The following is a 57,671-nucleotide window of genomic DNA, read 5'->3' as shown; positions in this document are numbered from 1 at the left end:
GCTGGCAGACAAGCACGGCTACCGTGTGCTCACGATTCGTCTTGTCGCCGATCCCGTTATGATCAGCAAGCGCTACCGTGCTCGCGATCTTAAGCCGACGCGTCATCTTGCGCACATTGTGACGCATTATCACAAGGGCGATGTGCTCGAAGATCGTAGCAAGGGCGACGACCTGGTCGATTTGGATATCCTTGTCGACCGCATCAAAAACCGCGGCTATGATACGTTTGAGCTGGGTCATACCATTGAGCTTGACGTGACCAATGTCGATACCGTTGACTATCCGGGCTTTTTGGCCAAGGTCGATGAGTATCTGGACGATCCTTCGTCGGTTGCCGCCATTGCCGCCAAGGCGGGGGCAGAGTTAACCGATGAGGACCTCTGCTCGCGCATTGACTACACATTGCTTAAGCCGACGGCGACCTGGGATCAGATTGATGCCGTTTGCGCCGAGGCATTCGAGTACGGTTGTGCCAGCGCATGTATCCCGCCTTCGTATATCGCCCGTGCTCACAAGGCCTATCCCGACCTTGCGCTCACCACGGTCATCGCTTTTCCTCTTGGCTATATGACGAGCGCTGTGAAAGCGGCCGAAGCGGCCGATGCTTACGCCAACGGTGCCTCCGAAATCGACATGGTGATTGACCAGGGCATGGTCAAAGCCCGCGATTACCAGGCCATCGAGGACGATATTCGAGCCGTGCGCGAGGCCGTGCCCAATGCGACGCTCAAGGTCATTGTCGAAACGTGCTATTTGGCGCAGGAAACCAAAAAGCCGATCTGTCATGCCGTCGAGGCTGCCGGCGCAGACTTTATTAAGACGTCTACGGGCTTTGGTACGGCTGGTGCCCAGGTTGAGGATGTCTATCTGTTTGCTCAAGAGTTGGGCGGCCGTGTAAAGGTCAAGGCATCGGGCGGCGTTCGCACGAAAGAAGATCTTGTACTTATGTCGGGCGCCGGTGCCGATCGTATCGGCGCGAGTGCCAGCCCGCGCAAGCTTTTCGGCGCGCGCTAGAGGCAGTCTGGGGCATTCTCTGCATAAAGAATGCCCCAAGATGGTGGTGAGTCGGTGGAGTATGCTCGGCTGGAGTGGAATATACGCGGGCAGCGTTATCGATGTGTGTCTTTTGAGATTTTGCATTTAACATTTGTTAAAAGACAGCACCTGATATCAAGGATTTAGAGAATTAGTCCAGATAGGGGAGGGATGATGACCGATACGTCTGAGCTCGATTTTAGCGGCAAGGAACAGCTGTACTCTCAGCTGTACGATATCTTGTTCCAGGGAATTACGAGCGGTGCCTACAAGATCGGCGATTACATTCCCTCCGAAAGCGATCTTATGAAGCGCTATGACGTTTCGCGTGCAACGGCGCGCAAAGCGATGGAGCTGCTTTCTAATAATGGCTTGATTGAGAAGAAGCGCGGCCGCGGATCCGAGGTTATTGCCAACGTGCCACTCAGCTCGCCTAAGCGTGTCTCGAGCTATATCAAAAAGAATGTGGACGAGTTTGCAGTGCCGCAAAAACGCTTGATTGAGTCTGGCGTTGTAGCCATGCCCCAGCACGTTGCCCGCGAGCTGGGCTTGGCTGAGGGCACAAAGGCCTTCTGCCTTCGCCGTGTGCGCGTGTCGGGCGATCGTCCGTTCTATCTGGAGACGATTTATTACGAAGACGGCTATGTCCCGCATATTGCGGAGCGCGACTTTTCCAAGGAATCGCTTCGCGCTTATCTCAATAACTCGTGCGATATTCGCTGGAGCCGTGTGAGCCAAAAGATTGGAGCTTGCGTTGCTACCGACGAACAGGCCGAGCTATTGGGCATCAGCGTTGGTGCTCCGCTGCTCAACATTACGAGGGTTTCTCATGACCAGCAGAATGTGCCCCGTGAGTATGTGGAGTCGTTCTACCGCGCCGACCTCTACCGCCTCGAGATCGAACTCGATTAAGGGGCTCTCCGTTCCACTCTGATGCGGCGGCGCTTTTGACAAACAATTCAGTCCGTACATTTCTATATCATCATGTATGTAAGGAGTACATTATGGCAATCAAGGTATTTGCCGACGGTGCCAATCTCGAGGGCATGCTCGACATGGCCGAGAACGGTAACGTTCAGGGCTTTACGACTAACCCATCGCTTATGAAGGCGGGTGGCGTGACCGATTATCGCGAGTTCGCCAAGACCGTGCTCGAGCACATCACCGATGTCTCGGTTTCGTTTGAGGTCTTTGCGGACGATGAGGCGGGCATGGAGGCCGAGGCTCGCGAGATTGCGACTTGGGCTGACAATGTGTATGTCAAGATTCCCGCACTCAATACCAAGGGTGAGTCGACCGCGGCGCTCGTTAAGCGCCTTTCTGCCGACGGCATCAAGGTAAATGTTACGACGATTTTTACTCCCGAGCAGGTCGATGAGTTTGTGGACGCTGTCTCCGCTGAGACGCCGTCTATCATCTCTATCTTTGCCGGCCGTATTGCCGATACCGGCGTTGATCCGCTGCCGTTGATGGCTGAGTCTGTCAAAAAGGCCGCGGCAAAGCCGCAGTGTGAGGTGCTCTGGGCATCTACCCGTGAGCTGCTGAATATCTATCAGGCCGAGTCCGTGGGGTGCCAGATCATTACCGTTCCCAACAGCATCCTGGCCAAGCGCAAGAACGTCGGTAAGGACCTCATGGAGTATTCGCTCGACACCGTTAAGGGTTTCGCGCGTGATATCGAAACGCTTGGATTCCATATCCTGCCGTAACCGGACAAGCCGAGTCGTCCATATCGGTTGATGGCAGAAGGAGTAAGGGTCGTCGTTGCCTGTACGGCGGCGACTCGTAATGCCCCAAGTTGGCAAAGGCTCCTGGCTTTTGTTGACTTGGGGCTTTTGTGTTTCAGGGTGAAATTTCCGTCTGGCACGCCATCTGAAAAATGAAGATCGCAGGCGGTGCCGTCTGTACCTTGGGTATCGCCTACGCGTATATGGACCAGAAGGCGATTCAGAATGAATGCGCCGCCTTAAACGAGTGAATTGCCCCGGCATCGCATTATCCAGTGCCGGGGTTGTTCTCAAGAGAGGAATTCGTATGACCAACCAGGAGCTGGCGAAGGTCGCCAATGAGGTCAGGAAGGGTGTCGTGACTGCGGTTCATGCAGCCAAGTCGGGGCATCCGGGCGGATCGCTTGGCGCCGCCGACATTATGACCTACCTCTACTTTGAGGAAATGGATGTCGACCCGGCGAATCCGAGCCGCGCCGAGCGCGATCGCTTTGTGCTCTCCAAGGGACACTGCGCTCCGGCACTCTATGCCGTGCTCGCCGAGCGCGGGTTCTTTCCCAAGGAGGAGCTCGAGACGCTCCGTCATATCGGCAGCCGCCTGCAGGGCCATCCCAATATGAATGACACGCCGGGCGTCGACATGTCTACCGGGTCGCTCGGTCAGGGTATCTCCGCCGCGGTTGGAATGGCGCTCGCCGCAAAGCACTGGGGTGACAGCTACCGCGTCTACACGCTGTTGGGTGACGGCGAGTGCGAGGAGGGCCAGGTGTGGGAGGCGGCCATGTTCGCCGGCAACCACGACTTGGATAACCTCGTCGCTATCGTCGATCACAATGGCCTGCAAATTGACGGCAGTATCGACGAAGTTAACTCGGCTATGCCACTTGCCGACAAGTTCCGCGCCTTTAAGTGGCATGTGATCGAGCTCGCCGACGGTAACGACATGGCGCAGATTGCCGCCGCCTTTGCCGAGGCTCGCAAAGTGAGCGCCTCACCTGTAGCCGTTATCGCCGAGACGGTGAAGGGCAAGGGCGTCTCCTTTATGGAAAACCAGGTGGGCTGGCACGGCAAGGCGCCCAACGATGAACAGTTTGAGCAGGCCATGGCCGAGCTCGCAGCAGCAGGGGAGGAGCTCTAATGGCAGACGTCAAGAAAGTCGCCACGCGCGTTAGCTATGGCGAGGCGCTTGTCGAGCTGGGCAATGAGCGCGATGACTTTGTTGTCCTCGACGCCGACTTGGCCGCCGCCACGCAGACCGGTAAGTTTAAGGCCGCGCACCCTGAGCGCTTCTACGATGCCGGCATTGCCGAAAGCAACTTGATGGGACTTGCCGCCGGCATTGCGACCACGGGCCACGTTGCCTTTGCGAGCACCTTTGCCATGTTCGCCGCCGGCCGCGCGTACGAGCAAGTTCGTAATTCCATCGGCTATCCGCACCTCAATGTCAAAATCGGCGCCACGCATGCGGGCATCTCGGTCGGCGAAGACGGCGCCACGCATCAGTGCTGTGAGGACATTGCGCTCATGCGCACGATCCCGGGGATGACGGTGATCGTTCCCGCCGATGACATCGAGGCTCGTGCTTGCGTGCGCGCCGCCTATGAGTTTGAGGGTCCGGTCTACATGCGTTTCGGCCGCCTGGCAACACCGGTCATCAACGACCGCGAGGACTATGAGTTCAAGATTGGCCGCGGCGTGGTCGTGCGCGAGGGGTCCGATGTGACTATCGTCGCATGCGGCCTCATGGTCGCCGAGGCGCTTGAGGCTGCCGAGACGCTCGCTGCCGATGGTATTGACGCCGAGGTCATCAACATGCACACAATCAAGCCGCTTGATGAGCGCCTGGTGGTTGCCAGCGCCAAGAAGACCGGTCGCGTGGTCACCGCTGAGGAGCATTCGATTATCGGCGGTCTTGGCGAGGCCGTGGCCTCGGTGCTCGCAGAGCAGCATCCGGTGCCGATGCGACGCGTCGGCGTGCGCGATGTGTACGGCGAGTCCGGCCCTGCGGTCGATTTGCTTCACAAGTACGGTTTGGACGCCGACGGTATCGAAGCTGCGGTCAGGTCTGTGTTGTAAGGAAGACTTCCACGGGATTGGTATCTGCCAACCAAGTGACGATCGGGCATGCCGCCGTCTCGCGCGAGCATCGATCCCGTTGAGATTGCGGAGCTCATCAATAGCGGACTCGAAGACTAGAACGGTCGTCCCGTTCAACTAATTGATCCTTCTCCAAGGAAAAGGGCCGCGACGCCATAGGGGTGTCGCGGCCCTGCTTGCGTTTCCTCAGATAAAACCTGCCAAAATAAACCTGTCCCTTTTTGGTAGGTTACTGGTTCATGTTGCCGTGAACGTAGGGGGTGACTTCGGGGGAGATATGGCCGCAGCCCAGTTCGCGCAGCGCAGACTCGATGGCGGCGGGCAGCGGGGTCTTGCCCTCGGCATCGACGGCGGCGCCGTCGAGCGCGGCAATCTTGGCGACATCTGCGGGTGCGGCCTCGATATGCATGCAGCCGCCGACCAAGCGCGCGCGTACCTGTGCCAAATCAAGATCGTGCAGGTAATCCTCGCAGGCGCGAATTAGGGAGACCTTCTCGCGCGTAAGCTCCTCGCCCGTGGGGACGCGCGTGGCAAGACAGGCTCCCGCCGGCAGGTTCCAGACGGGATAGCCCCATGCGCGCAGCAGCTCGCGCTCTTCGTCCTTGGTAAAGCCGATCTCCATAAGAGGGGAGCGTACGCCGAGCTCTTCTGCCGCGCGCATGCCAGGGCGGTAGTCACCGCGATCGCTTGCATTGCTGCCATCGATGACGGTGGGAAAGCCGAGCGACTTGGCGTGATTGACGATGGCGGTGAAGCCGGCGTGCTTGCAGTGGTAGCAGCGATTGGCGTCGTTGCAGGCAACCTGGGGGAGCTGCAACTGATCGACCGAAAGATTGAGTACGGGGAGCTTAAAATGCGGCTCCTCACTGGCTTGTACGTCAACGGATCGCTCAAATGAAGCCTGTTCGGGCGTGCCGATGAGCGGCGTGGTGAGGTGAACGAGAAGCGTGCTGGCGGGCATGATACGGGCGCAGACCGCGGCCAAAAAGCTGCTGTCGACGCCACCGGAAAACCCGATGGCCACGCGCCCGTATGCCAAAAGCAGCTGTTCGAGCGCCGATAGCTTGTCTTGAAGCTCCTCTGCGGGTGCCGTGGTGTCTGAAAGCATGAAACGATCCTTACCATTGAGTACTCGATCGAAAACTATAATCCTACCGAGCTGCCTGTCATAAGACTTCCGCTTATGTAACGAAAGTGCAATATGCTATATACGTTATATACAAGTTTGTAAAGTGCGGTAGAGTGGCAGTAATGCAATCCGGTGAGGGGGCCGATATGATCAAGGCTGTTATTTTTGACATGGATGGAACGCTGGTCGATACCGAGCGTCTGGGGATTAAGGCCTGGAAGGCAGGCGCCGCTGAGCTGGGGGTCGCGATTGATGATGCGCTGATCCATCAGTTTATCGGTCGCACACTGCCCGATGTCATGGACATCCTTGATGAACATTACGGTAGTCGCGAAACCGCCGAGGCGATCTATGTCCGCCACAAGGAGATTCGCGACGAGATAGTCAAGACCGAACTGGAGCTTAAGGCCGGCGCCGCCGAGTGCCTAGACGAGCTGCTGGCTGCGGACTATCACGTGGGGCTTGCGACCTCGTCGCGCCACGTTACAGCGGAGCGCAACCTTAAGATGGTCGGACTCTTTGACAAGTTTGAAACGGTGACCTGCGGCGAGGACGTCGTGCACGGCAAGCCCGACCCCGAGATGTATCTGCTTGCCTGCGAGCGCGCGGGCTTTGCTCCTGAGGAATGTGCCGTGGTCGAGGATTCGCGCAACGGCTGCGTCTCGGGCATTACGGCTGGCTGCCATGTCTTTGCCGTCCCCGATATCGTGCCGCTGCCGCGGGACGTGGTGGATGGCTGCGAGGCCGTGCTCGACACGTTGTTCGATCTGACGGCGGCGGTCAAGGCCGTGCGCTAGGAAATTGCGGCGTTGAAACGAGCAATTGGCCCCTTTTGCTTAAGCGGCGACACAGCATACTTACGGGCGTGCTATAGATACGCACCGAGGTTGATGGCCGTGGCGTCGGTCTGGGTGCTTGCCTGGGTGCTGGCGCGCTCCAAGAGGAACGGCCGCACGAGTTCCTGGCGGTTGATGTCCTCGGCTGCTGTGACCTCGGTGACGGTGCGTGCGGCGGAGCCGATGCGGACGCGTTTGGTTTTTGTCGGTGCCTTGTTCTCGATTTGCTCCATGAGCAGTTGGACGCCCTTGCGGCCAATCTCGTAGCCCGGGGGTGCTACGGTGGTGAGCGGTACCGCGCCGCTCCATGCAAGCGGGTTGCCGTCGCAGCCGGCCACGCGGACCTGCTCGGGGACGGGGATGCCTTTGTCGGTCAACGCCGAGATAACGCCCGAGGCCAATACATCGGTAAGGCCGATGACAAAATCGGGACGCTCGTCGGTAGAGCGCTCGGCAATCTGAGCGCCGATGCTGTAACCGTCGGCAGCGGTATTCCATTCTCCGGCGTCAATGACCTCAATTTTGATATCGGGATGTAGGGCGAGGGCCTTGTGGATGCCAAGTACGCGCAGGGTGAGTTGCATAAATGCCGCTCTGCCCACAACGGTGATATGGTGTGCGCCGCGGGCAATGGCGAGCTCGGCGATAATGCGCCCCTGTGCCTCGTTGTCGGCGGCCACGTAGTAACCTGGCTCGGAACAGTGGATGTCCAGATGGACGATCGGCACGGGCATCTTGGTCATATCGGGGTGCCAGTCGGGGGACGCCATGGGCTGAACCATGACGCCGGACATCTGCGTGCCCATAAAATATCGCAGGTAATGGTCCTCGAGAATATCGTCGTTATCGGCGTTGGCGATGAGCAGGTCGTAACCGTGCTTGCGGGCCTCGTTATGGGCGCCGCTGGCAATTTGGAGCGAGAAGCCATGGTCGAGACGGGGAAGAACCAGGCCAAAGGACTTGGTGGTGCCGCCTGCGAGCTGACGGGCGCTTTGGTTGGGCAGGTAGCCAAGGCGATTGATGGTCTCGTTGATGAGTTTGAGAGTCTCGGGGCGCAGCTTTTCGGGATGGTTGAGCGCGTTGGAAACCGTGCCCAGCGAAACCCCTGCCTCGCGCGCGACATCGCTGATTTTTACCTTTGCCATAGCGGCCCCTTTGATGCGCTTCAAGTACGAGTCAGATTGTAGCATCGCCCGTTTCCAGGGTGTCAAAACCTACCAATTAGGGACAGGTTTATTTTGGTAGGTTTTATCTGGGCAAACACCGTTGCCAGCGCGACCACCACGAAGGGGACAGGCTCCTTTGTGGCGGTTTGAGCTGCCCGGGCCTTCAATTGTCTCGATCTGTAACATCTGGACGGCAAAACCGGCTCTACCTGTTACAGATCGAGACATAGTGCAGGGGCTGAACCGTAATGTCTCGATCTGTAACACTAAGCCGGCTTCCGGAGCCCCAGATGTTACAGATCGAGATCTTTCGTCGGGACAGGCCACCGCTCCGGTCCAAGTCACCATAAAGGCGCCTGTCCCAATCGCGGTGGTTTGGGCATGTGTGCATCGAGTGGTATCTAAGTTGAGATACCACTTCTGGTATATCAGCTTGCGTTTGCGTGAGTACAATACTCGGACGATATACGTCTCAGCGCCCGTCGTGCGTGGGCGTTTTGCAGTCACGCGAACGAAGGGATTTATCCTATGTGCGGAATTGTCGGCTACACCGGCTCGGATATTGCAAAGAACATCCTGGTCACGGGTCTTAAGCGTATGGAATATCGCGGCTATGACTCCTCGGGCGTCGCGCTCGAGGTGGGCGAGGGCGCCGCGGCTCACCTCGACGTCATCCGCCGCGTGGGTAAGGTTGCGGGCCTGGAGAGCGAGCTTTCCAATATCGACAGCGACGCTACCTGCGGTATCGGCCATACCCGCTGGGCCACTCACGGCAAGCCTTCCGTTGTCAACGCCCATCCCCACACCAGCTGCGATGGTCGCATCGCCATCGTCCACAACGGCATCATCGAGAACTTCGCCGAGCTGCGCGAAGAGTTGGAGGGCCGCGGCCATCACTTTAAGAGCGAGACCGATACCGAAGTTTTCGCGCACTTGATCGAAGAGGCCTATGCCGAGACGCGCGACCTGATGGCTTCCGTGCGCGAGGCCTGCACCCACGTGGTGGGCGCCTATGGCCTGGCCGCCGTGTGCGCCGACGAACCTGGCGTGATCGCCGTTGCCCGCAAGGACTCCCCGATTGTGGTCGGCGTGGGCGAGACCGGCTCCTACGTTGCCTCCGATGTGATCGCGCTTATCGATGCCACCCGCGATGTCGTGGTGCTCGAAGACGGTCAGTTTGCCAAGCTCACGCCCGCAGGCGTCGAGTATACCGACGAGGCCGGCAATGTGATTGAGCCCAAGATCACCCATATCGACTGGGACCTGGACATGGCCGAAAAGGGCGGTTATCCCGACTTTATGCTCAAGGAGATTCACGAGCAGCCGCGCGTGGTGCGCGACACGCTGGTGGGCCGCATGACCCCTGCCGGTGAGCTCGATATCGACGAGCTGGGCCTTTCGCTCGAGGAACTCAACGATATCGACCGCGTATATGTGATTGCCTGCGGCACCAGCTACCACGCCGGACTCATCGCCAAGAACCTTATTGAGGGCTGGGCTCGTATTCCTACCGAGGTTGAGGCGGCTAGCGAGTTCCGCTACCGCAACCCCATCATCACGCCGACGACGCTCGTCGTGGCCGTGTCCCAATCGGGCGAGACGGCCGACACCCTTGCCGCCATTCGCGATGCGCGCATCAAGGGCGCCAAGGTCTTTGGCATCACCAACGTGGTGGGCAGCCCGGTGGCGCGCGAAAGCGACGGCGTCATCTACACCAAGGCCAACAAGGAGATTGCAGTCGCCTCGACTAAGAGCTTCATCGGTCAGGTCGTGAGCCTCACGCTTTTGGCCTTGCTGCTGGCGCAGGTCAAGTACCGCTTGACCACCAAGCAGACGCGCATGCTGTTCCGCGAGCTTTCCGATACGGCCGAGCAGATTCAGTGGATCCTGGATACGCAGACCGAGGCCGTGCACGAGGCCGCGCTTGTGTGCAAGGACGCGCAGTCCGCGCTGTTCGTGGGTCGCGGCATGGGCGCCGCTATTTCTTATGAGGGCGCGCTTAAGCTCAAGGAGGTCAGCTACCTGCATGCCGAGGCATATGCCGCCGGCGAGATGAAGCACGGCCCCATCGCGCTGATCGATCCGGGTTTCCCTGTCATCGCGGTGGCAACCAAGAGCGCAACGTACGATAAGACGGTGTCGAACCTCATGGAGTGCAAGGCTCGCGGCGCCAAGGTCATCGTCGTTGCTACCGAGGGCGACGAGGAAATCAACAAGATTGCCGACTGCATCATTTGCGTGCCGTCCGTCCGTGACGTGTTCAGCCCCATCACGGCGAGCGTTCCGCTGCAGCTGCTCGCCCGCGAGGTGGCCATCCTGCGCGGTTGCGACGTTGACCAGCCTCGCAACCTCGCGAAAAGCGTTACCGTGGAATAATCGAGTTCCGTCATCCTTACGATTGAGGCCCGGCTCCGCGTCATCAGGCGGAGCCGGGCCTTTTTGTGCGGAGAAACCATCACAAAGGTGCCTGTCCCCTTTGTGGTGGTTTTGGCAGGTTAGCGGAGCTTGCTGGTCTCGAAGTACTTGGGATATTGGTCCAGGACCTCGGTTTGGTTGCGGAACATCATATGCAGGTGCTTACTGACCAAAAAGCTTGCCTCGATAGGATCGCGACCGGCGATGGCGCGGCGGATTTGCTTGTGCTCGTTAACAATCTCCTGATTGTCGAGCGTCTGCGTGGCGGCACGCAGCCAGCGGAAGCGCTCCAGGTCGGCATTGGTCTCCTCGAGCCATGACCACACGGTGCTGCGGCACGCGATGCTAAAGATCATGCGGTGCATGAGGTTGTCGCTTAAAAAGAATCCGATGCGATCCTCTTCGGCCATGGCCTTTTCCTGCAGCGCGATGGCCCGGTCAAGCTGCTCGATGCCTGCCGAGGTGGCACGGGCGCAGCACTCCACAATCACCTGCTTTTCCAGGTGCTCGCGTATGTAGCAGGCACTCTCGGCAAGGGTGAGGTTGATGGGTGAGACATAGGTGCCGCTTTGGGGCACGGTGCGCACCAGGCCCTCTTGCGCCAGACGCACCAGCGCCTCGCGCACAGGGGTGCGCCCCATATCCAGGTCGTCGCAAAGCTGCTTGACGCCCAGCTTTTCGCCCGGCTTGTAGTCCAGGTAGACGATTTTGCGCCGAATGGTGTGGTAGGACTGGTCCTGTAGGCTCGTTTCCTGCTCGCCGACGTGCATCGATTCTTCCATTGCGCCTCGCAACTGTTCTATCAAACTCATATGTCAGTTGTTAATTATGCCGCGAATCAGCTCTCCGCGGTGGGTAATTCGGCTGTTGCCCAAGAACTATTGCGGCATCTTAGTCTGTGTTTGCGCTGGGCTGTGCTCAATGTTGCCGTATCATAAGCCGTCGCAAACGTGAAATAGAAAGAAGGAATCCCATATGCAACTGGCGAATATCGTACGCGAGCGCTGGAAGGGCGTCTTGTTCTGCCTGATCATCGCCATCCCCGCGACGTTGCTCGGCAAACAGATTGAGGTGGTCGGCGGGCCGGTATTTGCCATCCTCTTTGGCATGGTCCTGGCGCTCGTCTTTCCCAAGAATTGCCGCGGACAGCTCGCCGCCGGTGTTACCTATACGTCCAAAAAAGTCTTGCAGTACGCGGTTATCCTGCTTGGCTTTGGCATGAACCTCTCGCAGATTCTGTCCAAAGGCGCCCAGTCGCTGCCGATTATCGTGGCGACGATCTCGACCTCGCTTGTCATTGCCTTTGTGCTCTGCCGCGTTATGAACGTGCCAGGCAAGATCGCGACGCTTGTGGGTGTGGGTTCGTCGATTTGCGGCGGTTCTGCCATTGCCGCGACCGCGCCCGTCATCGATGCCGACGATCGCGAAATTGCCCAGGCTATTTCGGTCATCTTCCTGTTTAACGTTATCGCGGCGCTCGTGTTTCCGACGCTCGGCGGCATGCTCGGGCTGACCAACGAGGGCTTTGGCCTGTTTGCCGGCACCGCCATCAACGACACCTCGTCGGTAACGGCTGCGGCGAGCGCCTGGGACAGCATGCATCCCGGCGCCAATGTGCTCGAGAGCGCCACGGTGGTCAAGCTCACCAGGACACTGGCCATTATTCCCATTACGTTGACTCTCGCATGCTGGCAGATGCATCTGGCGCGCAAGGCCGGCGGCGACGCTAAAAGCACGTTTTCGCTCAAACGCGCGTTTCCCATGTTCGTGCTGTTCTTTGTGCTGGCGAGTGTGATCACCACTGTGTTTCAGCTTCCCGCGTCCATTACGGCACCCATCAAGGAGCTGTCGAAGTTCTTTATCGTGATGGCCATGGCGGCTATTGGTTTTAATACCGATATCGTCGAGCTGGTCAAAAAGGGCGGCAAGCCCATCGCGTTGGGCTTCTGCTGCTGGATTGGCATTGCGTGCATGAGTTTGGGAATGCAGCACGTGCTGGGAATCTGGTAGAGAAGTAGCTTATTTGCATGCTGCGTGCTGGCGAGCGCATGCTTGCGGTGGAGCGATAGGAGCTCTTGCGGGTATGGCTTGTCCGCAGGTTGATAGGTCCCGAAGAGCTCTTATCGCCCCGCCAGGATGGCGATGCGGGGCAATTCATATATTCGCAAGAAGGCATCGCAGGCCCTATAGTGTTTGGTGAACATTATCGTTCAATTTTGAAACACTTGAGATGCCAAGCCACAGATAAGGGTTGTGGCTGGAGACGGGGCGAACCATGGACAGCGATGCCAAGCTGCAGATTCTGATTGAGGCGTTGTCCGCAGCCGGAGTATCGGTGCTGGCAATCGACGAGCGCGGTGGCATCGTGATCTCGACCATGAGTGACGCTGCGCTCGAGCAGGATATCGCCGCTTTTGTTTCCGAGCGTCTCGCTCGCGTGGGCGATGGAGCGCGCCTGGTGATGGGACGCGAGGGCGTGCGGTTGAGCTTGACGGTGCGACCGACGGCCGAGGAGCGCGGAGCGCTTTGGGTGGTCGTGGCGCATGAGGTGCGCGCCGCCGCAGCGCATGCGGGCATCGAGTGGCTCAATGCCGACGAAGTCGAGGCTCGCTACGAGTCGAGCACGTACGGTATCGTCGAAGACGCGGCGGCGGTCGCTGCCCCCGTACGGGAGAGTTACGCACGCGGGGTGCCCCTTATGCTCGAGGGTGAACTGGGCGCGGGGCAGGATCAGATTGCAAAACGCCTGTACCTGGATGGACCCTATGCCGATCAGCCCTTTGTGTCCGTTGCACTCGATGAGCTAACGGATCGCGGCTGGCGCCATCTGCTCAAAAGTTCCGAATCGCCGCTATTCCAAACGGGGCTGACACTTTGCATGGGCGGCTGGCATGCCGTTGGGCCCCAGCGCCTGCGCGAGCTCGTGTCCGCAATGGTCGACACGGCGCTCGCAACTCGTTGCCATGTGGTGTTGACGGCAAACGATATGCCGGGCGGCGGCGAAAGCGACCAGGCTGCCTTTGTGACCGAACGTCTGGCCTGCGCCGTGAGTGTGGCGCCGGCGCTTGCCGAGCAGGGCGGCGTGTCGCATAAAATTACGGGCTATTTGAAGTATCTGGCAGATATGTTTGAAACGGATGCCCCATGGCTGTCCGCCGCTGCGGCAGAGACGCTCGATGCGTACCGTTGGCCCCGCAATTACCTGCAGCTGCGCGAAGTCTCGGAACGACTCTATATATTAGTAGGGGCGGGTGCGGCGGAGCATGCCGTGGCGAAAGAGGTGCTTGCCCAGGAGGACGTTATCAAGACCGCGACCTTTGGCGCCCCGACGCTCGAAAGCGATTTGTATATCTTGCGTCCCCTGGCCGATACCGAGCACGATATTGCGCGGCTGGTCCTGCAACACCTTCACGGCAACAGGACACGTGCGGCAGAGGTGCTCGGTATAAGCCGCACGACTTTATGGCGCCTGCTGAAGGACAACGACCGCTGAGCGAGGCGCCGTGACCACGAGTGGCGCGTGTGATACAGTCCAAAGCAGTATTGTTTCGATTGTGTTAAGGCGTGCGGGGGAGTATGGCGGAAACTTCAAAAACGAACCGAACAAAACGAAGTGCGGCGCCGGTCAGCCGACGTACGACTTCGCGGACGTGGGGCAAAAGCGCCTCGGGGTTCGACGGCTCGTTCAAGCGCACAAAATATGGCTATCCTTCGGCAAGCGCTCGCTTGGCCATGCAGGCCGAGTCCTCGTTGTGGGGACGAAGACGCGTGGTGGGCTCAAAGCTCAAGCACGACGGCACGCTTGGCTACATTAGCCGCGGTGCTGCCCGCCGTAGCGGCCTCAATCCTGCTGGTTGGCATCGTTATGTGCCGATCGTGGTCGTTGCCGCGATAATCGTCATTGCGCTCGCAGCGCTTGGCTATGCAGGTGGCGGCGCGAGTCTTGGCGCGATGTTCAAATCGCCCGAACTTGCGCATGCAGGCATAGAAGTTGTCGAGGGCGCTCAGGCCCAGACGGGCGTCGCGCCCCAGCGCGGCATGGTCGCAGTCGCTGCCACCATTGCCGATGCTCAAAAGGATGAAGGCGGGCAAAAAGCAGAGGGAGCGGCACAGACGAGCGATGACGGGGCGAATTCGGCTTCAAATCAAACGGCGTAGACCTGCCGGAACATAAAATCGTCACAGCGAGGTGCCGTTTGGGGCTATGGGCGAACAAAAACCTGCAACATTGTTTCATGCAGAGCTCTTTGGTCGCAGTTTGCAGAAAAAGGCTATACTACTAGGCACTTGAAAATCTGCAAGCTGCAAGTTGAGGAGTACCTAACATGAAGAAGAGATTCATGGCAGCACTGAGCGTTCTCGCTCTCGTCCTGGCTCTGCCCGTGGCTGCTTTTGCTGCTCCGAGCCCGGCCAACACCACCACCACTGGCGCCAACAATGTGACCGCGAGTGTCAACAACGCCAACGTCAAGGTTGAGTCCACCACCAAGTACGCCGAGGGCACCCCCGCCAACGCCAACGTGGTCGCCTCCTTCGAGATCACCGAGACCGTCGCGGGTACTGTTTCTGAGTCCAACCCGCTGACCGTCACCTTCACCCTTGGCAAGGCCTACGCCGGCGCCAAGGTTACCGTCTATGTCCAGCACAACAACGGCGACAAGGATACCCTGAACCTCACTGCCGACAACAACGGCAATGTTACCTTTAAGGTCACCGGGCTCTCCATCTACACTATCGTGGCTGAGAAGACCGCCACTGGTGCTGCTACCACCGACAACGGCGCTAAGTCTCCGACTACCGGCGTGGACACCACCGGTGTTGCCGCCGTGGCTGTTGTTGCCGCCGCTGGTGCCGCTTGCGCCTTTGTTGCTCTTCGCAAGAACAACTAGCACGTATACGGTTTCAACCGTAAGATTTGAGGACCCGTACTTGTGCGGGTCCTTTTTTAACTGATTTGGGATTAAGGAATATCATGGCAGAGCAGCCGTTGGGCAAGCACGTGGGCAACCCGGGCAAAAAGCGTCGCGCCGCAATTCTCAAAGGTGTTATCGCCGTGCTGTTGTTGGTTGCAGTTGGCTGTGGCGGCTACGTGCTTTACATGCACCATCTAGATCAAAAGGGCGCCGAGGAGATGAGCGCGACGGGCAAGCCCGCGACCAAGGTCGAGTCTAAGAACGACGAGCTGCCGGATAATCCCATCGATTTTGCTCCACTGATCCAGGAGAATGCCGACATTTACGCCTGGCTCTATATCCCGGGCACCGATATCAATACGCCCTTGCTGCAGAGCTCGGTGGATGACCTGTTCTATCTCAATCACGACAAGGATGGCAAGTACGATCCGTACGGCACCGCCTTTAGCCAGATGGCCAACGCCCGCGATTTTAGTGACCCCGTCACGGTGATCTATGGCCATGTGAACAGGCGCATGTTCCATAACTTACATTATTTTGAGGATGCGGACTTTTTTAACGAGAACACCGAGTTCTACATCTACACACCCGGTCATATTCTGAAGTACAAGATCGTTTCGGCCTACCAGTACGACAATCGCCACATCCTCAACTCCTTTAACTTTGCCGATCCCGCCGTGCGCCAGGAGTATTTCAATACCGTTTGCAATCCCGATGCGCTCCTTAAAAACGTGCGCGAAGGCGTATCGCTTGATGCAGATAGTAAGATTGTACAGCTGAGCACCTGCGTACTCGATAAATCGCAGCGCAGCAACTCGCGCTATATCGTTAGCGGTGTTTTAGTTAATGATCAGGAAACCAAGTAGCAATGAACCCACGCGGTAAACACTTTATCGATGCGGCCGACCCTGAAGAGAACAGCCAGGAGAGCACGTCTCGGCAGCAGGTTTCCGATGTGGCAGACCCTACCGGCATGCAGCAGGGCGCCGATGTCGTCTCGGGCGCTGACGCAGAAAATGGGGCGCAGAGCGAAACCATGGGACAGGTCGATGCTTCGGCGCAGGTTGCGGATGATGCGCCGCAGCCTGCTGATGAGACCGAATGGCCTTCGCTCGATGAAGCGGCACCGCAGCGCCGTCGTCGTTCCAAGGAGTCGATTAAGCGCATTAAACGTCGTCGCCGTATCCGTAGGCTCGTGATCGTGCTGCTCGTGATCGGCGCGATTGTCGCTGCCGGCTGGGGCTTCGTGAACCATGGCGTGAGCCAGGGCAAAAAGAAGATCGAGGAAAAGACCCAGAAGGTCATTAAGGCCAAAGGCGACACCATCACCTATAACGGCAAGAAGTATGAGCTCAACAAGCATATGGCCACGGTGGCGTTCATTGGTTTCGATGGACGCGACAACGACGATGGCACCCAGAAGGGACAGTCCGATACCGTGATGGTTGTGGCGCTCAATACCGATACGGGTGAGGCGCGTGGCATCGTTATCCCGCGCGATAGCATGGTTGCCGTGGACACATATTCCAATGGGTCATTTGCCGGCCAGGTGACCGAGCAGCTGTGCCTGCAGTTTGCCTACGGCACCGACGGCGATAATTCCTCGCAGCTGACGGCGGCGGCCGCTTCACGCGTACTCGACAACATCCCGGTCGACTATTACTACACGCTCAATATTGAGGGCGTGGCGCCTATCAATGATTCTATTGGCGGCGTGACGCTGGTACCCACGCAGACTGTGCCGGGTACTTCGGTGGTCGAGGGGCAGGAGACAACACTCTTTGGCAAGATGGCCGAGAAGTACGTGCAGTGGCGCGATACCTCTGTGCTCACGTCCTCGCTCGACCGAACCGCGCGTCAGGTGAGTTACCTCCAGGCGTTTGCGTCTAAGGTTCTCAGTAGCGCTAAGAGCAACCCCGCTGCGCTCATCAGCCTGTACCAAACCATGGACGACTATACGTGGACCAACCTGGGTCTCGATGAGTTTAGCTACCTGGCGACCACGATGCTCGAGCACGGCCTGACCTCGTTTGATGTCGTGACGCTGCAGGGAACCATGCAGCAGGGCGACACCTTTGCCGAGTTCTATCTGGACCAGGACAACGTAAAACAAACCGTTGTGGACACCTTCTATCATCCTGTTAATTAGCTGCCCAGGTGCCGGATGCCAACAGTGGCTCACTCGATGTCAGGCACCAACAGCGAGCGGGCCGCATTTGCGCCAAGGTGACGTGAAATGAGAGGGCGCTGACCTTTTGGTCGCGCCCTCGAAATTGAACGTCAGATTGGCGTGAATGCGGCTCGCGCAGCGTCAACGGGTCCGCCGTTCGTTAGAACGGCGGAACATACACCACGTTGTCGCGGCGGGGCTTGGCCTCGGGAAGCACGTCTTCGGCATAGCCCAGAATGCAGTTGCCGACGCCGCGCAGGCTTCCGTCGGCGGGCAGACCCCAGCTGGCCAGCAGCTCCAGGCCCTCGGGCGAATCGAAGACCTCGTGGGCGCGATGAATCCAGCACGAATCAACGCCCAGCGCATAGGCAGCATTGAGCAGGTTGCCCATGGCAAGCGAACCGTCTTCCAGATGCGTGGGCACGCTGCGGTCGACCAGCACCACCACAACCGTTTTGGCACCGTAGAAGGGGTCGTCGTTGCTGCCCATGACTTGCGCATTGAGCTGCGAGAGACGCTCGATGGTCGCGGGATCGGTAACGGCGACAAACGTCACCGGCTGGCGTCCCATGCCGCTGGGCGCATACTGGCCGGCCTCGATAATGCGTGCGAGCTTTTCGGCTTCGACGGGGCGATCGCTGTAGTTGCGGCAGCTGCGGCGATGGATGAGCGCTTCGATGGTCTCCATGGGTTCTCCTAGCAATGACGTTGCAGATGCTCCGTTCTTACCCGTCGCGCCGTAGCCGTAATCGCGCGAAGGGCTCCAAGCAGCAATGGCCGCCAATCGGAAAAGTCGGCTTGCATAAAACTGCGGCAAGAATGTGAGAAGCTGATGAGATGGTTAAACGTTTTATCCCGTCTGCCCTGCGGTTTTTTACCACTTGCCTAAATGATGCGCGCATAAGCCCTGATAAAGGTTTTACTAAAGGAGTACCAACGTTTATCAACGCGCCATGGTGGCGCCGGGCCAGGAGGTAACATCATGTTCCAGGCTGGAGATGTCGTCGAGACCGACTTCGAAGGATTTCTGAAGCTGCTGCGTTCCAAGACGCGTGCTTTTGTGACGATCGACAACCACGAGTACTACATCACGCACACCGATGGCTATTGGCGTGTTCAGGATTGCGAGGCTCTCAACGATAAGGGCCACTTTACTGACTGCTCCGAGCTGGTCAATACGGTCTGCGAGGTCGTTGAGCTGCCCTGGATCTGCGGCAAGAGCCTGCACGACAGCTTTGCGGGCGCTACGGTCTACGAGGCCGTCGCTGCCTAACGGGCAAATACATCGCTATTCTCGCGTGACCGCCGGCGCCGCCCCCGCGCCGGCGGTCTTTTCTGTCGATATGCAATGTAGAGCTGACCATATATATTGAGCTTATTGACGATAGTCAAAAATCGGACTAATCTAAAAACAAATTGGTCAAAACTCGGACTATCGAATGGCGGGAGAGATGAATAATGCAGTTAGCCTGGTCGATTTCGACCGGATGCTCAACGGGCTTGACCGTATCTATTCGGAGTTCGCGCGCACCTGTGGTCTTTCGGACTGCGCCTATTGGATGCTCGTCGACACCAGCACGGCGGGCGGCAGCATTGCTGTAAGTCGTCTGACAAGCGAATGGTTCTATAGCAAACAGACCATAAACTCGGCCATTAAAGCCTTGACGGCGCGGGGTTTCGCCACGCTTGAGTTTGCCGAAGGCAGTCGCAAGAACAAAGTTGTGAGCCTGACCGAAGAGGGTAGGCGATTTGCAAAACGGTATGCGATGCCGGCGCAAGGGGCCGAGCAGAGAGCCTTCGATGCCCTCGAGCCATGTGAGCAGCGCGAGATTATGCGCTTGATCGGTAAATTTTCTCAGGTGCTCGGTGAGGAGTGCGAGGCATTTAAGCGGCAGGTGGCAGCCGAAGATCAGTCGGAGAATCAACGTGAGGGGGAGTCGTGCGACTGTTAATGAGGTTTTTGAAGCCCTACCGAGGGCTTGTCGCAGTGACGCTACTGGTGCTGCTGGTGGATAACGTCGGTACGCTGTTGGTTCCCACGATGCTGGCGAACATGGTCAACACCGGAATTACCACGGGCGATGTCGACTACATTTTACGTAACGGCCTATACATGTTTATCGCGACCAGCATGGCTAGCGGCGGCACGGTGCTGGGCTGCTATCTTTCGGCGCGCCTGGCCGCCAACGTGGCCTGCGATATCCGCAATGCCGTGTACGACAAATCGCTCGAGCTCGCGGCCAGCGACTTTGAGCGCTTTGGTACCGGATCGATGATCACACGCTCACTCAACGACATCAACGTGATTCAGCAGGCAATCCTTCAGACGATTCAGTTGGTGCTGCCGGTGCCATTCCTGGCCGTCGCGGGCATCATATTTGCTTGGTTCATCGATCCCGCCATGGGAACGCTGCTGGGCGTGGTGGTTGCGATCGTGCTGGTGGCGGCGGTCTTTACGGTGGCTAACGCCGCGCCGATTTTTATGCGCCTTCAGAGCTTTATCGATCGTATGAACGTGGTGCTGCGCGAGAACATCGTGGGCGTTCGCGTCATCCGCGCTTTCAATAAGGAGCACCACGAGGAGCAGCGCCTGGACGAGGTATTTAGCGATTACGCGGACAACGCCATTAAGGTCAACCACCTGTTTGTGGGGCTCGACAGCTCCAGCTTCTTTTTGATGAACATCGCCGAGGTGGCGGTGCTGTGGGTGGGCGGCAACCGCGTGGGCGCCCATGCCATGCAAATCGGCAGCATCTCGGCCGTACTGGAATACGCGATCCTGATCCTGTTCTTTGTGATGATGGCGCAGATGGTGATTCTGACGCTTCCGCGCGCTGCGGCGTGCCTCAACCGCGCGCAACAGGTGTTGGAGATTGAGCCGAGCATTGTGGACGGCAAGCGCACGCTGGATACGTGCGCGGCGGAGCCTGTTGACAGTGCCGACGCGGTCGCCGTGTTCGATCATATGTCGTTCCGTTTCGACGACGCCGACGAGGACACGCTGTGCGATCTGAACTTTACCTGTCGCCGCGGTCAGACGACCGCGATCGTCGGCTCGACGGGTTCGGGCAAGTCGACGGTGGCCAAGCTCCTGCTGCGCTTCCACGACGCCACCAAGGGCGCCATTCGCCTGGACGGCGTCGACCTGCGCGAGCTTTCGCAAGGCGAGATTCGCGGGCGCATTGCCTATGTGCCGCAAAAGGCATGGCTGTTCTCGGGCACCGTGGCAAGCAATCTGCGCTTTGGCAATGAGGGCGCGACCGAGGCCGACATGCTTCACGCGCTTGAGGTTGCCCAGAGCACCTTTGTACTCGATCAGCCGCAGGGGCTCGACACTCCGGTGGCGCAGGGCGGCACGAACTTTTCGGGCGGCCAGCGCCAGCGTCTGGCAATCGCCCGTGCGCTCATGAAGCATGCCGATCTATATATCTTCGACGACAGCTTTTCGGCCCTGGACTTTAAGACCGATGCCGCCCTGCGCCATGCGTTGCAAAACGAGACGCGTGACGCTGCGGTGCTCATTATCGCGCAGCGCATCTCGACGATCTTGCACGCCGACCAGATCGTCGTGCTCAAGGACGGCGAGGTTGTGGGCCTGGGCACGCATGGCGAGCTTATGGAAACCTGCGAGGTGTACCGCGCCATCGCGGAATCGCAAATGAAGGGAGGTGAGTAGCATGACCGAGGAGCTCAGGAAGCAGGCCAGCGTTGATGACGCCGTTGCCACAGGGCTGGTTGAGGAAACAGCTGCCGTAGCACCCGAGCTGGACGAGGCCGCCAAGGCTGCAGCCGAGCGCGAGGCTCGCCGCCAAGCGCTCTACGAGGAAAACGAACGCGCCGAGGACGAGCGCGCCCGCGCTGAGGCAGAGCGCATGCGCGACGTGGACGACGAAGACGAGGACGAGACGCCCCGCGACACCTGGGCGACGGTGCGCCGCCTGTGGAGCGAGGCCGCCGGCGACCATTGGCGCTTCTATATCGTGTTCGCGAGCATTGTGTTCTATGTCATCTTTAACACCGCCGCGCCGGCATATAGCGCCCGCGTGATCGATGAGCTGTGGGGCCACATTCAGGTGGCGTTTGCCAACGACACCACTTTCAGCATCACCTGGGAGAACTGCGGCAAGACCATTTTCGTCTACTTTATGATCTGGACTGCCGCTGCCTCGTTCTATGCGCTCCAGAGCTTTTTGATGTCGAGCGTGGCCGAACGCCTCAATCTGCGCCTGCGCAACCGCATCGCGCAAAAGCTCAACCGTCTGCCGCTCGCCTATTTTGACGCGCATCGTCCCGGCGAGGTCGTCAGCCGCGCGACCAACGACCTGGACAAGATGTCCGAGAGCATGCAGCGCGGATTGCTGCAGCTGCTCGTGTCGATCGGCACGGTTGTTGGTGCTGTGAGCGTGATGTTCGTGTTCAGCGTGCAGCTTACGCTCGTCTTTCTGTTCTTTACGGCACTGTCGCTGCTGGTGACGAAGGTCGTCTCGCGCCGCACACACGATGTGACGGGCGAGCGCCAGGAGTGGGTGTCCAAGATTACGAGTGCGGTCGAGGAAGGCTATTCGGGCCGTCTGGTGATCCGCGCGTTTAACCGCGAACGTCAGAGCTCCGCTGAGGTGCACGAGGCTTCGAAGGAACTGGCTCGTGTGAGCACCAAGGCCGACTTTATGATCAATGCTGTCGGCCCCGCAGTGCGCTTTATCGGCCGTTTGGCGCAGATCGTTATTGCGCTTGTGGGCTGCAGCATGCTGGTTGCCGGTCACATGACCGTCGGCGTGTTCCAGGCGTTCTTCCAGTTTATCTACGAGGCGTCCGAGCCCATGACGCAGTTGTCGTTTACCTTCAACTCGCTGCAGAGCGCGCTGGCGAGTGCAGAGCGCGTGTTCGACCTGCTCGATGAGCCCGAGATGGAGGCCGATCCGCTGCCGGACAAGGCCGCCAAGCTGCCGGGTCGCGTGGAGGGCCGCGTCTCCTTTGAGCATGTGCGCTTTGGTTATTCGCCCGACAAGCCGCTTATGCGCGACGTGTCGTTTACCGCCGAGCCGGGCCAGAAGATTGCCGTGGTGGGAACCACGGGCGCGGGCAAGACGACGCTCATCAACCTGCTCATGCGCTTCTACGAGATTGACGGCGGGCGTATTACGCTCGACGGCGTGGATACGAGCCGCATGGACCGCGGCGAGCTACGGCAGCAGTTTGGCATGGTGCTGCAGGACGCCTGGCTGTTCGATGGCACGATTGCCGAAAACATCGCCTACGGCTGCCCCGAGGCGACGCGCGAGGAGATTGTCGCGGCCGCTCGTGCCGCGCAGGTCGACTTCTTTGTGCGCACCATGCCGCAGGGCTACGACACGCGCGTGGCCAACGATGCCGAAAGCATCAGCCAGGGCCAGCGTCAGCTGCTGACCATCGCACGCGTGCTGCTCAATAACCCGGCGATTCTCATCCTGGACGAGGCGACCTCAAGCGTGGATACGCGTACCGAGCTTGCCATCGGTCGTGCCATGGACGCGCTCATGCGCGGGCGCACGAGCTTTGTGATCGCGCACCGCCTGTCGACGATCGTGGACGCCGACCTGATCTTGGTCATGGATCACGGCAACATTATCGAGCAGGGCACGCATAAGGAGCTGCTGGCTGCCGAGGGTGCCTACGCCGACCTCTATCTGAGCCAGTTCGCATAATGTGACAAAGGGACAGTCCCGCATGTCACATCAAAAAGAAGGGCGCGCCGGGGATGGATTCCCTGGCGCGCCTTCTTGCGTTGATGCCGATGTCGTTTTGTGCCGCTTGCGTTCCTAGCGCTCGTCCATGAGCTTCGTGACGAGGACTTTGAGCTCGGCCACCTCTCGCTCGAGTTCCTTGACGCGGCGGGCATTCTCGGTGATGCCTTGGCGGTTGAGCGCGGACTGCTCGGCGGCGTCATCGGGCATGTACTCGCGATGCTGCTTGGCATCGAAGCTCTCCTCGAACACGCGGCAGCCGTTGCGCTTGATGATGCGGCCTGGCACGCCCACGACGGTGCAGTTGTCGGGCACGTCCTTAACGACAACCGAATTGCCGCCGATCTTGACGTTGTTGCCGATGCGAATGTTGCCGAGCACCTTGGCGCCCGTGCCCACGGTGACGTTGTTGCCCAGGGTGGGGTGGCGCTTGCCGGTTTCGTTGCCGGTGCCGCCGAGCGTAACGCCCTGGTAGAGCACGCAGTTGTCGCCCACGATGGTGGTTTCGCCGATGACGACGCCCATGGCGTGGTCGATAAAGAAATGCTTGCCGATCTGTGCAGCGGGATGAATCTCGACGCCGGTGATGTGGCGGGTGATTTGCGAGAGCACACGGGCGAGCGAGCGATGTCCATGCTCCCACAGCCAGTGCTCGGGCACATGGTTCCACTTGGCGTGCAGGCCGGGGTAGGACAGGAAGATGACCAGACCGTTTTGCGCAGCGGGGTCTTGCGCCTGGACGGTTTTGATGTCCTCGCGAATGGTATTGATAAAGCTCACCGGCCGCCCTCCCTTAGCGCCATGGCAATGCGATTCAATAAAGTATAGCGATTCGCTAGGGATTAGGAAGGACAATCTTGGCGGCATTGCGCGACAGGTGTCAGTTATGCAAACTTGCTGGTAATGAAGTAAGACTTTTGAGGGGTTTGACCCGTGCTCGTGCCGCAACCGTATACTGGTCAACTTGGACGTGTCCGCGCCCACAACTGAGAGGTTTTACTTCATGGGTTTCATCAATTTCATTGCCGAGCTGCTTAAGGATCCGCGCACCGCGATCGCCAGTTGGATTGCCGCCGGCCCGCTTATGGCCTACGGCTGCGTGTTCCTGATCATCTTCATCGAGACGGGCGTGGTATTCTTCCCGTTCCTTCCCGGCGATTCGCTGCTGTTCGCCTCGGGTTTCTTTGCCCATAACGGCGGCTTTAACATCGTGGCTCTGTTGGCCGTCGCATGGTCTGCTGCCATCTTGGGCGATCAGTGCAACTTTATGATTGGCCATTTCTTTGGTAGAAAGATTATCGCTTCGGGCAAGGTGAAGGCCATGACGCCCGAGCGCATCAAAAAGTCCGAGGACTTCTTGGACAAGTGGGGTCACCTGGCCATCTTCCTGGGTCGCTTTTTCCCGTTTATCCGCACCTTTGTGCCCTTTATCGCCGGCATGGGCGGCATGCACTGGCGCAACTTCGTTATCTTTAACGTGCTGGGCGGCATTACCTGGTCGACGGTCTTTACGCTGCTGGGCTACTTCTTTGGCGGCATTCCCTTTGTGCAGGAGCACTTTGAGCTGCTGATTATCGGCATCGTCGCCGTGTCGATCATTCCGACCGTGGTCGGCTTGGTTAAGGCTAAGCTGGGCAAAAAGAGCGCATAGCTCGAGGCAGCGCACAAACTGTGTCGTTGAGGCCCGCCACTGCTTACGGTGGCGGGCCTCTTTAGCTTCGGTTGAATGAAAATACTTTACTTAGTTAAAGAAAAGCGTTTTGTCAGGCGTGTGCGGGGAGTACAATCTCGTGCATGCGAATCGACGTGCCATGGGCTTTGGTGTTGTCCGCGTGTCCCGTCCGGCTCTACGCTCCGGGCGTGCGACGTTGCGACGCGGTCGGCCTCGGTCCTTGCGTGCGAGTTCGCGAGTATGCAACTGTGTATGTAAGGAGCGACACATGACTGTCGAGAAGAAGGATATCGATTGGGGTAGCCTCGGCTTTGGCTACATGAAGACCGATTACAGCTACGAGGCCCATTGGAAGGATGGCGAGTGGGACGAGGGCGGCCTGACCACCGACCACACCCTGCATGTCTCCGAGTGCGGCGGCATCTTCCATTACTGCCAGGAGGTCTTTGAGGGCCTGAAAGCCTACACCGCCGAGGACGGCAGCATCGTCTGCTTCCGTCCCGATATGAACGCCGAGCGTATGTACAACTCTGCCCAGCGCCTCGAGATGCCCCCGTTCCCCAAGGACAAGTTTGTTGAGGCCGTCAAGCAGGTTGTTTCTGCCAACGCCGCCTGGGTTCCGCCCTTCGGCTCCGGTGCGACCCTGTACGTGCGCCCGTTTATGATCGGCTCCGGTGACGTGATTGGCGTGGCTCCCGCTCCTGAGTACACGTTCCGCATTCTCGTGACTCCGGTCGGTCCGTACTTTAAGGGCGGCCTTAAGCCCGTTAAGCTGCGCGTTTCCGAGTACGACCGCGCGGCCCCGCATGGCACCGGCAACATCAAGGCCGGCCTGAACTACGCCATGTCCCTCAAGCCCACGATGGAAGCACACCGCGAGGGTTATGCCGAGAACCTGTATCTTGACTCCGAGTCCCGCACCTATGTCGAGGAGACCGGTGGCGCCAACGTCCTGTTCGTGAAGGAGGATGGCACCCTCGTCGTTCCTCAGTCGCACACCGACTCCATCCTGCCCTCCATCACCCGTCGTTCGCTCGTTCAGGTTGCCGAGGATCTGGGTATGACCGTCGATCAGCGTCCCGTCGAGTGGGCCGAGGTCAAGGCCGGTACCTTTGTGGAGTGCGGCCTGTGCGGCACCGCTGCCGTCATCTCCCCGGTGGGCGAGATCGACAACAAGGTCTATGGTGCCGATGAGACCGTGACCTTCCCGGCTGGCTACACCGAGATCGGCCCCGTGATGAAGAAGCTTCGCGAGACCCTGACTGGTATCCAGTCCGGTGCTGTCGAGGATAAGCACAACTGGGTTTACACCGTCGCGTAACCTGCCTTATATGTCCGGCCCGAGGGCAACCTGCCTTTCCGGCGCGTCCTCGGACATGAAAGAACCTCCGTTGCGCACTTCGTGCGGCGGAGGTTCTTTCGTCCTGCGGAGTGCGCCGGAAAGGCAGGTTGCCCTCGGGCCTGCGTTACCTCGGTGCTGCCGTTACGGGCAATATAGATCTGAAGTAAAGATGGTGCGCGGCCTATTGGCCGCGCGTTGTGCGTGGATAAGAAAAGGGCCCAAGGTTTGTGCCTTGGACCCCAAAGGGTTGATGAGCTGGCTTAAGACTCGGCCGTGATTGTTAGAACTTGACGGTCGGTGCCTGGCGGGCGGCCTCGGCGGCCTCGAAGCCCTGGCGCTCCTTAAACTGGAAGATGCCGGCAAAGATAACGGCCGGGAACGTCTGGATGGCGTTGTTGTAGCTGAGCACGCAATCGTTGTAGCTCTGGCGCGCGTAGCTCACCTTGTTCTCGGTGTCCTCGAGCGTGGACTGGAGCTGCGTAAAGTTGGTATTCGCCTTAAGGTCGGGGTAGGCCTCGGCGACGGCAAAGAGCTGGCGCAGCGCACCGGTCAGCACGTTGTCCGCTTCCATCTTGGCCTCGGGGGTGGTGGCACTCACGGCGGCGTTGCGCGCGTTGACTACGGCGGCGAGCGTGTCCTGCTCGTGCTTGGCGTAGCCCTTGACGGTCTCGACCAGGTTAGGGATCAGGTCGTTGCGGCGCTGCAGCTGCGTGTCGATGTTCTGCCAGGCATTATCGATGCGATTGCGCTTGGTGACCATGTTGTTGTAGATGCCGGCGATGGCGCTGGCGATCACAACGACAACAACGATACCGATGATGACGGGAAGCATGATGTCTCCGTTTCGAATGGCAGCGGCGTTTTGCGCCGGCTGCCGTTGGTGTAACGCTACTAGTATACCCGCAACCTTTGGCGATACCGAACTTTCCGGTAAGCGTTATGTTTCCGCCAAGGAGGGGGGCGCCAACATGGAACGGTTGGTACAGGTGTAAGATATGCGACAAATTAAGGAATGCTGTCTACACCTTGAGGATGGCGATATGGATGGACCTTCGCATCAAGAAAACCTATCGTGCCCTGTTCGATGCTTTTACCGAGCTCTTGGAAGAGCATCGGTTTGAGGATTTGACGGTTGCCATGCTTTGCGACCGGGCCCTGATTCGCCGCACGACGTTCTATAAGCATTTTCGTGATAAAAACGATTACTTTGCCTTCTATATCGATGAGCTTATGACGGGCTTGCCGCAAAACCGGACCGATGCAGCGGATGCGGAGCCGCTTGATGACGTACGGGCGCTTCGCCATGAGGTCTTTGACGATGCCATGAATATGATTCTGGCGCATGAGCAGCTCATGGATAACCTTTTGGCCAGCAGCATGTCGGGCATGCTGACTGGCATGATTTGCGACCGCATTGCGCGTTCCATCCGCGAGCGTGTGATGAGCTCGCTTGCCGAAGATGCCCTGGCGCCCGTTTCGCTCGAGACGACATCGGAGTTTATCGCCGGTGGCATTATTCGACTGTTCACAAATTGGTGGGAGTCGGGTCACGATCTTGAGCGTCGACCCGAGATGGCCGACGTGGTCGATGCGCTGTTTGAGCGCACCATGACGCCGGTGAATCACTAAGGTGGCGGAGAGAGGGGGATTCGAACCCCCGGAACGCTCTCGCGCTCAACGGTTTTCAAGACCGCCGCATTCAACCGCTCTGCCATCTCTCCGTGAGTCGTAATGATAGCATCGTTTTGGATTTGCAACAGGGAAGGCGAACGATGACGAGCACCGGAATCGATGAGAAGTTCATGAGCGAGGCGCTGGCGGAGGCGCGTGCCGCCGCGGCGGTGGGCGAGGTGCCGATCGGTGCCGTAGTGGTGCGCGCGGGTGAGATCGTCGCGAGGGCGCATAATCGCCGCGAGCTCGACCAGGATCCTTCGGCGCATGCCGAGTTTTCGGCCCTGTGCGCCGCCGCGCAGTCGCTCGGTCGTTGGCGCCTTTCCGACTGTACGGTCTACGTGACGCTCGAGCCCTGCTGCATGTGCGCGGGGCTTATGGTTAACGCGCGCGTGGGGCGCTGCGTGTACGGCGCGGCCGATGCCAAGGCGGGTGCACTGGGCTCGCTGTACGACCTCAATGCCGATTCGCGCCTGAACCATCGGTTTAACGTACGCGCCGGCGTGCTGGCGGATGAGTGTCGTGAGGTGTTGAGCAGCTATTTTAGTGGGCTGCGTGGCACCGATTGTGCTGGCTGCGGTTGTGGGGCCGATCTTGGGGCACATACCGCTCATGCCGAGGCGCTCGCGTGTGCCGAAGAGGATGCTGGCGCAGCGGTTGACTTTGGCCCCGTGCAGCGCCGGCCCCGCCGCGTGCTGCTGGCGATTGATTCCTTTAAGGGCAGCGTTTCGAGCGCGCAGGCGGAGAAAGCCGTTGCCGAAGGCGTGCGCCGTGTGTGGCCCGATGCCGAGCTGGGCGCTTTGCCGCTGGCAGATGGTGGCGAGGGAACGCTCGACGCCATCGCCGCGCGCGGTGGCGAGCTCTCGACCTGTGAGGCTGCAGGCCCCTTGGGCGACCGCGTGTCTGCCCGGATGCTGGTGGACGGCGAGCACGAGTCGGCTGTAATTGAGATGGCCGAGGCGGCGGGTATTGGGTATTCGTCCTGCACGGAGTCGGCGGCGTTGGCGGCCACAACTTATGGCGTGGGCGAACTGATGCTTCGTGCGGTTCGCGCGGGTGCAAAGACGATCTATATTGGTTTGGGCGGCAGCGCCACCAACGACGGTGGCGCCGGCATGCTGCAGGCGCTGGGCGCCCGCCTTGTCGATGAGCGTGGCCGCAATATCGCCCCCGGTCTCGCGGGCCTTGAACACGTGACGAGTATCGATTTGGTACCGACGCTTCGGGCACTGAGCGGCGCGCACGTTGTCGTGCTGTCCGATGTCGAGAATCCGCTCGTGGGGCGTCGAGGCGCGCTGGCGGTGTTTGGCGGGCAGAAGGGCCTGCCGACGGATGATGCCGAGGCGCTGCGCAGGTACGACAGCTGGATGGTCGGCTATGGTCGCCTGCTCGATGCGGCGATTACCGGGGCGCGGGCTCAGGGGTTGTTGCGCGTGCCCGAGGGTGCACGGACATTTGGCTCGGTGCTCGGCGTGCCCGGTGCCGGTGCTGCCGGCGGCCTGGGTGCCGCGCTGCTGGCGCTCGGGGCGGAGCTGCGTTCGGGCGTGGAGACGGTGCTCGATCTGATTGGGTTTGACGAGTGCGTGCGCGATGTCGACCTGGTCATAACGGGCGAGGGCAATATGGACGAGCAATCCGCTGCCGGCAAGGCACCGGTGGGCGTGGCTCGTCGTGCGAAGCGATATGGCAAGCCGGTTGTTGCCGTCGTGGGCGGTCGTGCCGACAACCTGGATGCGGTGTATGGGCAGGGTGTCGACTTAGTTTTGCCGGTCTGTCGCAGGCCCATGCCCCTTGACCAAGCGCTCGACCCCCAGGAAGCCACAACCAACCTCATCTGCGCCGGTGAAGCCGCCGCCCGATCCTACGACCTCGCCCGCCTCTAAAATCCAACTCCCTATAAGTTGCGGTGGAATAGTTCCTGTTTGGCGGCTCAGGCGGCAAAAACAGGAACTATTCCACCGCAACTCAAAAGTGGTCTTTTGGCCCCGTCCTAAATTAGCTGCCTTGCCGTGGAGGGCGGGAGCGGGTAAGATATACCGAGCGCCTAGCGCGTTCGATGGGTTCGGATGACGACATGTTCCGAATCTGGTCAGGTCCGGAAGGAAGCAGCCATAAGGAGCCTCTGTCGGGCATCCGAATCCATCGAGCGCACGGGCGCTTTTTGGTGCCGCGATGTGGTCCCGGTGCCGGCGGGCTGTTTGGTGTCTCGCTGGTCCTCGGCTTTGCCTGCGGAATCGCTCGACTACCAAACAGCCCGCCGGCACCGGGACCACATCGTCCAAAATGCGCCCGTAGAGGCGCGTTAATCTGAACAATTAATCCCTTGTCTAGTGCTGCTCGTTGGCTTTGCCAAAACATGTTCGGGTGCTTTGTCTCTGTGCCCAGTTTCCTGATTGTTTCGGGGGCTTGTTCTGTGACGAGTTGATTTCATATCTCCAGGGCTCTCCGTACTATCATGAATCAGATTGAAGAGAGATGATGATAAGGAGCGCCTATACATGATTGAGCTGCTCAGGCGTTTTGGTGGTAAGTTTCGCCGGTATATGGTGATTGGTCCTGCGTGCAAGCTGATCGAAGTGATCTTTGACCTGCTGACGCCGCTGGTGATTGCCCAGATGATCGATAAGGGCATTGGCTCGCACGACGTGAACGCCGTTATCCACTACGGCATGGTACTTGGCGCCATGGCTGTGATCGGCATCTCGTTTACGCTCGTCTGCCAAAAGATGGCGGCGCTGACTTCGCAGGGCATGGGTACCGACATTCGCGGTGCACTCTACCAGCACATCAACGAACTGAGCTATGTCGAACTCGATCGCTTTGGCACGCCGTCGCTCATCACGCGCATTACCAACGATGTCAACCAGGTGCAGCTCGCTGTGGCGCTGGGCGTGCGCATGCTTATCCGCTGGCCCTTCTTGGCGGTGGGTTCTATGTGCGCGGCCCTTGCCATCGACCTTAAGCTCGGCATCATCTTTTTGATTTGCACACCCGCCATCGGCTTGGTGTTTTGGTTTGTCATGGCGCGCTGCATTCCGTACTACAAGCAGCTGCAGGCAAAGCTCGACCGCATCGCGCTTGTCTGCCACGAGGGGCTTTCGGGTGCCCGTGTGGTCCGCGCGTTTGTGCGCGAAGACCACGAGCGCGAGCGTTTTGCTCGTGCGGCCGACGACCAGGCGCATGTCGCCATCGCGGTGGGTAAGCTCTCGTCGGTCCTTAACCCCGTCACGTTTTTGGTGATGAATCTGGGCGTGTGCGCCATCCTGTGGGCGGGCGGCATCCAGGTCAACGTGGGTGAGCTTACGCAGGGCCAGGTCATGGCGTTTGTGAACTACATGACGCAGACCCTCACCTCCATCGTCTACGTGGCCAACCTGGTCGTTGTCTTTACCAAGGCGAGCGCCAGCGCGTCGCGCATCAACGAGGTGCTCAATTGCGAGCCGAGCATCACCGACGAGGGCAACCAGCCGGTCGCGCTGCCTGAGCCGAGCGACCTGGCGGGTGGCGCTGTTCCGGTCCCTGCGCTGAGCTTTGACCATGCGAGCTTCTCGTTTGGCGCCGGCGCGGCCAATGTTGTCAACGATGTGACGCTGGAACTCCCGCTGGGCAAGACGCTCGGCATTATCGGCGGCACGGGTAGCGGCAAGTCCACACTCGTCTCGCTTATTCCGCGCCTGTACGATGCAAGCACCGGCAGCGTGAGCGTGATGGGCGCCGACGTGCGCACCTGGCCGCTCGACCAGCTGCGCCACGTGGTCGCGACCGTCCCGCAGCGCGCGTCGCTGGTGAGCGGCACCATCCGCAGCAACTTGACCTGGCGCGACGATGCGGCAACCGACGATGAGCTTTGGGCGGCGCTCGATATGGCGCAGGCGAGCGAGTTCGTGCGCAAAAAACCTCAGGGTCTGGACGCGCCGGTCGAGGCGGGTGGCAAGAACTTTAGCGGTGGCCAGCGCCAGCGCCTGACCATCGCACGTGCTCTGGTGGGCTCTCCGCAGGTCCTAATCATGGATGACTCTGCCTCGGCGCTCGACTTTAAGACCGATGCGGCACTTCGTCATGCCATTCGCGAGCGCAGCGTGCGCGGTGCCGCCGAGGGCGGTCTGCCGCTGACTACGGTCATTGTGAGCCAGCGCGTCTCGACCGTGCGCGACGCCGACATGATCTGCGTGCTCAATCACGGCTCGGTCGCGGGCCTGGGCACGCATGACGAGCTGTACGCGACCTGCCAGCTCTATCGCGAGATTTGCCAGTCGCAGCTGCGCCGCGAGGAGCTCGAGGGCCAGCAGGGGAGCACGACGCCCGCGTCCGCTCCGACCGCCCCCGCATCCGTCTGCGCAAAGGAGGGATGCTAAATGAATCCGTACACTTCCTCCGGTTCGGTCGCCACGATGACGGCTAACGTGTCCGGCAACGATAACCTCAACGACCTGGGTGACGGTCCGCGCCAGCCCGGCGACCCCGAGCGCTACCCCGTAGGCGCGGTAACTCGCCGCCTGCTGGGCTACGTCCGTCCGCACCGCATTTCGTTTACGGCGTCGTTTGTGAGTGCTGCCGTCTCGGTGATTCTGCAGCTCTACACACCCATCCTCATTGGCGAGGGCATCGATCTTATCGTCGCCGCCGGGCAGGTGGATTTCGATGCGCTGCTGCCGCTTGTCACCAAACTCGCGATTGTCGTCGTAGGTGCTGCGGCCTTTCAGTGGCTGCAGGGCTATTGCGTCAACCGTCTGTCCTACGAGACGGTGCGTGACATGCGCGTGGAGGCAAGCGACAAGCTCAGCCGCATGCCACTCAGCTTTATCGACAGCCATGCCCACGGCGACCTTATGAGCCGTGTGGTCAACGACGTTGACCAGGTGGGCGACGGTCTGCTGCAGGGCTTTACCCAGCTTTTCACCGGCGTTATCACCATCGTTGGCACGCTCGCGTTTATGCTCTCCATCAACCTGACCATGACACTTGTGGTGGTGCTCGTCACGCCGCTTTCCATTTTTGCAGCCGGTGCCATCGCCAAACTCTCCAACAAGAGCTTTACGGCGCAGCAACGCATTCAGGGCCAGCTTGGCGGCCATATCGAGGAATACGTGGGCGAGCAGAAGCTCGTGGACGCGTTTGCCTATGGTTCCAACGCCCAGCAGCGCTTCGATGCTCTCAACGCTGAGCTCTACGCGGCAGGTGAGCGCGCGCAGTTTATGGGTTCGCTTTCTAACCCCGGCACTCGCTTTATCAATAACATCATCTATGCCGTGGTCGCCGTGATTGGCTGCGTGGGCGTGATCACGGGCGTGCCCGCTGCGCTTACGGTGGGCGGCGTGCAGATTTTCCTGTCCTATGCCAACCAGTACACCAAGCCGTTCAACGAGGTTACCAACGTCATTACGCAGATCCAGACCGCGTACGCCTCGGCGCGTCGCATGTTCGCGCTGCTCGATGCACGCGAGCAGGAGCCCGATGCGGCGGATGCCGTGGAACTTGCCACCCCGCAGGGTGAGGTGACCCTTGAGCATGTGGACTTTAGCTACGTGCCCGATCGCAAACTGCTGCAGGACATCTGCATCGAGGCTAAGCCCGGCATGCGCTTTGCCCTGGTTGGTCCCACGGGCTGCGGAAAGACAACGCTCATCAATCTGCTGCTGCGTTTTTACGATATCGATGCCGGCCGCATCATGGTCGATGGCCGGTCTTCGCGTGACTACACGCGTGCAAGCCTGCGCCGCGCCTTTGGCATGGTGCTGCAGGATACGTGGCTGTTCGAGGGCACGGTGGCGGACAACATCGCTTACGGTTGCCCAGGAGCTACGCGCGAGCAGGTCATCGAAGCCGCCAAGCGCGCGCACGCGCACAAGTTTATCGTGCAGCTGCCAGGCGGCTACGACACGGTGGTTGGCGAGGACGGCGGCACGTTTAGTCAGGGCCAAAAGCAGCTGCTGTGCATCGCGCGCGTCATGCTCACCGACCCGGCGATTCTGCTACTGGACGAGGCGACCTCGAGCATCGATACCCGCACCGAGCTGCAGGTTCAGGCGGCATTCGACGAGCTCATGGCCGGCCGCACAAGCTTTGTCGTGGCGCACCGCCTGAGCACCATCCGCAACGCCGATTGCATTCTGGTCATGCGCGACGGCCAGATTATCGAGCGCGGCACGCACGACGAGCTGCTAGCGGCAGGCGGCTTCTACGCCGAACTCTACCGCAGCCAGTTTGCCCAGTGAGCAAGCCCGTGGTGCAAATTAATCAATCGACAGACGGTGGTTTACATCTGTCACGTTAGTACTAAGATATTCATCTAATAAATTGCATTAGTGGCTTTAGTTTTGGGGGAAACGAGCAACGTGACTATGACATGCTCTTTGGTGGTCAACAGCAAGAGCGGTAATACCAGGATGGTTTCGGGTGCGATCAAGCGCACTCTGCAGGCTGCGGGCGTTGAGTTTGTCCATGCCGCGGCGTTGAGCGACGATGCGGATGCAGATCAGGTTGCGCTCGAGGCGCAGGGCGCCTGCGCGGCCGACACAGTGCTCGTCGGTTTTTGGTGCGACAAGGGCGCGTGCACGCCTTCGGTCGCGGCGTTGCTCTCCGCCTTGCACGGCAAGCGCGTCTTTCTGTTTGGCACCTGCGGTTTTGGGGCCGACCAGAGCTATTATCAGCAGATTATCGATCGTGTGACCTCCAATTTGGCTGAGGATGCCGAGCTTGCGGGTTGGGCGATGTGCCAGGGCAAGATGGGCCCTGCCGTAAAGCAGCGCTACGAGGCCATGCTCGAGCAAGATCCCGACAATGTCCGCTTTAAGATGCTGCTCGATAACTGGGTCGCCGCAAAGGATCACCCCACCAAGGAAGATCTGGACAACATGGCTGCAGCCGCCAAAAAGGCCGTGCTGGGGGAGTAGCTCCCATCGCTGACGGCGGTCGGTCCATCTTTCTAAATGAAACGTCCTCCCGGGCGTCGGGGCACGAAGTTCCCTGCTCTACAGTCCTGCGCAAGACGAAGGCCACATTAAGTGGCCTTCTTTGCGTGCGGAACTCGCGATGAACTTCGTGCCCCGCCGTCCGGGAGGACGCCTCTTTATTGATGGGAGGCCTGATAGGTCGATGGTTCCGTGCCCGGATGCGTCCAAAGTGGGACGGGCTTTCCGGATGGGCAGGCTTTCGAAAAATGCGTCCCGGAATTTGCCTTTGGAATGGGACGTAGTTTCCCGTTGAGGTGCTTTGCGGAAAGTGCATCCCACTCTGGGCGGTCGAAGTGGGACACACTTTCCCAAAGGCGCTCCAACGGGAAATTGCGTCCCATTATTCGGTCAAGAAACGGGATGCATTTTCCCAATGAGAGCAAAACCGGAAAATGCATCCCACAATCAGCCCTCAAAGTGGGACGCCGTTTCCCAATGAGGCTCAAGCGGAAAATGCATCCCGGAATTTGCGCTCAAAGTGGGATGCGGTTTCCGGTTGAGGGTCTAAGGGGAAAGTGCGTCCCAGAATCGACGCTTGAAATGGGATGCAGTTTCCCGATGAGGCACTCGACGGAAAATACATCCCAGAAATGGCCTTTGAGCTGGGATAAGATTTCCGCGGTATCTCGGATTCTCAAAAATGAGACACGCCGTTGGCGAAAATGAGACACGTGATATCGGGCATCGGATGTATCATTTGCAAAAATGAGTCCACTCCACTCGAGTAAAGCGATGTCCCTCATGTACGTTCCACACCCCCGTATCCGTAGGCTGTCGAAAATCCCGCTTGTTGGGACGGCGGCGCTTGCTGCGTTGATCGCCACGAGCGTCGCCTGCTTCACGGCCACGCCCCAGGTTGCCCAGGCGGCAGACGCGCCCGCAATCACCGATATGACCGAGCAGGATTATCAAGCCCTGGGTCTGGGCACGAGCGAGGACATTCCGGCCGATACCGTTGGCCCCTATTCCACTGATACCCCCACGACGTTTGCCACGCGCAGCGAGGTCTATATGGCAGCTAACGGTAGCCATGGCAATCGCTACACTCTGCGCGACAAGCTCGAGAACGTCGAGCGCGGTGACATTGGCGGCAGCAGCAAACTCACCGATGGCTATGGAAGTGTGTGGGGCGCCGCAAAGTTCTGGCAAAACGTCAACAACTTCGATACGAACAGCGATCTCTACAAGCATAGCGACTACGGTGGCGGCACCTGGTCGTACCTAAGCAACAATGAGTCCTCAACAGTACTCGCCAACGACAACAACGGTTTCTCGGGCATTCACGCCACGAGTGTTGAGTTCTGCAGCGACGCCAGCACGGGCAAAAAGAGCCGCGTTGCCGAGCTCCGTGCCTACGGCGACAGTTCCTCCACGACGATTGACGGCAAGTCATACGCCGGAAAGGTTGAGCTGGTCCTCTACTCGTTTAGCAACGGGCGCACGCGCACTCTCGACACACACCTGCCGGTGACGGTCAACACTAATATGATGTACGAAGGCCGTTTTAAGTACCTGGATGCCGGTTACCTGCAAGAGCACGACGCCGTCTTTGATGTCGAGGCGGGCGATGTCGATGGCGACGGCGTCGACGAGCTTTTTGTCTACGCGGGCTGCTATGTCGACGAGAACGGCGTGCGCAAGGCTGTAGTCGACATGTATGACTTGGAGGGCGGCAACTGGAAGCAAAGCGTCGTCAAGATCGATGCCGGTAACGCCGCGGACTACACCACGCACAACAAGGGCGGGAACGACTCCTGGACGCAGCTTCAGTCAGCTCCTGTCGTTTCGCTAGCGGCCGGCGACCTCGATCGCGATTTTTGCGATGACCTCGCCATCGTGGTCTCGGCACCCTACGGCAAGAAGAATATTGATAAGTCGACGCATTGCGAGCTGTTTTCGTGGGATGCATCCAAGGGTGCGCTCGTCCATGTCGATGCTCTGGGCGACGCGGGCGCAATCTCCCTCTCCGCGAACGGCAAGACCATGGTCGCTGCGAATGCGACGTTCGGCACGTTTGCCGCCTACGATGAAGAAGGAAAGAAGACGGGTGAAACCGTCACGGGCCTTATTCTTGCGGGCTATGACTGGCAACGCAGCGCTTTTGATTACGGCGCTTCTGACGGCAGCAAGGGGCTGTACGGCGCGCTGTACCGCTACGCGTATTTTGACTCGGAGTCTGGCGAGTTCAAGCTTTCCGATTGTAAGGAATACAGAGACGGGCTCCTCGCCTCCTATGGGCTGATGCATGTGCCCAACAGCGCATGGAAGGATAGCGCTCAGGATAAGCGCTATCCGTGCACCTTGGCGCCTATTGCCCTTGCCACTGCCAACCTTGACGGCCTGTCCGAGCAGCTGGCGGTCGACGAGGTGCTCGTGGGCGGCGATGTGTTCCGCGACTTTGCCTGCAACACGGCACAGAGCGGGGCTCAGGGCTTGGGGTCCATGGTCGGAACCATGAGCATGAGCGGTCAGCAATACAACAGCAGCAACAAGCATGACCACAAGGGTATAGAGCAGGTGTGGATCAGCGACGTCAAGGCGGGTAGCGTCTCGGGTTCGGACCGCTATAACGAGAGCTTTATCGCCGTGGTGGGCAAGCACCGCGACGAGGACCTGCGCAAGAACGATGACTACTATTGGATGACCGCCTCGCATTTTTCGCTCGACGAGAACGGAAAGGTGCGCCGCGGCGAGGAGCAGGTGATTAGCGAGAGCAACCGTCGCGGCACTACCTACGGCACATTTATCTCGCTCGCGCTGCCCGATGTCGACAACGACAGCGTCAAGATCACGTACAAGGACCGCTACAAGGTCTATACCAACCCGCGCGTGCTTGCCGTGCTGCAGGATGCGCCCTATGTTGAGGATCTGGAGCAGGCATACGGCTATCTGGTGTTGGGCGGCACGTCATACGGAGAGGAAAAGGGCACGGGGACATCCCAGGGCTATACCATTGGCGCCGAGTTGGGCGTTGCCGTCGAGGTGCAGACCGGTCCGCCCCTGGTCGCGATGAATGCTTCAGTCGATTTTGCCGCCGAGGGATGCTATGACTACCGGAGCGAGCGCACGGTCAGCGCAAGCGTAAGCTATGAGTCGCATGCCGGCGAGGGTGACAAGGCCGTGCTCTACACGATTCCGATGGTCTATTACGAGTATGAGATCGAAAATGAGGAAACTGGTGGCAAGGGCGTGATGGCGGCGCCCGTGTCGCTCGGCGCGCAGACCTCGGTCGTTAATGTCGAGGCCTATGACCGCATTGCCAAACAGCACAATATGACGCCGCTCAGCTACTTTTTGACCAACCGGTCGGGAGAACCCGGAACCTATCAAACGACGCTCAACGGCGAGACTCCCGTTGGGGATTCCTTTGGCCTGGGCAAGCCTGGCGTAACGCGCGCCTACACGCACGATGGGTTTAACGGCGCCGCCGCGCAGTCGGGGGCGAGCATTGAGCAGACCATCGAAGTCGAGGAGGGCAAGGAGCAGGAGCTCGAGCTCGGCTTGACGCTGAACGGCAGCGTTGTCATGGGCGCGAAGCTCGCAAAGCACGAGTTGTTTGGCGGCCTGTGCTTTGGTGCCAACGCCGGCTTTACTACGGGGAACTCCTCGAGTGAATCGACCGAATACGGCGGCACCGTCGACAACCTGCCCGAGGCCGCGCAGGGCAAGTACGGTTTTGTGTGGCGTCTGGGCGTCAACGCGGTGGATGTCGACAAGTTCGAGGCAGACTCGGGCGACAAGCTCGGCACCAAGGACACCGACCAGTTCTGGATCGTGGGCTATGACGTTAAGGACGTCGAGATGCCCGACGCGCCGGCCGTGACGGGCTTTACGGCAAACGCCGTCGATTCGACCAGCGTTACGTTTAGCTGGGACGATGTGCTCGCAAACAAGAGTGGCTTTAGCTACGACGTGGGCATGCTGCAGAGCAATGCGGCGGATGCGGTCGTCAATAGCTGGAAGATTGCCGACAACACGCAGACCTCGCTCAAGTGGGATGGGCTGCAGCCCAATACGGAGTATCGATTCGCCATCGCCGCCGTTAAGAATGGATCCACGACCGAAACAGGTATTCGCTCGGCAATCATCACGGTCAAGACCATGCCCGATGGCATGACGATGACCGTGAGCGGACCTGCGGCGGATGCTGCGGAGGGGTCGGATCTTGGATACGACTCTTCGGTTGAGCGCACGGCGGGAAGCCACCTGACGCTCTCGGCGATTGGCCATGTGAAGCAACTCGGTGCCGACGATAGCGAAACAGGGCTGGCACCGACCTATATGTGGTACCGCAAGGGCCGCGGCGAGACAGAGTTTAAGCTCGTGGGTGCCGATGGCAACCTCGCGGCTGGAACGGCCTCAAAGCTCGAGATTGACCTGACCGCAGACGATGACGGTGCGCAGTATTACTGCCACGTGGGATACAACGACGTGGGCCTCGACACCGGCACGACGCTCGTGAATATCGAGGCCGAGGAGACGGCGCCCACAACGGTGAACGCCACCCCGATCCGCACGCGCCGCCTGTTCTCACAGGCAAGTGCGGGCGCCAAGAAGTTCCTGGACCATACGCTGGTAAACACCGCCGGCCCAACCGATTCCGAAGGCTCAAAGGACCCCGAGACTCCTGAGACCCCGACGAACCCGGACAAGCCCAAGTCCGACAACGGAGCTAAGACCGACACCAAGGTCAAGACTACGACCACAGCGAAGAACCTCGCAAACACCGGCGACCAAACATTCGCCCTAGTCGCCACCGCAGCAGCAGCGGGAGCAGCGCTCGTAGTGATAGCCCTCATCATGCTGATCAAGCGCCGCAAGACCCACTAGTAGCCAGTCGAACATATCGACAACCCAAAAACCCGGGTAGCCAAAAAACAGGCCACCCGGGTTTTCTGTTGAGTGGAGACTCCGCAAGCGGAAACTGCATCCCACGATTAGCGCCCGGAACGGGACACATTTTCCGTCAAGCCCTCATCCGGAAAATCCATCCCAGTTTGAGCGCCCAGACCGGGACGCACTTTCCCAAAGGGTCCTCAACGGGAAACTGCGTCCCATAATTAGGCCGAGAAATGGGATGAACTTTCCCAATGAGAGCCAACCGGAAACCACGTCCCAGAATCAGCCCCCAAAGTGGGACGCACTTTCCCAAAGGGTCCTCAACGGGAAAATACATCCCGGAATCCAGCTGAATAGTGGGACACACTTTCCCAATCAGGTCCCAAGCGGAAACTGCATCCCATTCCAGACAAGAATTCCGGGACACGCTTTCCGGATACAAACAAGGCCGCATGACGTGGCCTTCAGCTTATATATGTTCAGCAGATGCCCCCATGACAAGCCGCGCTTCAACACCGAGGCGTCTGCCCGGCGACGCGGAACGTAAGGTTCATCGCGAGTTCCGCACGAGCCGGAGAGCACTTAATGTGCTCTCCGTGCGAGCAGGACTGTCCGAGCAGGGAACCTTACGTTCCGCGCCGCCGGGCAGACGAACCAGTTAAGACGTGTCGCTACTTGATCTTGGTTGTTCCCGGCGCCAGGTTGGGGTCGGTTTCGTTGGCCTCGGTCTGGAAGTGCTCGGTATACACGTTCTTGCCGTCGCGGAACATCTCGTAGTACTGCATCTTGGCGTAATCCTCGCGTGCCTTGGTGGCAGCCGCGGCGGCGTCGTCGTCACCGGTGACGTTGGAGGAGAGCGCCCAGCGCAGGCTGGCGTCCTCGTAGCCGACGGAGTTGATGGCGGGCAGCGACTCGCGCAGCGTCATGTGCGCTTTCTGGTAGTCGGAGAGAGGTGCGCCGATCAGCTGCATCAGCTGGGTGGACAGATAGTTGGTGGACAGGTCGTCGACCTCGCTTGTCTGGTCGCAGCCGGCAACGTCGTAGTTGGCCCAAATGATGTAGTCGGTCTGCCACAAGCGCTCCTGGTGGGTGGCGTCATCCTCGTCGGTAAACCACTTGTCGTTGAACTTGGACGGGAAGAACGGCTGATGGTCGCCCCAGAACACCACGACCACCTTGCGATCGAGTTTGTTCAGGGCGTTGAGGAAGTAGCGCAGCGCCTGGTCGGACTGCTCAATGCACGAGACGTACTCGTCGACATCGGACAACGTGCCGTCCTCGACAGTCTTGGCGTCCAGGTCGGTCGTGTCGATGTTCAGGTGCATCTGCTTATCTGCCGGCAGTAGACCCGTATCGTAGCCCGAGTGGTTCTGCATGGTCACGTCGAAGATAAACTGCGGATCGGCGTTCTGGTCGAGCAGCTCAAGAATCTTGTCGTAGGTAGCCTGGTCGGTCACCATACCGCGCAGGGTGTCGGCGCCCTGGAAATCGTTGATAGACAGGAACTGGTCAAAGCCAAAGTCCTTGTAGACGCTCTCGCGGTTCCAGTTGGTCGCGTGGTTGGGGTGCATGGCCGTGGTGGAATAGCCGAGCGATTTGAATTGCTCTGCCAGGTTCCCGGTCGTTTCCATGTTGTAGATGGTGTAGGGGTACACGCCCGAGCCCAGGTTGGCCATGGAGTTGCCGGTCATAAACTCAAACTCGGTATTGGCGGTGCCACCGCCGTAGGCGCTCACGTAGAGCTTGCCGCGGCTGAGGCAGTTGGACAGGTTCTTAAAGTACTGCGGTCCCCCGTAGCCGGCGCGCATGTTCTGGTAGATCGAAAGATCCGAGAAGGTTTCGTTCATGATGGCGATGACCGTGGGCTTCTCACTGTCGAACTGCTCCTGGGCGGCAGTGCGGGCGTCGCTTGTGGCGGCATCGGACTTGTCGTAGGCCTTGGCGTACTTTTTGAGCGTGACCTTGGCGTCGTCGGCGGAGTAATCGGCGGGTTTGGGCGGCTTGATGGACTGCGCTGCACTAATAAAAGCAGGCAGGTAGCCCTCGCGCCAGTAGCTCTCGAGCGGGCGCCAGGTGTAGACGGTGATGCCGAGAGTGTTGTAGTAGTCGATAAGCGCGACGTGCGCGGTCACGCCGCCCAGGCAAAGCACGGCGACGAGCAGGTTGGTGAGCAGCATGCGCTTGGCGTTGGCGGCACCCTTCTGACGGTGCGGTGCTACCAGGCCGGCGTACTCGCATAGCAGCATGGCGATGGCGGTAAAGCCCATGGACAGCACGCAGAACAGCGAGATCGAGAAGGTGTAGCCGTTGCCGGCGACCGCGGCGGCGGTGGAGATGGCCGAAAGGTCGCCCGGCTGGATGGGCATGGATTTAAACGTGATGACGAAGAACTCGGCAATGCCTAGGACAAAGAGGGCGAAGGCCAGGACCGCGGGAGCCGCGCCGTGGCGCTGGAACAGGAAGAAAAGGCCGCTCATGAGTGCGGTGATGATAGCCCACTCGAGCAGGATGCACAGGGGGTAGACCCAGGTAAAGTCGTGGTTGGACGAGACCTCCATGCCCAACAGCGCAAAGACGCCGGCGAGCAGCAGGCACAAGACGGCGGCGACGAGCGGTTTGCCCACAAAGGCGCCGCGCAGGCGGGCGAGCTTGCCGGTGGGGGCGGGGACGTCGGGCTCGGCGAACGCAAAGACGCGCGGAGCGATGCGGTCGCGGGCGATGCTGGCCCAGGCGCAACCGGTGAGAATGGCATTGGTCAGGATGAGCATCACAAAGGCGAGCGGCTCGTTTTGGGCGACGAGGCCCACGGCGCCCCAAATAGTCAAAAAGACCTGGAACAGACCAAAGGCGACGCTCCAGGCGATAGCGCCCTTGGCAACGGCGCCCGACTGCGCGCGAATGGCCTTGGCCTCGCGCAAGACAAGGTAGACGGTCGCCGCAAGACCGACGAGCGAGATGGCGGCTGCGAACATGCTGAGACTCCTCACAAACTTAAAACCTACGAAAGCGGGGGTTTACCCGATTGTTACCAAGATATGCGCTGCAATTGGTGGCTGCGCACAACAACCAGCCATATTAACGCGCACGTGTGGCGGTGTGGCGCAATGTAGTGGCGACCTGCGCGATAATGGACGGGAATTACACGGAAACGTAAAGGCTTCTTAAAGAATTGGCGAGGATAGAGCTATGGGTGAGCAGGTTTGTATGACGGGCGTCGAGTGCTGCGGCGGAGCTGAGGGCGTGGATACGAACGGCTACCCGGTCGAGACCACGGGCAATGCGGTGCTGGACATTTTGGAGCATCGCTCGTCTACGCGTGCCTTCGCGCGCGATGACGACGACCGTCCCGTGGCGGTGACCGACGAGCAGCGTGCGGCGATTCTGCATGCGGCGAGCCGCGCGCCGTCGGCGGGTGCCATGATGATGTATTCCATCGTGAGCATCCGTGAGCAGGCTACGCTCGACCGCCTGGCCGACCTGTGCGACCACCAGCCCATGATCGCTAAGGCGCCCTGGGCACTAATATTTGTGGTCGATTATGCCAAGTGGATCGATCTGTTTGAGCACGTGGGCTGCTTTGAGCCAGAGTTTGTAGAGCGTACGGGCAAGTCGCCCCGTCGTGCACCGGGTCTGGGCGACTTTGCCATTGCGGCGCAGGACGCCGTGATCGCCGCGCAAAACGCCGTGGTTGCCGCCGAGGCCCTGGGGCTGGGGAGCTGCTATATCGGTGATATCGTCGAGAATGCCGAGGAAGTTGCCGAGCTGCTCGATCTGCCGCCCTATACCATGCCGCTGTCGATGCTCATCATCGGCACGCCCCGTAAGGAGCGTCCGGCCATTGCGCATCCCGTGGTGAACCTGGTGCACGAGGAGCGCTACTGCCGCGCCGATGCCGCGACTATGGATGCTCAGGTGGCCGAGATGGATGCGATGTTCCGTCCGCATGCCCGCGAGGTGGGCGAGCGCGTGGTGGATATCTACACCCGCAAACACACCAGTCCCTTTATGGCCGAGATGAGTCGCTCCATGGAGTGGTGGTTCAAAAACTGGCTCGGAAAATGACGAATGTGACAAGGGAACAGTCCCTTTGTCACATTCCATATCGCCGCGGTAGCCTAAAGACTGTATAAATCTTTATCTAGCTGGGAAAACAGTGCATTAAAACATGGGCCGATTACCTATAATCCCCTCGAACGTTAAAGTTGGGAGGAAACCGGCTTATGGAACAAAAGGCCAAGGAGGCAGCCTCGCACGCTGCGATTCCTGTGAGCATCTCGGCGATGCTCGTCACGCTGGGCGTGGTGTATGGCGATATCGGCACCAGCCCCATGTATGTAACCAAGGCACTCGTTGCCGGCAACGGCGGCATCGGAAGCGTCACGGAGGAGTTCGTGCTCGGCGCGCTCTCGCTCGTCGTATGGACGGTCACGCTGCTGACGACCGTCAAGTACGTGCTCATCTCGCTGCGCGCCGACAACCACGGCGAGGGTGGCATCTTTGCTCTGTACAGCTTGGTTAAGCGCTGCGGCAAATGGCTCATCATCCCCGCCATGCTGGGCGGCGCGGCACTGCTCGCCGATGGCATCCTCACGCCCGCCGTTACCGTGACTACGGCTATCGAGGGCCTGCGCACCATTCCGGCAGTCCATGCTGTGTTGGGCGACGATCAGGGCCGCGTCGTGGCCATCACACTTGCCATCATCATTGTGCTCTTCTTGGTGCAGCGCATCGGCACGGCCAAGATCGGCCGTGCCTTTGGCCCCATCATGACGCTGTGGTTTCTGTTCCTGGGCGGTACGGGTCTGTTCTTTGTCTTCCAGCACCCCGCGGTGCTGCTGTGCCTCAACCCGCTGCGCGGCATCGGCTTTTTGTTGAGCCCCAACAACCATGCAGGCATCATGATTCTGGGCAGCTGCTTCCTTGCCACCACCGGTGCCGAGGCGCTCTATTCCGACATGGGCCACGTGGGCCGCGGCAACATCTACGCAACCTGGCCGTTCGTTAAGTGCTGCCTGCTGCTGTCCTATATGGGGCAGGGCGCTTGGCTTATGAACAACGCTGCCAACCCCGAGCTCATGGGCATTGCCGACCTCAACCCGTTCTACCAGATGCTCGCCCCGGGCCTGCGCCCGTTTGCCGTCGGCCTTTCCACCGTCGCGGCCATCATTGCCTCGCAGGCGCTCATCACCGGCGCATTCTCGCTGGTGTCTGAGGCCAGCCGCCTGGACCTCATGCCGCACATGCAGGTTTTCTATCCTGCCGAGACCAAGGGCCAGCTCTATATTCCCATGGTCAACAACGTCATGCTTGTGGGCTGCGTCATCGTGGTGCTGCTGTTCCAGAGCTCGGCGCACATGGAGGCCGCTTACGGCTTGGCGATCACCCTGACCATGATGTGCACGACGCTGCTGCTCTTCTTCTACTTGCATGTCGATCGCGGCCTTAAGGTCGCCCCGTATATCTTCGTTGCGTTCTTCCTTATGCTCGAGGGCTTCTTCTTTGTGAGTTCGCTCACCAAGTTCTTCCACGGCGGCTACTTCACCATCCTCATGGCTGCACTCATCATGGGCATTATGGTGTGCTGGTACAACGGCACGGCGGTCGAGCAGCGCCAGTTTACGCTGCTGCCGCTGCGCAGCTACCTGCCGCAGCTCAAGCGCCTGCGCGACGACGACCGTTACGAGCGCATGAGCGACAACGTCGTGTACCTGACCAAGGACACCCATACCGACTACATCGACCGCGATATCGTCTATTCGATCTTGGACAAGCATCCCAAGCGCGCCCGCGCCTGGTGGTTTGTGAATGTCGAGACCATGGACGAACCGCACACCTTTGCCTATTCGGTCGAGACGTTCGGCACCGACTACGTGTTCCGCGTGCATCTGTACCTGGGCTACAAGATCAACCAGCGCGTTAATGCCTACCTGCGTCAGGTTGTTCAGGACCTGGCTGCCACCGGCGAGCTGCCGCCGCAGACGCATGACTACTCGGTCTACAAGGATCCGGGTAACATCGGCACGTTCAAGTTCATCCTGATTCGTAAGCTTCTGGCGCCCGAAAGCGATGTGGAGCCGAGCGAGCGTACGGCCATCACGCTCAAGTACATCATCCGCCGCGCCGCCGGCACGCCTGCACGCTGGTATGGCCTGGAGAACTCCAACGTGAGCTTTGAGTACGTGCCGCTGTTCACCAAGTTCAAGGCCGTGAACAAGATGCATCGCCTGGCCCCCAACGAGCGCCCGTAGGCGCCGACAGGTTGCATGGAGTTGGTTTTCGATGGACAAGGTTGAGACCGGGGAGGCAAACATGGATGCAAAGATGCTTGATGGCCACGAGGTGGTTGCCGAGATGGTGCGTGAGGCACGCGCCGACGCCGCCGAAGATCGGTTTTTGACGAACCGTGCCAACATGGACATGGCCGATCGCGTAATTTCGATCGTGGCACTGGTATTTGGAGCGGTGTGCGTGTGTGCCCTGCTCGCGCACGTGCTGTTTGTCTAGCGACTGCCGGTCGTAGAAGGCTTTACACTTGGAACCACCACAAGGGAAACCACCACAAAGGTGCCTGTCCCCTTTGTGGTGGTTTTTGTTTATGAGAGAGGGGCGGGGCGCTGATGGACGTCCGTACGGACGGCGATATTGCCGATAGCTTTTGGTGGCGGCGCACAACGCTGACGCGCCGCACTCCTCTGTATGACGCCTGCGTATCGGCGGGGCTGCTGGTCGCGGCGACGATTGTGGGCGCGCTGCTCGACCATCCGGGTCTCGCGCCGAGCATCATGATCGTCTATGTGCTTGCCGTGCAGCTGTGTGCCTTTTTCACCTGGAGCCGCCTGTATTGCCTGTTGAGTGCGGCTGCCGCCGCGGCGCTCTACAACTTCTTGTTTGTCGATCCGCGCTACTCGCTGTCGTTTATCGACCGCGCCTATCCCGGCATGTTCTTCATCATGTTTGTGGTCTCGCTTGTGTCGAGCTCGATTGCGTTGGCCCTGCGCCGCGCCTTGGCACAGGCTGCCGCCAGCGACCGTCGCACGCATATGGTGCTCGAGACCAACCGCATGCTGCAGCGGTGCGCCGATCAGCAGCAGATTGTCCATGCCATGGCAACGCAGCTGGCGCGTCTTTCGGGCTGTCCGGTCGTATGGTACAGCGCCGATGCCGACGATGATGACCTGCTGCCGCGTGCGACATACACGGCCGTGGGCGATGCCGCGCCGGTGCACGAGCTGGCGCCGCAGATGCCGCCGCGTCTCTCGGCGTCCGCCTATGTGGGAATGCCGCTCGACGCCACTTATGGCGGCTCGGCGTTTTATGGCATCTACCTGACGGTTCGCACGGGTGACGGCTTCGTGCGCTCGGGCGACCCTGCCTCGGTGGTGGGCGTGCTGGCTATCGTTGCCGAGCCCGACGTGCTGACGCACGAGGAGCGGACACTTGCCGATGCCATCGTGAGCGAAGGCGAGCTGGCACTCGATCGCGCCCGCGCCATGGAGGCCCGCGAGGAGGCGGCGGTGCTTGCCAAAAATGAGCAGCTGCGCGCCAACCTGCTGCGCTCCATCTCGCACGACCTGCGCACGCCGCTCACCAGTATTTCGGGCAATGCCGATGTGCTGCTCGACCAGGGCTCGACCGGCACCGCCGTGCTCGACGCCCAGACGCGCCGCGGCCTGCTCCTGTCCATTCGCTCGGATGCGCAATGGCTCAACGTCACCGTCGAGAACCTGCTCGCCATCACCAAGCTCGAGGGCGGCGGCATGCGACTGTCGACCACGCTCGAGCTCATGGACGATATCGTCGAGGAGGCGCTGCGCCACGTGAACCCTGCCGTGCGCGAGCACGACCTTAAGGTGGTGGCGTGCGATGAGCCGGCGCTCGTCAACGTCGATGCGCGCCTGATGGTGCAGCTGGTGGTCAATCTGGTGAACAACGCCATCACCTATACGCCCGCAGGCTCGCATATCATGATTTCGATTGGCGTCGACGATGGACGCGTGGCGTGCTCGGTGGCCGATGATGGTCCGGGCATCGCACCCGAGGACCGCGAGCGGATTTTTGAGTCGTTCTATACCGCCAACCATGGTCTGGCCGACAGCCACCGCAGCGTGGGCTTGGGTCTTTCACTCTGCCGTTCCATTGCGTTGGCGCATGGCGGTAGCATAGAGGTTGCCGCGGCGGACCCGCACGGTTCGGTCTTTACGATTGAACTTCCCGCCGCCGACGTTTCGTTTGATAAGGAGTAGCGCCGTGTCGAACTCTGCCGTAAAACCGCTCATCTTGGTCGTTGAGGACGACCCAGCTGTTCGCAACCTTATCGTTGCTGCGCTCGAGGCGCACGGCTTGCGCCATATGGCCGTGGAGACCGCCCATGCCGCCATCGCCGCCGCCTCATCGCAGGCACCGAGTATTGTGCTGCTCGATCTGGGCCTGCCCGATATGGATGGTGTCAAGGTGGTGGAGTCGGTGCGCGCATGGTCGGGTATGCCGATTATTGTGGTTTCGGCGCGCAGCGAGGATGCGGACAAGATTCGTGCACTCGATGCCGGCGCCGACGACTACCTGACCAAGCCGTTTTCGGTCGAGGAGCTGCTCGCGCGCATTCGCACGACGCTCAGGCGCCTTTCGTATACGCAAACGGGCGGCGTTGTCTCCGAGGGCTCGTTCGATACCGGTGAGCTGCATATCGATTTTGATGCCGGCATCGCCACGATGGATGGCGAGGAGCTGCATCTGACGCCGATCGAGTACAAGCTCCTGTGCCTGCTAGCGCATAACGCCGACAAGGTGCTGACGCACCAGTTTATCCTGCACGAGATTTGGGGCACGGCAACCAAGAGCGACCTGGCGAGCCTGCGTGTCTTTATGGGCACGCTGCGCAAGAAGATCGAGTCCGACCCTGCGCATCCGCGCTATATCCAAACGCATGTGGGCATCGGTTACCGACTGGTCACCCAAGGATAGGCTGGCATCCGCCATCCCACTATGAGTTGCGGTGAAATACGGTCTAACTTTGCCTAATTCCAGGCAAAACAGTCCGTATTCCACCGCAACTTTTTTATTTGCCCTTGGGCTTGCTGGCGTAGAACTTCTTCTTTTTGAGCTTGCCGGCAGGAGAGGGTTTGCCGGCAAAGTTCGACTTGCCGTTGCCGGCCTGCGCGTGCGCGGGTACTGCCGCACGGGGCTTGCGGGCCTCGGGATTGCGCAGTTCCTCGGTTCGCTCTGCAATCTCCTCGGCGCTAAAGCCGACCTCGGCCATGGCATCCTCGATGGGCAGGCGGCGCACGATATAGCAGTGGTGCACCTTCTGGTTGCGCGCGAAGTCCTCGGGGATGGTCTGTGCCGTAATGTCCTCCAGCACCACGCCCGCGCGTGCGAGCTTGCGCGTCTCGGGACGGAAGCCACGCAGGTTGCAGCTAAAGATGGCATGTCCACCCTGTGCGAGCAGGCGCGATACGCCGGCCAAAAGCTCAACATGGTCGCGTTGGACATCCCAGGTACGGCGGCCCATCTTGGACGAGTTCGAGAACGTGGGCGGGTCGACAAAGATCAGGTCCCAGCGGTTGCGCGTCTGGCGTTGGTCGCGAATCCAGGCGAGCACGTCGTCGCGCACAAAATGATGCTGCGGTCCCACAAAGCCGTTTTGGCGCATGTTGCGCTCGGCCCAGTCCAGGTAGGTGTTGGAGAGGTCGACCGTCACGGTCTCCTCGACGCCGCCGTCCGCCGCGTAGCAGGTGGCGGTGCCGGTATAGGCAAACAGGTTGAGGAAGCGACGCGCCTGCTTGGCGTGCTCGCGCACCAGGTTGCGGGTGACGCGGTGATCCAGGAAGATGCCCACATCCAGATAATCGTCAAAGTTGACGGCAAAGGTGAGTCCGCCCTCTTCGATGAGCGGCAGGCGACGGCGAGCGATGTTGGCGCGCTCGCCTGATGCGCCCTTACCGGCGCCCTGCTTGCCGTACTGCGAGCCGCCACGCGAGCGCATGCGGGCCTTGGCGTGCACATGCTCGGCCGGAACATCCAGGATGCGCGGCGCGATGGCCAAGATGTCGAGCATGCGGGCCTGGGCTAGCGCGGGATCGATGGTCTTAGGCGCGGCGTACTCGGCGATGACGAGCCAGCGGCCCGGCGTCTGCGGGCAGCCCTCGTACAGATCGATGGCGGCGGAGTAGTCGGGTAGGTCGGCATCGTAGACGCGGTAGCAGCTCACGCCCTCGCGCTTGGCCCACTTGCGACGCAGACGGGCATTCTTACGCAGGCGGTTGGCGAACTGCTCGGACTCGGGGATGAGCACGGGCAGCGGCTTGCCGTCGCCCAGGTCGAGCATGGCGGCAGGTTCGGGCATGGGGGTGTTGGCGGCGTTGTCGTTGACTTCGTTGGCATCCGCAACCTCGGCCTCGGCATCCGCACTGGTCGAAGCCTCAAACGCCGCGGCGGCGTGGTCGAGCGAGGGCCAAACCTCAATAGTTGCCTCCTCGTTATTGGGCATGACGGCGATCGAGCGCTCGGGCTCGGCGTGGAGCGCGCGGGCCAGCAATCCATCGCGGGTGAGCGCGGCGACCGGCGCCGCGGAAAGCTCGGGCGCGCGGCGCAGCTCACCGACCAGCGTCATGGCGTCGTGCATGAGCGAAAGCGGGGTCTCGGTGGTGTCCGCGACCACGGCGGCACCGGCGACGGCGCCCGCGTGGTCCAGCACGGTGGCTGGCTTGGCAGCGCAAAAGTCGACAAAACGCTTGTAGCCGGCGCACTTGACCATGCGCTCGGCAGTCTTGCGGGCGGCGGGGTCAATGTCCACGGCGACGATGCGCGCCTGGCGCTCACGCGCCGCGGTCTCGCGCTCGCGCGCCTCGGCAAGCAGCTGCTCCCACAGGGCGGCGTCGTGCAGCTGCCAGCCCTCAAAGCCCCAGCGCTCGCGTGCGGCGCCCGGGGCGCGGTCGGTCAGAATGTTCACGGCCTCCAGCAGCAGACCGCCGCCGGCGCACGAGGCGTCGATCAGCGTAGGCAGCGCTTCGTTTTCGTAATCATCGGCCGTCAGCTCGCGCTCGCACAGTGCGGTCCAGCCGACCTGCGCCAGCACCAGGGCGGCGTAGTCGGGGCGCAGCACGTGCGCGCCCTCGCCGGCGCGGGTCGCTGCGGGCGGCAGGCGTTTGAACAGCGGGTCGCCTGAAAGGTCCAGGCTGATGCTCGCGCGGCGCTGGCGCAGCGAAAGCAGCAGGTGAACGTCGGGGTCGGCAGCATCGACGTCGGCGCGACGGCCCGTGGTCTCGGCCAGACGGTCGCACAGCGCGTCTTTGGCGCGCAGGGCCGAGAAGCGCGTGTTGCGCAGCTGCTCGGTCACGCCGCGGGCTGTGATGGCGATGGTGGCGCCGGGGCGGACGATGCTCTCCCAGGCGATGTCGTAAACGCTATCGTACAGTTCATCGGCATTCTGCGCCTCAAAGCGCCCGAGCACCACGAACACGCGGCTCGCCAGGCGCGACCACAGGCATGCTCGGTAGCCTTGCTCGAGCTCGCCCTCAAATGTAGCGCGGCCCTTCAGCCGGCGAACATGCGAAAGCCCGAGGCGTTTAAGCTCATCGGCGAGTGCGGACTCAAAGCCCTCGGGGCAGCTTGCGTAAAATTCCATGGGTGACCTCTCTGGTTGCGTCGCTTCATTATATGATGGATGCTTCGTTTGCCCTTATCCTCGAAAGGAACCCATATGATTGATGCGTGCCCCGATTCCGCCGTGCTCTTTTTTGACGTGGACGGCACGCTGACGTCGTTCGATCCCGACGATATGACCGATAAGGACTTTTCGGCGGTTCGCCCCTCGCAGATGGTCGTCGAGGCGTTTCATCGTCTGCGCGACGCGGGGCACAAGGCGTTTATCTGCACGGGTCGCCCCCTGTGGCTCATCGCGGACAGCTTGCGTGCGCTCGACCCCGCGGGTGTCGTTGCCATGGCGGGCGCCACGCTCGAGGTCGAGGGCCGCGTGGTGCATGAGGACTGCTTTGGCGAGGACGTTATCGAGGAGCTTGCACGCCGTATGGCCGCGGCAGGGATTGAGGCCTTTTTCGAGACCAACGTGGCTACTTTTGCCCTGGAACCCGCGGGTGTTGAGCAGTCGTCTCTGATCGGCACTTCTGTGGTGCACAGCGCCGAGGAAATGCGCGTCGACGGCAGTCTGCGCGTGGGCAAGGTATGCCTCAATGTGCCCAGTTTGGCTCGCGTTGCCAACGATGACGGCTTTATCGATCGCGAGTTTGAGCTGTGCAATACCGGTGGTCGGAATCGCGAGCTGAGCCCCAAGGGCATCAACAAGGGCGTGGGCGTGGCGCGAGCGCTGGCGTATCTGGGCCGCGAGGGAAATGCGCGCACCTTTGGCTTTGGCGATTCGGGCAACGACCTGGGCATGCTCGCTGCCGTCGAGACGGCTGTCGCCATGGGCAACGCCATGTCCGAGGTCAAAGCGGTCGCCGACTACGTGACTGACGATGTCGCACACGACGGCACCGTCACCGCCATGCAGCATTTCGGCCTCATCTAATGAATCCCGCATTCTGACGTTTGCCTAAACTGCGGCTCTTTGCTTTTGCATGCTCAATCGATTTATCAAACCAAACACTAAAGCGTTTATACCGTTCGCCGAGAAGATAAAAACCCGCAGCTCACGCCTTGATAAACATAGGTAAAGTGTTTAGCAGTTTATCGGCCGTATGCTAACGAAAGGAATCAGGCAGATGGCAATCAAGGTGTTCGCTGACGGTGCAAACCTCGAGGGCATGCTCGACATGTACGAGAACGGCAACGTTCAGGGTTTCACGACCAACCCGTCCCTTATGAAGAAGGGTGGCGTGACGGATTACCGCGCGTTTGCCAAGGAGGTTCTGGCTCACATCACCGATGTGTCCGTCTCGTTTGAGGTCTTTGCCGATGACGTCGAGACCATGGAGGTCGAGGCCCGCGAGATCGCTACCTGGGCCGACAACGTCTACGTCAAGATTCCGTGCGTGACCACCAAGGGCGAGTCCACCGCCGAGCTGGTCCGCAAGCTTTCGGCCGATGGCATCAAGGTCAACGTCACCACTATCTTTACGCCCGAGCAGGTCGACGAGATGGTCGAGGCCGTTGACGCCGAGACGCCGTCCATCATCTCGCTCTTTGCCGGCCGTATCGCCGACACCGGCGTCGACCCCATTCCGTTTGTGACGGAGTCGGTCAAGAAGGCCGCCGCTAAGCCCAACTGCGAGGTCCTGTGGGCGTCCACGCGTGAGCTTATCAACATTTACCAGGCCGAGGCCTGCGGTTGCCAGATCATCACGGTGCCCAACAGCATCCTGGCCAAGCGCAAGAACATCGGTCGCGACCCGTACGAGGTCTCGCTCGACACCGTCCGCGGCTTTGCCAAAGATATCGCGGCACTCGGTTTCCATATCCTGCCGTAACGTGAGCACTGGCTGCTCCGAGGGTTGTTCGCCCCGGCCTTTCCTTTCCTCTATCGCTCACTCGCTTCGCGAGGGTCGCGCCAGGCAAAGGAAAGGCCGGGGCTGCCGACACGAACTTGCCAGTAGGTTGGTGATTGGTTTCCATATCCTGCCGTGGGCAAAGGTGCCCCCGCCTGCGCCGTGCAAAATTGAGAGTATTCAGCAAGGTAAAGGCTTTTACCAGCTAGATAAAGCACGGAACAGCCCCCGTTTTGGCTCTGACGACGCTAAAACGGGGGCTGTTTTTGCTTTTTCGCCTCTGAGGGGCATCCGGAACGGCGGAATTTGCAGAATACTCGCGATTTTGCACGTCGCTACCGGGGGGACCCTTGCTTTGGCGGTTTACTTCCCCTGCACCATGGTCAGGGAGATCTTTTTGCGGTCGCGGTCGACCTTCTCTACCCACACCTTTACCGTGTCGCCGACGCGTACCACGTCGCTCGGGTGCTTGACAAAGCGGTTGGCCAGCTTGGAGATGTGTACGAGGCCGTCCTGGTGCACGCCGACGTCGACGAACGCGCCAAAGTCGACGACGTTGCGCACCGTGCCCTTGAGCTCCATGCCGGGTTCCAGGTCGTCGATGGAAAGCGCCGAGCGGCTAAAGACCACCTCGGGCGCGTCGTCGCGCGGGTCGCGCCCGGGCTTCTTGAGCTCATTGACGATGTCGATGAGCGTGAGGGTGCCGCAGTCCAGGTCGCTTGCCAGTGCCGAGATGCTGCCCAGACGGCGCTCAATGTCGGGCACGCCGCCGCGGCTGAGCTCGCTGGCTTTAACGCCGGCGCGTTCCAGGACGGACGTGGCCACCTCGTAGCTCTCGGGGTGGACGCTCGTCGCGTCGAGCGGGTTCTTGCCGCCGCTGATGCGCAGGAAGCCCGCGGCGTTGAGATATGCCTTGGGCCCCAGCTTGGGGACCTTCTTAAGCTGACGGCGATCGGTAAAGGCGCCGTTTTCCTCGCGGTAGGCCACGATATTCTTGGCCACGCTCGGCGTGATGCCCGACACGTATCCCAGCAGGCTCGCGCTTGCGGTGTTCACGTCGACGCCTACGCGGTTGACGACGTCTTCCACCACGTGGCCCAGGGTGCGCGAGAGCTCGGCCTGGTCAAGGTCGTGCTGGTACTGGCCCACGCCGATGGACTGGGGCGGAATCTTGACGAGCTCTGCCAGCGGGTCCTGCAGGCGGCGGCCCAGGCTCATGGCGCCACGCACAGTGACGTCCAGGTCGGGGTATTCCTGACTGGCGAGCTCGGAGGCGGAGTACACCGATGCGCCGGCCTCGTTGACGATGGTGTATCGCAGCCCAGGTGCCTGCTCGGCGATGAACTCCGAGACGACTTCCTCGGTCTCGCGGCTGGCGGTGCCGTTGCCGATGACGATGGTGTTGACGCCGTCCTTCTTGACGAGGCGGGCGAGCTCGCGCTTGGTGCCGGCGACGTCGTGGCGCGGCTTGGTGGGGTAGACCACGCCGTGGTCGAGCAGCTTGCCGGTTTCGTCCATGACGGCGACCTTGCAACCGGTGCGGTAGCCCGGATCGAGTGCGAGCACGCGGGCGCCGCGCACGGGGCGCGCCGAGAGCAGGCCCTCGAGATTCTTGGCAAAGACATTGATGGCCTCGGTCTGAGCGCGAACGGTGAGTTTGGCGCGGGCCTCGCGCTCCAGCGAGGGAGCCATGAGGCGCTTGTAGCCGTCGGCGATAGCGGCGTCAAAGACGGGCGCGAAGACGCCCTGGCGACGGGGCCAGCGGCTGCCGAGGCGCGCCGTGGCGGCAGCGCCGTCGACGTTCACGCGCACGCGGAGCTTGCCTTCGCGCTCACCGCGGTCGATAGCCAGCACGCGGTGGTTGGGTATACGGCGCAGTGGCTCATCATAGCTGTAGTACGGCTCGTAGGGAGTCTTTTCGGCGGGGTCGGTGGCCTCGACGACGATGTCGGCGGTGTTTTGCGTAAAGGCGCGCAGGTCGGCGACGTTCTCGGGGTCCTCGGCTACCGTCTCGGCCACGATGTCGGCGGCGCCGGCGAGCGCCTTCTCGGGCGTATCGAAGCCGGCCTCCTCGTTGACGTATGCCGCGGCGGCGTCGAGTGCGCTGCCCTTGGCCGAGGCCTGCATGATGACCATGTTGGCGAGCGGCTCCAGGCCGGCCTCGCGGGCCTTTTGCGCGCGGGTCATGCGCTTTTTGCGGTAGGGCTTGTAGAGGTCCTCGACACGCTGGAGCTGCGTGGCCTCGCGAATCTGCCGTTCGAGTTCGGGCGTGAGCTTGCCCTGGGCGTCGATGAGCAGAATGACGTCCTCTTTGCGCTGCTCAAGATTGCGCAGGTAGGACAGGCGCTCGTCGAGTGCGCGCAGGGCGACGTCGTCCATGCCACCCGTGGCTTCCTTGCGGTAGCGCGAGATAAAGGGAATGGTGTTGCCCTCGTCGATGAGCTTGACGGCTGCCTCGATGTTGTCAGCCTTAAGGTTGAGCTCGCGGGCGAGCTGGGCGATAAGATCCATGGGACTCCTTGCGTTTAAGGTGCGTTTGCAGCACAGGGCTACCAAGGATACCACCCGTCCCAAAAGACTGTTTTGGGCCCGCGTCACGAAAACGGCCTATCTACTACGTTTAACCCATATGGGTCGACCATTCCCCGGTTTTCAGAGAATACGCAAGCCGTCTACCTGCGGTTTTTATTTCGCGAAATTCGGCATGGTTGAGGGCGATCGGTTAAACGTAGTAGATAGGCCCATTTCGTGGCGAACGAATCAAGCCGAGGTGCAAAATGGCCCCCGCTCCAGAAAAATCATTGGCAACGTAGCAAAAAGCCCCGCGGGCAGGAGGCTGCTCGCGGGGCAAAGAAGAGGGGCTTGTTGATGGCGGGCCAAGGCGCTCGGCGGGGAGTTTGCCGCGGCTCGCTCTTAAGGCGTTACAGCTCGACGAGCTGGCCGGTCTCGGCGGCCTCCTTGATAGCGTTAAGCAGCGTGAGCGTCTTGACGTTGTCGGCGGGGGTCACGACGGGCTCGACCTCGCGGCGAACAACCTTTACAAAGTGCTTGAGCTGCATCTTGTGCGGCAGTGCCGGGTCGACAGCCGGAATCTCCATCTGCAGCGGCTTGTGCCAGTTAGAGGCGCCGTCGTAGGAGAACTGGTGCAGGCGGGGCAGCGACAGGGCGCCCAGGGTTCCGCCGATAAAGTAGGCGTCGGCGTCGAAGGGGCGGTACTGCGGATCCTCGCGAGCGGTTGCCTCCCAGTTCCAGGGGCTGGCGGTGGCGTCGGAGATGGTCATGCTTGCGAGCGCGCCATCGGCAAAACGGACGTTGACCACGGCGGAGTCCTCGGTCTCAAAACCGCGGGCGGCGCTGGACTGCATGCCCTGGACGGCAACGGGCTCGCCCAGCAGGTAACGGAGCAGGTCGACGTCGTGCACCAGGTTGACCAGGATCGGGCCAGCACCCTTCTTGCGGCGCCACTCGACATCGAAGTACTCGTCATTCTTATAGATCATGTAGTGGAAGCTCGACACGGTGAGCTTGCCCAGCTCGCCGGACTCGATAATCTCCTTGGCCTTGTTGACGAAGGGGTTGTGGCGACGGTGCTGACCCACGAGCACGGGCACGCCGGCGGTCTCGGCCTCGGCGGCGAAGGCCTGGGCATCCTCAAGATCGTTGGAAATCGGCTTTTCGACCAGCGGCACGATGTTGCGCTTCACAGCCTCGCGGGCAACGCCCAGGTGCAGGTCGTTGGGGGTGGCGATAATGACGGCCTCGGGCTTGATCTCGTCCATCATCTGGGCGGGATCGGTGAAGAACGGCACGCCGGCGGCCTCGGCCGTGGCGCGGGCGCCCTCAAAGGCGTCGGCGATGGCGACGAGCTCGGCCTCGGGCTCCTCGGTGACAAAGCGGATGTGGTTGCGGCCCATGGCGCCGGCGCCGATAACGGCAATGCGGACGGGGTTGAGCTCAGACATTTCGACTCCTTAATACTGGTGGCGGTGGAATGCGACAAAGGGGCTGTCCCTTTGCCGCATCGGTAGAATTAAGCGGATTTCTTCTTGCTGTCGGAGACCGTCATGTAGACGGTGAGCACGACGGCGATGGCGGCGATCACAATGGCGCCGTAGAAGGACTGCTGGTAGGCGGCGCTGCCGGCCTCGGCGTGATACAACACGGCGGTGATGGGCTGGCTGATCCAGGTGGAAGCGGCGTAGCCCAAAAACATGATGCCGTAGTTGACGCCGATGTTGCTGGTGCCAAAGGCGCCTCCGGTGAGCGGCGGGTAGATGACGAGCAGAGCGCCAAAGCTAAAGCCGAGCAGGGCGAGCGCCACAAAGAACATGCTCTGCGTAAAGCTCATCGACATGATGACGAGCGCGACGATGGTGACGACAAGGCTGATGAGCAGTGACTTGTAGGCGCCGAGCTTGTCGATAATCTGGCCAAAGGACAGACGGCCAACCAGGTTGGCGCAGGTGTTGACGGAGACCACTACGCCGCCGAGGGCGACGGCCGCGGCGCTCGTGGGGTCGGCGAAGAGCTGGACGGCGGC

General features: G+C 60.4%; 43 protein-coding genes, 1 tRNA gene and 1 other RNA gene (2 of these 45 cut by a window edge). 33 read left to right on the top strand and 12 right to left on the bottom strand.

All coding sequences use genetic code 11. The features are described 5' to 3' along the window. From deoC to V2391_RS09350, 5 genes are all read left to right on the top strand, one after another. A protein-coding gene (gene deoC, locus V2391_RS09370) for a deoxyribose-phosphate aldolase (protein ID WP_329739111.1) crosses the window boundary here: on the top strand, positions 1-1,015 show its 3' portion. It extends 290 nt beyond the left edge of the window; only the last 1,015 of its 1,305 coding nucleotides appear in the window; its start codon lies off the left edge, out of view; it ends in the stop codon at positions 1,013-1,015. Between the two features lie 195 nt (positions 1,016-1,210). Continuing rightward, complete coding sequence (locus V2391_RS09365; RefSeq protein ID WP_329739110.1) at positions 1,211-1,948, top strand: GntR family transcriptional regulator; 738 nt, start codon at positions 1,211-1,213, stop codon at positions 1,946-1,948. A 92-nt stretch (positions 1,949-2,040) separates the two neighbouring features. Continuing rightward, positions 2,041-2,745, top strand: coding sequence for a transaldolase (locus tag V2391_RS09360; RefSeq protein WP_329739109.1), 705 nt, complete (start codon positions 2,041-2,043; stop codon positions 2,743-2,745). A gap of 325 nt (positions 2,746-3,070) precedes the next feature. After that, a complete protein-coding gene (locus V2391_RS09355) occupies positions 3,071-3,901 on the top strand; it encodes a transketolase (RefSeq protein WP_329739108.1) in 831 nt (276 codons plus the stop codon). Then, positions 3,901-4,839, top strand: coding sequence for a transketolase family protein (locus tag V2391_RS09350; RefSeq protein ID WP_329739107.1), 939 nt, complete (start codon positions 3,901-3,903; stop codon positions 4,837-4,839). The genes V2391_RS09355 and V2391_RS09350 overlap by 1 nt, the downstream gene beginning before the upstream one ends. Positions 4,840-5,089: 250 nt before the next feature. Here V2391_RS09350 and V2391_RS09345 read toward each other — a convergent pair whose 3' ends face one another. Further along, positions 5,090-5,968 (bottom strand): ATP-dependent sacrificial sulfur transferase LarE, encoded by an 879-nt coding sequence (locus tag V2391_RS09345; RefSeq protein WP_329739106.1) that lies wholly within the window; start codon positions 5,966-5,968, stop codon positions 5,090-5,092. 167 nt (positions 5,969-6,135) lie between these two features. Between V2391_RS09345 and V2391_RS09340 the strand changes: the two genes are divergently transcribed. Next, positions 6,136-6,786 carry an HAD family hydrolase gene (locus V2391_RS09340; RefSeq protein ID WP_329739105.1) on the top strand — a complete coding sequence of 217 codons (651 nt, stop codon included), beginning with the start codon at positions 6,136-6,138 and terminating at the stop codon, positions 6,784-6,786. A gap of 71 nt (positions 6,787-6,857) precedes the next feature. On the opposite strand, the gene V2391_RS09335 is transcribed toward V2391_RS09340, so the two are convergent. Beyond that, positions 6,858-7,970: a LacI family DNA-binding transcriptional regulator gene (locus V2391_RS09335; protein ID WP_329739104.1), complete on the bottom strand. Its 1,113-nt coding sequence runs from the start codon at positions 7,968-7,970 to the stop codon at positions 6,858-6,860. A gap of 549 nt (positions 7,971-8,519) precedes the next feature. Here V2391_RS09335 and glmS point away from each other — a divergent pair. After that, a complete protein-coding gene (glmS, locus tag V2391_RS09330) occupies positions 8,520-10,367 on the top strand; it encodes a glutamine--fructose-6-phosphate transaminase (isomerizing) (RefSeq protein ID WP_329739103.1) in 1,848 nt (615 codons plus the stop codon). Between the two features lie 119 nt (positions 10,368-10,486). Here the strand turns inward: glmS and V2391_RS09325 are convergent, their stop codons facing one another. After that, positions 10,487-11,188 (bottom strand): GntR family transcriptional regulator, encoded by a 702-nt coding sequence (locus V2391_RS09325; protein ID WP_329739102.1) that lies wholly within the window; start codon positions 11,186-11,188, stop codon positions 10,487-10,489. 193 nt (positions 11,189-11,381) lie between these two features. On the opposite strand from V2391_RS09325, the gene V2391_RS09320 reads away from it, so the two are divergent. From V2391_RS09320 to V2391_RS09295, 6 genes are all read left to right on the top strand, one after another. After that, complete coding sequence (locus tag V2391_RS09320; RefSeq protein WP_329739101.1) at positions 11,382-12,416, top strand: YeiH family protein; 1,035 nt, start codon at positions 11,382-11,384, stop codon at positions 12,414-12,416. A gap of 265 nt (positions 12,417-12,681) precedes the next feature. Continuing rightward, the gene (locus tag V2391_RS09315) at positions 12,682-13,899 is read left to right on the top strand and encodes a helix-turn-helix domain-containing protein (protein WP_329739100.1); all 1,218 of its coding nucleotides are present in this window, start codon (positions 12,682-12,684) and stop codon (positions 13,897-13,899) included. A 239-nt stretch (positions 13,900-14,138) separates the two neighbouring features. After that, positions 14,139-14,564: a hypothetical protein gene (locus V2391_RS09310; RefSeq protein ID WP_329739099.1), complete on the top strand. Its 426-nt coding sequence runs from the start codon at positions 14,139-14,141 to the stop codon at positions 14,562-14,564. A 167-nt stretch (positions 14,565-14,731) separates the two neighbouring features. Next, positions 14,732-15,295: a hypothetical protein gene (locus V2391_RS09305; RefSeq protein WP_329739098.1), complete on the top strand. Its 564-nt coding sequence runs from the start codon at positions 14,732-14,734 to the stop codon at positions 15,293-15,295. 83 nt (positions 15,296-15,378) lie between these two features. Continuing rightward, positions 15,379-16,185: a class B sortase gene (locus tag V2391_RS09300; protein ID WP_329739097.1), complete on the top strand. Its 807-nt coding sequence runs from the start codon at positions 15,379-15,381 to the stop codon at positions 16,183-16,185. A gap of 2 nt (positions 16,186-16,187) precedes the next feature. Then, on the top strand, positions 16,188-17,468 hold the full coding sequence (locus tag V2391_RS09295) for an LCP family protein (RefSeq protein ID WP_329739096.1): 1,281 nt from the start codon (positions 16,188-16,190) through the stop codon (positions 17,466-17,468). A 181-nt stretch (positions 17,469-17,649) separates the two neighbouring features. Here V2391_RS09295 and V2391_RS09290 read toward each other — a convergent pair whose 3' ends face one another. Further along, positions 17,650-18,177 carry a nitroreductase family protein gene (locus V2391_RS09290; RefSeq protein ID WP_329739095.1) on the bottom strand — a complete coding sequence of 176 codons (528 nt, stop codon included), beginning with the start codon at positions 18,175-18,177 and terminating at the stop codon, positions 17,650-17,652. 294 nt (positions 18,178-18,471) lie between these two features. Here V2391_RS09290 and V2391_RS09285 point away from each other — a divergent pair, with 294 nt between their 5' ends. The 4 genes from V2391_RS09285 to V2391_RS09270 all read left to right on the top strand — a co-directional run bounded on the left by V2391_RS09285 (position 18,472) and on the right by V2391_RS09270 (position 23,173). Next, positions 18,472-18,762, top strand: coding sequence for a CDP-alcohol phosphatidyltransferase (locus V2391_RS09285; RefSeq protein WP_199583492.1), 291 nt, complete (start codon positions 18,472-18,474; stop codon positions 18,760-18,762). A 178-nt stretch (positions 18,763-18,940) separates the two neighbouring features. Further along, positions 18,941-19,441, top strand: a complete 501-nt coding sequence (locus V2391_RS09280) for a MarR family winged helix-turn-helix transcriptional regulator (RefSeq protein ID WP_329739094.1) — start codon at positions 18,941-18,943, stop codon at positions 19,439-19,441. After that, a complete protein-coding gene (locus V2391_RS09275; protein WP_329739093.1) occupies positions 19,441-21,165 on the top strand; it encodes an ABC transporter ATP-binding protein in 1,725 nt (574 codons plus the stop codon). The genes V2391_RS09280 and V2391_RS09275 overlap by 1 nt, the downstream gene beginning before the upstream one ends. 1 nt (position 21,166) lies before the next feature. Then, entirely contained in the window at positions 21,167-23,173 is a 2,007-nt protein-coding gene (locus V2391_RS09270) for an ABC transporter ATP-binding protein (RefSeq protein WP_329739092.1), read from the top strand. 114 nt (positions 23,174-23,287) lie between these two features. Here the strand turns inward: V2391_RS09270 and cysE are convergent, their stop codons facing one another. Continuing rightward, positions 23,288-23,992: a serine O-acetyltransferase gene (gene cysE, locus V2391_RS09265; RefSeq protein ID WP_329739091.1), complete on the bottom strand. Its 705-nt coding sequence runs from the start codon at positions 23,990-23,992 to the stop codon at positions 23,288-23,290. 223 nt (positions 23,993-24,215) lie between these two features. On the opposite strand from cysE, the gene V2391_RS09260 reads away from it, so the two are divergent. Together V2391_RS09260 and V2391_RS09255 are read left to right on the top strand one after the other, a co-directional pair. After that, positions 24,216-24,863: a DedA family protein gene (locus tag V2391_RS09260; RefSeq protein WP_329739090.1), complete on the top strand. Its 648-nt coding sequence runs from the start codon at positions 24,216-24,218 to the stop codon at positions 24,861-24,863. Positions 24,864-25,152: 289 nt separating this feature from the next. Then, on the top strand, positions 25,153-26,205 hold the full coding sequence (locus V2391_RS09255; protein WP_022093821.1) for a branched-chain amino acid aminotransferase: 1,053 nt from the start codon (positions 25,153-25,155) through the stop codon (positions 26,203-26,205). 301 nt (positions 26,206-26,506) lie between these two features. On the opposite strand, the gene V2391_RS09250 is transcribed toward V2391_RS09255, so the two are convergent. Next, complete coding sequence (locus V2391_RS09250) at positions 26,507-27,058, bottom strand: LemA family protein (protein ID WP_006235641.1); 552 nt, start codon at positions 27,056-27,058, stop codon at positions 26,507-26,509. 212 nt (positions 27,059-27,270) lie between these two features. On the opposite strand from V2391_RS09250, the gene V2391_RS09245 reads away from it, so the two are divergent. Further along, positions 27,271-27,855, top strand: a complete 585-nt coding sequence (locus V2391_RS09245; protein ID WP_329739089.1) for a TetR/AcrR family transcriptional regulator — start codon at positions 27,271-27,273, stop codon at positions 27,853-27,855. A 2-nt stretch (positions 27,856-27,857) separates the two neighbouring features. Here the strand turns inward: V2391_RS09245 and V2391_RS09240 are convergent. Beyond that, a tRNA-Ser gene (locus tag V2391_RS09240) sits at positions 27,858-27,947 on the bottom strand. A 51-nt stretch (positions 27,948-27,998) separates the two neighbouring features. Between V2391_RS09240 and tadA the strand changes: the two genes are divergently transcribed. The 6 genes from tadA to V2391_RS09210 all read left to right on the top strand — a co-directional run bounded on the left by tadA (position 27,999) and on the right by V2391_RS09210 (position 39,680). Further along, positions 27,999-29,780 carry a tRNA adenosine(34) deaminase TadA gene (gene tadA / locus V2391_RS09235; RefSeq protein ID WP_329739088.1) on the top strand — a complete coding sequence of 594 codons (1,782 nt, stop codon included), beginning with the start codon at positions 27,999-28,001 and terminating at the stop codon, positions 29,778-29,780. 170 nt (positions 29,781-29,950) lie between these two features. Further along, positions 29,951-30,046: signal recognition particle sRNA small type (gene ffs / locus V2391_RS09230), an RNA gene on the top strand. 349 nt (positions 30,047-30,395) lie between these two features. Next, complete coding sequence (locus tag V2391_RS09225; protein ID WP_329739087.1) at positions 30,396-32,252, top strand: ABC transporter ATP-binding protein; 1,857 nt, start codon at positions 30,396-30,398, stop codon at positions 32,250-32,252. Next, positions 32,253-34,112, top strand: coding sequence for an ABC transporter ATP-binding protein (locus V2391_RS09220; protein ID WP_329739086.1), 1,860 nt, complete (start codon positions 32,253-32,255; stop codon positions 34,110-34,112). 126 nt (positions 34,113-34,238) lie between these two features. Beyond that, positions 34,239-34,790, top strand: a complete 552-nt coding sequence (bilS, locus tag V2391_RS09215; protein ID WP_329739085.1) for a flavodoxin family protein BilS — start codon at positions 34,239-34,241, stop codon at positions 34,788-34,790. Between the two features lie 801 nt (positions 34,791-35,591). Then, complete coding sequence (locus V2391_RS09210) at positions 35,592-39,680, top strand: fibronectin type III domain-containing protein (protein WP_329739084.1); 4,089 nt, start codon at positions 35,592-35,594, stop codon at positions 39,678-39,680. A 680-nt stretch (positions 39,681-40,360) separates the two neighbouring features. Here V2391_RS09210 and V2391_RS09205 read toward each other — a convergent pair. Then, positions 40,361-42,661: an LTA synthase family protein gene (locus V2391_RS09205; protein WP_329739083.1), complete on the bottom strand. Its 2,301-nt coding sequence runs from the start codon at positions 42,659-42,661 to the stop codon at positions 40,361-40,363. Positions 42,662-42,875: 214 nt separating this feature from the next. Between V2391_RS09205 and V2391_RS09200 the strand changes: the two genes are divergently transcribed. The 5 genes from V2391_RS09200 to V2391_RS09180 all read left to right on the top strand — a co-directional run bounded on the left by V2391_RS09200 (position 42,876) and on the right by V2391_RS09180 (position 48,650). Then, positions 42,876-43,751 (top strand): nitroreductase family protein, encoded by an 876-nt coding sequence (locus V2391_RS09200; RefSeq protein ID WP_329739082.1) that lies wholly within the window; start codon positions 42,876-42,878, stop codon positions 43,749-43,751. Positions 43,752-43,909: 158 nt separating this feature from the next. Further along, positions 43,910-45,937, top strand: a complete 2,028-nt coding sequence (locus V2391_RS09195) for a KUP/HAK/KT family potassium transporter (protein WP_329739081.1) — start codon at positions 43,910-43,912, stop codon at positions 45,935-45,937. Positions 45,938-45,968: 31 nt separating this feature from the next. Continuing rightward, entirely contained in the window at positions 45,969-46,193 is a 225-nt protein-coding gene (locus V2391_RS09190; protein WP_329739080.1) for a hypothetical protein, read from the top strand. Between the two features lie 113 nt (positions 46,194-46,306). Next, entirely contained in the window at positions 46,307-47,932 is a 1,626-nt protein-coding gene (locus tag V2391_RS09185) for a sensor histidine kinase (RefSeq protein ID WP_329739079.1), read from the top strand. Between the two features lie 4 nt (positions 47,933-47,936). Further along, on the top strand, positions 47,937-48,650 hold the full coding sequence (locus tag V2391_RS09180; protein WP_271743159.1) for a response regulator: 714 nt from the start codon (positions 47,937-47,939) through the stop codon (positions 48,648-48,650). A 94-nt stretch (positions 48,651-48,744) separates the two neighbouring features. Here the strand turns inward: V2391_RS09180 and rlmKL are convergent, their stop codons facing one another. Further along, positions 48,745-51,312 (bottom strand): bifunctional 23S rRNA (guanine(2069)-N(7))-methyltransferase RlmK/23S rRNA (guanine(2445)-N(2))-methyltransferase RlmL, encoded by a 2,568-nt coding sequence (rlmKL, locus tag V2391_RS09175; protein WP_329739078.1) that lies wholly within the window; start codon positions 51,310-51,312, stop codon positions 48,745-48,747. Between the two features lie 75 nt (positions 51,313-51,387). Here rlmKL and V2391_RS09170 point away from each other — a divergent pair, with 75 nt between their 5' ends. Together V2391_RS09170 and V2391_RS09165 are read left to right on the top strand one after the other, a co-directional pair. Next, positions 51,388-52,215 carry an HAD-IIB family hydrolase gene (locus V2391_RS09170; protein WP_329739077.1) on the top strand — a complete coding sequence of 276 codons (828 nt, stop codon included), beginning with the start codon at positions 51,388-51,390 and terminating at the stop codon, positions 52,213-52,215. 193 nt (positions 52,216-52,408) lie between these two features. Then, positions 52,409-53,113: a transaldolase gene (locus V2391_RS09165; RefSeq protein ID WP_329739076.1), complete on the top strand. Its 705-nt coding sequence runs from the start codon at positions 52,409-52,411 to the stop codon at positions 53,111-53,113. Positions 53,114-53,494: 381 nt separating this feature from the next. Here the strand turns inward: V2391_RS09165 and V2391_RS09160 are convergent, their stop codons facing one another. The 3 genes from V2391_RS09160 to V2391_RS09150 all read right to left on the bottom strand — a co-directional run. After that, entirely contained in the window at positions 53,495-55,642 is a 2,148-nt protein-coding gene (locus tag V2391_RS09160) for a Tex family protein (protein ID WP_329739075.1), read from the bottom strand. Positions 55,643-56,052: 410 nt separating this feature from the next. After that, positions 56,053-57,093, bottom strand: coding sequence for a Gfo/Idh/MocA family oxidoreductase (locus V2391_RS09155; RefSeq protein ID WP_329739074.1), 1,041 nt, complete (start codon positions 57,091-57,093; stop codon positions 56,053-56,055). Between the two features lie 68 nt (positions 57,094-57,161). Beyond that, a protein-coding gene (locus tag V2391_RS09150) for an MFS transporter (RefSeq protein WP_329739073.1) crosses the window boundary here: on the bottom strand, positions 57,162-57,671 show its end. It continues 747 nt past the right edge of the window; the window shows 510 of its 1,257 coding nt (coding positions 748-1,257); the start codon falls outside the window, past its right edge — the gene reads right to left on this strand; its stop codon occupies positions 57,162-57,164.

Source organism: Collinsella sp. CM84Y_54 (genome assembly GCF_036317945.1).
Classification (GTDB): domain Bacteria; phylum Actinomycetota; class Coriobacteriia; order Coriobacteriales; family Coriobacteriaceae; genus Collinsella.
The sequence above is the reverse complement of the archived record's forward strand: the minus strand, read 5'-3'. Positions and strand labels throughout refer to the sequence as shown.

Excerpts from the sequence above, each read along its gene's own strand:
- V2391_RS09210 (WP_329739084.1), top strand. The coding sequence starts at position 35,592 with ATGTACGTTCCACACCCCCGTATCCGTAGGCTGTCGAAAATCCCGCTT.
- V2391_RS09165 (WP_329739076.1), top strand. The coding sequence starts at position 52,409 with ATGGCAATCAAGGTGTTCGCTGACGGTGCAAACCTCGAGGGCATGCTC.
- V2391_RS09320 (WP_329739101.1), top strand. The coding sequence starts at position 11,382 with ATGCAACTGGCGAATATCGTACGCGAGCGCTGGAAGGGCGTCTTGTTC.
- V2391_RS09335 (WP_329739104.1), bottom strand. The coding sequence starts at position 7,970 with ATGGCAAAGGTAAAAATCAGCGATGTCGCGCGCGAGGCAGGGGTTTCG.
- V2391_RS09290 (WP_329739095.1), bottom strand. The coding sequence starts at position 18,177 with ATGGAGACCATCGAAGCGCTCATCCATCGCCGCAGCTGCCGCAACTAC.
- V2391_RS09220 (WP_329739086.1), top strand. The coding sequence starts at position 32,253 with ATGAATCCGTACACTTCCTCCGGTTCGGTCGCCACGATGACGGCTAAC.
- V2391_RS09340 (WP_329739105.1), top strand. The coding sequence starts at position 6,136 with ATGATCAAGGCTGTTATTTTTGACATGGATGGAACGCTGGTCGATACC.
- V2391_RS09295 (WP_329739096.1), top strand. The coding sequence starts at position 16,188 with ATGAACCCACGCGGTAAACACTTTATCGATGCGGCCGACCCTGAAGAG.
- V2391_RS09270 (WP_329739092.1), top strand. The coding sequence starts at position 21,167 with ATGACCGAGGAGCTCAGGAAGCAGGCCAGCGTTGATGACGCCGTTGCC.
- V2391_RS09365 (WP_329739110.1), top strand. The coding sequence starts at position 1,211 with ATGACCGATACGTCTGAGCTCGATTTTAGCGGCAAGGAACAGCTGTAC.
- V2391_RS09260 (WP_329739090.1), top strand. The coding sequence starts at position 24,216 with ATGGGTTTCATCAATTTCATTGCCGAGCTGCTTAAGGATCCGCGCACC.
- bilS (WP_329739085.1), top strand. The coding sequence starts at position 34,239 with ATGACATGCTCTTTGGTGGTCAACAGCAAGAGCGGTAATACCAGGATG.
- V2391_RS09310 (WP_329739099.1), top strand. The coding sequence starts at position 14,139 with ATGCAGGCCGAGTCCTCGTTGTGGGGACGAAGACGCGTGGTGGGCTCA.
- V2391_RS09245 (WP_329739089.1), top strand. The coding sequence starts at position 27,271 with ATGGACCTTCGCATCAAGAAAACCTATCGTGCCCTGTTCGATGCTTTT.
- V2391_RS09190 (WP_329739080.1), top strand. The coding sequence starts at position 45,969 with ATGGACAAGGTTGAGACCGGGGAGGCAAACATGGATGCAAAGATGCTT.
- glmS (WP_329739103.1), top strand. The coding sequence starts at position 8,520 with ATGTGCGGAATTGTCGGCTACACCGGCTCGGATATTGCAAAGAACATC.
- V2391_RS09355 (WP_329739108.1), top strand. The coding sequence starts at position 3,071 with ATGACCAACCAGGAGCTGGCGAAGGTCGCCAATGAGGTCAGGAAGGGT.
- V2391_RS09350 (WP_329739107.1), top strand. The coding sequence starts at position 3,901 with ATGGCAGACGTCAAGAAAGTCGCCACGCGCGTTAGCTATGGCGAGGCG.
- V2391_RS09325 (WP_329739102.1), bottom strand. The coding sequence starts at position 11,188 with ATGGAAGAATCGATGCACGTCGGCGAGCAGGAAACGAGCCTACAGGAC.
- V2391_RS09205 (WP_329739083.1), bottom strand. The coding sequence starts at position 42,661 with ATGTTCGCAGCCGCCATCTCGCTCGTCGGTCTTGCGGCGACCGTCTAC.
- V2391_RS09300 (WP_329739097.1), top strand. The coding sequence starts at position 15,379 with ATGGCAGAGCAGCCGTTGGGCAAGCACGTGGGCAACCCGGGCAAAAAG.
- V2391_RS09225 (WP_329739087.1), top strand. The coding sequence starts at position 30,396 with ATGATTGAGCTGCTCAGGCGTTTTGGTGGTAAGTTTCGCCGGTATATG.
- V2391_RS09285 (WP_199583492.1), top strand. The coding sequence starts at position 18,472 with ATGTTCCAGGCTGGAGATGTCGTCGAGACCGACTTCGAAGGATTTCTG.
- V2391_RS09160 (WP_329739075.1), bottom strand. The coding sequence starts at position 55,642 with ATGGATCTTATCGCCCAGCTCGCCCGCGAGCTCAACCTTAAGGCTGAC.
- V2391_RS09255 (WP_022093821.1), top strand. The coding sequence starts at position 25,153 with ATGACTGTCGAGAAGAAGGATATCGATTGGGGTAGCCTCGGCTTTGGC.
- V2391_RS09280 (WP_329739094.1), top strand. The coding sequence starts at position 18,941 with ATGAATAATGCAGTTAGCCTGGTCGATTTCGACCGGATGCTCAACGGG.
- V2391_RS09315 (WP_329739100.1), top strand. The coding sequence starts at position 12,682 with ATGGACAGCGATGCCAAGCTGCAGATTCTGATTGAGGCGTTGTCCGCA.
- V2391_RS09275 (WP_329739093.1), top strand. The coding sequence starts at position 19,441 with ATGAGGTTTTTGAAGCCCTACCGAGGGCTTGTCGCAGTGACGCTACTG.
- V2391_RS09250 (WP_006235641.1), bottom strand. The coding sequence starts at position 27,058 with ATGCTTCCCGTCATCATCGGTATCGTTGTTGTCGTTGTGATCGCCAGC.
- V2391_RS09185 (WP_329739079.1), top strand. The coding sequence starts at position 46,307 with ATGGACGTCCGTACGGACGGCGATATTGCCGATAGCTTTTGGTGGCGG.
- V2391_RS09360 (WP_329739109.1), top strand. The coding sequence starts at position 2,041 with ATGGCAATCAAGGTATTTGCCGACGGTGCCAATCTCGAGGGCATGCTC.
- V2391_RS09195 (WP_329739081.1), top strand. The coding sequence starts at position 43,910 with ATGGAACAAAAGGCCAAGGAGGCAGCCTCGCACGCTGCGATTCCTGTG.
- V2391_RS09200 (WP_329739082.1), top strand. The coding sequence starts at position 42,876 with ATGGGTGAGCAGGTTTGTATGACGGGCGTCGAGTGCTGCGGCGGAGCT.
- tadA (WP_329739088.1), top strand. The coding sequence starts at position 27,999 with ATGACGAGCACCGGAATCGATGAGAAGTTCATGAGCGAGGCGCTGGCG.
- V2391_RS09305 (WP_329739098.1), top strand. The coding sequence starts at position 14,732 with ATGAAGAAGAGATTCATGGCAGCACTGAGCGTTCTCGCTCTCGTCCTG.
- V2391_RS09345 (WP_329739106.1), bottom strand. The coding sequence starts at position 5,968 with ATGCTTTCAGACACCACGGCACCCGCAGAGGAGCTTCAAGACAAGCTA.
- V2391_RS09155 (WP_329739074.1), bottom strand. The coding sequence starts at position 57,093 with ATGTCTGAGCTCAACCCCGTCCGCATTGCCGTTATCGGCGCCGGCGCC.
- V2391_RS09170 (WP_329739077.1), top strand. The coding sequence starts at position 51,388 with ATGATTGATGCGTGCCCCGATTCCGCCGTGCTCTTTTTTGACGTGGAC.
- rlmKL (WP_329739078.1), bottom strand. The coding sequence starts at position 51,312 with ATGGAATTTTACGCAAGCTGCCCCGAGGGCTTTGAGTCCGCACTCGCC.